Origin of the sequence: Bradyrhizobium sp. 149 (genome assembly GCF_023073915.1) — a bacterium.
Taxonomy (GTDB): domain Bacteria; phylum Pseudomonadota; class Alphaproteobacteria; order Rhizobiales; family Xanthobacteraceae; genus Bradyrhizobium.
Map to the genome: position 1 here is coordinate 1969529 of NZ_JADPKK010000022.1, position 55416 is coordinate 2024944.

Below are 55416 nucleotides of genomic sequence, written 5' to 3' on the forward strand. Positions count from 1 at the left end.
ATCGCTGGGAATCGCAGCCTGCGGCGTGCCGACCTTGCCCCAATGATCGTCCTCGCAGACGACCAGGCGATCAATCAGACCCTTTTCCAGGAATTTCAGCGCGGTCGGCAGCAGCGCCGCGAGGTTGGAGGTGACGAGCAGGCGCGAACCGGAATCGGAGATCTTGTGCGTCAGCGCGATCTCGCCGTCGAGCGGAGACAGATGCGCGACGCGGGCGCCGGCCTTCAGCGCGCCGAAAAAATTAACGGGGTGATCCGGCGTATTGCCGAGGAACAGCGCGATGGATGTGTTCTTCCCGCAGCCAGCGCGCAGGAACGCGGCAGCTGCACGCTCCGCCATGACGGCGAGCTCGGCGTAGGTGATCGGCCGGTCGCGGAATTCCAGCGCAGTGCGCGGACCGTACTCGGCGGCGGCTTTTGCCAGCAGGTCAGGCAGCGAGCCCTGGACGACGGTGTCGTCCCAACGCACGCCTTCGGGATAAAACTGTTCGCCGGGGTGGGTCATGGATTCCTTGAGCCACAGAAACCGTCATTCCGGGGCGGCTGGAAGAGCCGAACCCGGAATCTCGAGGTTCCGGGTTCGCCCTTCGGGCGCCCCGGAACGACATAAGCGGCAGCAGCCGCCATCACGCAGCCTTCGAGCCCGCCGCAAGCGAGGCAAACGTCTTGCCTTCGGCCGCGAGCTTCTTCAGCAGCGGCGCGGGCTCGAGGCTCGGGTCATTGGTCTCCTTGGCATAGTAGGACAGACGATCGGCGATGTGCTTGAGGCCGACGCTGTCGGCCCAGAACATCGGGCCGCCGCGGTAGATAGGCCAGCCATAGCCGTAGAGCCAGACCACGTCGATATCGGACGGGCGCGCCGCGATGCCCTCTTCCAAAATCTTCGCGCCCTCGTTGATCATCGGGTACATCATGCGTTCGAGGATCTCCTCGTCGCTGACGACGCGCTTCTTGCGGCCCATACGCAGCAGCGTCTCGTCGATCAGCTTCTCGACTTCGGGATCGGGCAGCGCCGAGCGCGAGCCGGCTTCGTATTTGTAGTAGCCCTTGCCGGTTTTCTGGCCGAAGCGGCCGGCTTCGCAGAGCGCGTCCGCGATCTCCGACTTGATGCCGCGGTCCTTGCGCGAGCGCCAGCCGATGTCGAGGCCGGCGAGGTCACCCATCGCGAACGGCCCCATCGGCATGCCGAACTTGGTCACGACGGCGTCGACCTGCTGCGGAAGCGCGCCTTCGAACAACAGTTTCTCGGACTGCTTGCCGCGCTGGGCCAGCATGCGGTTGCCGACGAAACCGTCGCAGACGCCGACCACGGCCGGCACTTTTGCGATCTTGCGCGCAATCGAGACCGCCGTCACAAGGGCATCCGGCGCGGTCTTGTCGGCGCGCACGATCTCGCACAGCTTCATGACGTTGGCGGGCGAGAAGAAGTGCATGCCGAGCACGTCCTGCGGACGCTTGGTCGACTTCGCGATCTCGTCGATATTCAGGTACGAGGTGTTGGAGGCGAGCACGGCGCCGGGCTTGACGTACTGGTCGAGCTTGCCGAACACCTCCTTCTTCACCGCCATGGTCTCGAACACGGCTTCGATGACGAGGTCGGCATCGCCGACGTTCTCGATGCCGACGACGCCGTTGATCAGCGCCATGCGCTTGGCGGGCGCATCCGCCGGGATGCCGCCGCGCGCCGCGGTCGCTTCCCAGTTCTTCTGCATGATGCCCATGCCGCGCTTGAGCTGCTCCTCGCCGGTCTCGATCAGAGTGACGGGAACGCCGGCATTGGCAAAGGACATCGCGATGCCGCCGCCCATGGTGCCGGCGCCAAGGATGGCGACACGGTTCACGGGCCGCGGCTTGGTGCCTTCAGGAACGCCGGCGATCTTGCTGGCCTCGCGCTCGGCGAAGAAGGCATAACGCTGCGCCTTGGACTGATCGCTGGCGACGAGCTTCAGGAAGCCCTCGCGCTCCTTCTTCAGACCCTCCTCGAACGGCAGGTCGATGGCGTAGCCGACGGCGTCGGCCGCCGCGAACGGCGCTTCCAGGCCGCGCGACTTCTTGGTCATGGCGGCGACCGCATTGGTGAAGATCGAGCGGTCGGCCTTGGCCGCCGCGATCTTGGAATCATCGTCACGCAGCCGGCGCAGCGGGCGCTTCTCGGCCAGCAGCTTTCGCACGAAGGCTTCGCCTCCGGCAGCCGGACCCTCGACGATCTCCTCGATCAAACCGTTCTTCAGCGCCTCGGCCGCGCCGATGGGATCGCCGCCGACGATCATCTTGACCGCGAGCTCCGGCCCGACCGCGCGCGGCAGGCGCTGGGTGCCGCCCGCGCCCGGCAGCAGGCCGAGCTTCACCTCGGGCAGGCCGAGCTTGGCTTCCTTCACCGCGACGCGGAAATGGCAGGCGAGCGCGACCTCGAGGCCGCCGCCGAGCGCGGTGCCGTGGATCGCGGCAACCACCGGCTTCGGCGAGTTCTCGAGTTCGGAAAGCACGTCGTTGAGAGCGGGCGGCTTCGGCGGCTTGCCGAATTCGGTGATGTCGGCCCCCGCAATGAAGGTGCGGCCGGCGCAGGTCAGCACGATGCCCTTGATCGCGGGATCGGCGACCGCCGCCTTGATGCACTCCAAAATTCCGCCGCGAACCGCGGCACTCAGCGCATTGACCGGAGGGCTGTCGACCGTGACGATCCCGACTTCGTCATGACGCTCAAGCTTGACCAATTCGCTCACGGTTGTCCCTCCTTGGTGGGGTAATTTTGTTCAATTTCGCATTGCGGAATTTAATTCCGCATCTTGACGGCAGGGTTATTTTGAAGCACGTGGCTTGTCAACGACTCCGCGCAAGAAGCAGATCAGGGATGAAGCGTACAGGAAAGAAGACAGCGACCGATCGGAATTTCGTCGTCGCGCTTTCCCGCGGACTAGACGTATTGCGTGCATTCCAGCCCAGCGACGGACTTCTTGGCAATCAGGAAATCGCCGCCCGTACCAACCTGCCCAAGCCGACAGTTTCGCGGCTGACCTATACGTTGACGAAGCTCGGTTATCTGACGCCGGTTCCCCGGTTCGAGAAATATCAGCTCGCGCCGGCCGCGATGGCACTCGGCTATGCCGCGTTATCCAATCTCGGCGTTCGGCATTTGTCCGAACCGTTCCGTGAGGAAATGATGCGCGCGACCGGGGGAGCCGTTGCCGTCGGCGGCCGCGACCGTCACAGCATGATCTATTTCGGGCAAAGCCGCGGCAGCGAGACGGTCGGCGTTCAACTTGACGTCGGCTCCCGCGTGCCGATTGCAACCAGCGCGATGGGACGCGCCTATTTCTGGGCGCTCGCCGAAGACGAACGCGCAGAAGTGTCACGTATTCTGCGCGAACATTACGGCAGCCGCTGGCCGAAGATGCGCGATGGACTGGAGCGTTCCGGCGAGACCGTCGCGAAATACGGCTTCGCGATCTCCGTCGGCGACTGGCACGACGACATCGGCGCCGCCGGAGTCGCACTCAAGCTCAACGACGGAACCGGTCCCTACGCATTCAATTGCGGCGCGCCCGCATTCCGTTTCACGGAAGAGCGTTTGATCAACGACATTGGACCGCGTCTGCTTGCGATGGTAAGGAACATCGAAGCGGCACTTGGGGGTCTGATGCCGCATTCAAAAAAAGGCATCAGCAAAAAGCTGAAATCAGGAGGAAAAGTTGCGCGTGTGGCCGAGGGGATCAGATAGCCTTTGTCATCATCGGGAGCGGTTCACATCGCCCCTTCGCTCACTCAACAGAGTGGGCGAGACGAGATGACGCAGGCACAGCTCGCGCAGGGGACATCGCCCCTGCTCGCAGTTCGCGACGTCAGCGTCGTGTTCGGCGGCATCATTGCGCTCAACGGCGTGTCCTTTGACATGCACAAGGGCCAGATCCTCGGCTTGATCGGGCCTAACGGCGCCGGCAAGACCACGCTCTTCAATTGCCTGTCTCGGCTCTACCAGCCGTCGTCCGGCGACATCCTGATGGAAGGCGCGAGCATCCTGACGCGCCCGCCGCACCGGATCGCCGAGATCGGCATCGGCCGCACCTTCCAGAACGTGGCGCTGTTTCCGAACCTCTCGGTGATGGACAATGTCCGCGTCGGCGCGCATTCGAAGACATCCAGCGACATCATCAGCGACTCCTTGAGACTCGCCTGGGTCCGGCGCAGCGAGACCAGCGTCAACAAGAAGGTCGACGAGATCCTCGCCTATCTCGATCTCGAGGACGTCGCCCACACTGTCGTGTCGGGCCTGCCCTTCGGCACGCAGAAGCGCGTCGAGCTGGCACGCGCGCTCGCTGCCGATCCGAAGATCCTGCTGCTCGACGAGCCCGCCGGCGGCCTCAACCACGAGGAAGTCTACGCGCTCGGCGATCTCATTCGCCGCATCCGCGACGACCGCCACATGACCGTGCTCCTGGTCGAGCACCACATGGGCCTCGTGATGTCGATCGCCGACCACGTCGTCGCGCTGAATTTCGGCAAGAAGCTCGCGGAAGGCACGCCGGCCCAGGTGCAGGCGGATCCCGAAGTGATCAAAGCCTATCTCGGGAGCAAGGACCAATGACGACGCTGCTCAACGTCAAGGACCTGCGCGCCTATTACGGCCAGGTCCAGGCGCTCCACGGCCTGTCCTTCTCGCTCAGCGAGGGATCGCTGACCACGCTGCTGGGGGCCAACGGCGCCGGCAAGACCACCACGCTGCGCGCGATCTGCAACATGGTGCGCTCGACCGGCGGCATCGAGTTCGACGGCAAGCCGCTGAACAACCGCTCCACCGAGAGCATCGTGCGGTTCGGCATCGCCCATGTGCCGCAGGGCCGCGGCACCTTCACCACCATGACGGTGGAGGAAAACCTGCAATTAGGGGCGATCACCCGCAAGGACAGCGCCGGCATCGTCTCCGATATCGAGCGCATGTATGCGCATTTCCCGGTGCTCAAGCAGCGCCACACCCAGCAGGCCGGCACGCTCTCGGGCGGCGAGCAGCAGATGCTCGCGGTCGCCCGCGCCCTGATGCTGCGGCCGCGGCTGATGCTGCTGGACGAGCCTTCGTTCGGCCTGGCGCCGCTGGTGGTGCGCGACCTGTTCGGCATCCTCGGCAAGATCAACCGCGAGGACAAGGTGTCGATCCTGGTGGTCGAGCAGAACGCCCAGCTCGCGCTCGAGCTCGCGGACCAGGCCTATGTGATCGAGACCGGACGCATCGTGATGTCGGGCAACGCCAAGGACATTGCGAACAACGAAGAAATCCGCAAATCCTATCTGGGCTACTGAGGAGCCGGCACGATGGAGCTGTTCACCAACCAAGTGCTGGCCGGCATCGCCACGGGCGCGATCTACGCCTGCATGGCGCTCGCCGTGGTCATGATCTACCAGGCGATCGACCATCTCAACTTCGCGCAGGGCGAGATGGCGATGTTCTCGACCTTCATCTCCTGGCAGCTGATGCAATGGGGCATCCCCTATTGGGCCGCCTTCGTGATCACGCTGGCGCTCTCCTTTGTCGGCGGCATCGCGATCGAGCGCATCCTGTTCAAGCCGCTGGCAAAGGCCCCGGTGCTGACCAACGTCGCCGGTTTCATCGCGCTGTTTGCGATCATCAACTCCTCGGCCGGCCTGATCTGGGACTTCACCATCAAGCAGTATCCGACCCCGTTCGGCTCCTCGCCGTTCCTCGGCAGTCAGCTGATCTCGACCCACCAGGCCGGCATGATCGGCGTCACGGTGCTGCTGCTGCTCGGCCTCTACTTCTTCTTCCAGTACACCAAGATCGGCCTCGCCATGCGCGCGGCCGCCTCCGTGCCTGAATCGGCCCGGCTGGTCGGCATCAACACGAGCTGGATGATCGCGCTCGGCTGGGGCATGGCGACCGCGATCGGCTCGATCGCCGGCATGCTGATCGCACCGGTCGTGTTCCTCGAGCCCAACATGATGGGCGGCGTGCTGATCTACGGCTTCGCCGCCGCGGTGCTCGGCGGACTGACCAGCCCGTTCGGCGCCGTCGTCGGCGGCTTCCTGGTCGGCGTCTTCGAGAATCTCGCCGGCACCTACATCCCCGGCGTCGGCAACGAGCTGAAACTTCCGATCGCGCTCGCGCTGATCATCTCCGTCCTGGTCGTCAAACCCGCTGGCCTGTTCGGCCGGCATATCGTCAAGCGAGTTTGATCATGAGCGCTGCAGAAGAAGTCGTTGCAGAAGGCCACCAGGCGGTCGAGGCCGTTCCGAAGCGGGCCATGACGCTGGGCACCGGCACCTCGCTGGTGGTGCTCGCCGCACTGATCATCATGCCTGTCTTCGTCAAGAACTTCATCATCTTCCAGATGACGATGCTCCTGATCTACGGGCTCGCGGTGCTGGCGCTGAACATCCTGACCGGCGGCTCCGGCCAGTTCTCGCTCGGCCAGAGCGCGTTCTATGCCGTCGGCGCCTATACGACCGCCGTGCTGATGGAGCATTTCAACGTCAACTACGCGCTGACCTTGCCGGTCGCCGGCGTGGTCTGTTTCGCCTTCGGCTTCCTGTTCGGGCAGCCGGCGCTGCGACTCTCCGGCGTCTACCTCGCACTGGCGACCTTCGCGCTCGCCACCGCCATGCCGCAGCTGCTGAAGCTGAACTTCCTCGAGCACTGGACCGGCGGCGTGCAGGGACTCGTCGTCACCAAGCCCGATGCGCCGTTCGGCCTGCCGATGTCGCAGGACATGTGGCTCTACTACTTCTCGCTCGCCGTCGTGCTCGCGATCTACATTTTCTCGGTGAACCTGCTGCGCTCCCGTTCGGGCCGCGCCTTCATGGCGATCCGCGACAACGAGATCGCGGCGTCCGCCATGGGCGTTGACGTCGCGCTGTACAAGACCCTCGCCTTTGGCGTGTCCGCCGCCATCACTGGCATCGCCGGCTCGCTCGGCGCCATCGCAGTGCAGTTCGTCGCGCCCGACAGCTACACCATCACGCTCGCGATCTCGCTGTTCCTCGGCATGGTCGTCGGCGGTGTCGGCTGGCTGCCCGGCTCGATCGTCGGCGCCGCCTTCATCATCTTCGTGCCGAACATGGCGGAGGGCATCTCCAAAGGCCTCTCCGGCGCGGTGTTCGGCGTGCTCCTGTTCCTCGTCATCTATCTCGTGCCGCACGGCGCAAGGCAGATCGCGATCCTAGGCCAGCAACTCGTCGGCCGGCTCAGAAAGAACTGACAACCCGTTTAATTAAGCTAAGGAGACCCGAATTGCTTTTTGAAAGAACACTGCGAACCGCTGCGCTGGTCACGGCAACGGCGGTCATCACTCTCACCTCCGGCGCCGCACTCGCGCAGAAGAAATACGACACCGGCGCGTCGGATACCGAGATCAAGGTCGGCAACATCATGCCGTACAGCGGTCCGGCATCGGCCTACGGCATCATCGGCAAGACCGAAGAAGCCTATTTCAAGATGATCAACGACAAGGGCGGCATCAACGGCCGCAAGATCAACTTCGTCACCTATGACGACGCCTATTCGCCGCCGAAGGCGGTCGAGCAGGTCCGCAAGCTGGTCGAGAGCGACGAGGTGCTTGCCGTATTCAACCCGCTCGGCACGCCGTCGAACAGCGCGATCCAGAAATATCTGAACGCCAAGAAGATCCCGCAATTGTTCGTCGCCACCGGCGCGACCAAGTGGAACGATCCGAAAAACTTCCCCTGGACCATGGGCTGGCAGCCCTCCTACCAGAGCGAAGCGCAGATCTATGCGAAATGGCTCTTGAAGGAGAAGCCGGACGCCAAGATCGCGATCCTCTACCAGAACGACGATTTCGGCAAAGACTACCTCAAGGGCACCAAGGACGGCCTCGGCGCCAAGGCCTCGTCCATGATCATCCTGGAGGAGAGCTACGAGGTGTCCGAGCCCTCGATCGACGGCCACATCGTCAAGATCAAGGCCGCCAATCCCGACGTGCTGCTGATCTACGCCACGCCGAAATTCGCCGCCCAGACCATCAAGAAGACCGCCGAGCTGACCTGGAAGCCGCTCCAGATCCTGACCAACGTGTCGATCTCGGTCGGGAGCGTGATGAAGCCGGCCGGCTTCGAGGCTTCGCAGGGCGTCTTGTCGGCGGCCTATGCCAAGGACTCAACGGACCCGCAGTGGGCCAACGACCCCGGCATGAAGAAATGGAATGAGTTCGTCGACAAGTACATGCCCGGTGCCGACAAGACCGACACCAGCATGGTCTATGGCTACGGCGCAGCGTCGACCCTGGCCAAGGTTCTGGAAATGTGCGGCGACGACCTGACCCGGGCCAACATCATGAAGCAGGCCGCCTCGTTGAAGGATTTTGTACCGGACACCCTGCTGCCCGGCATCAAGATCAACACCAGCGCGACGGACTTTGCCCCGATTTCCCAGCTCCAGATGCAGCGCTTCAAGGGCGAAAAATGGGAACTGTTCGGTGAGATCATCAGCGGCGACGTCCCCACGGACTGACACGCTGACGCAATAGTCCCGGCCAACGAGCCCCCGCGAGCAATCGCGGGGCTTTTTGTTGACGTCCGGCGTCAATCTTGTTCAATGCGGCGCCGATCCAGCCCGGGGTGGGAGAAAGATGACTGCCGTTCGATTTCAGGTTGCGGCCCTTTTGGCCGCATTCGTGTTGTGCACTGCGATGAGCGACCCGGCACTGGCGCAGAAGAAATACGACAGCGGCGCTTCCGATACCGAGATCAAGATCGGCAACATCATGCCCTATAGCGGCCCGGCCTCCGCCTATGCCGCGATCGGCAAAGCCGAGGAAGCCTATTTCAACAAGATCAATGCCGAGGGCGGCATCGGCGGTCGCAAGATCAAGTTCATCTCCTACGACGACGGCTATTCGCCCCCGAAGACCGTGGAGCAGGCCCGCAAGCTGGTCGAGAGCGACGGGGTGCTGCTGATCTTCGGCTCGCTCGGCACCTCCACCAACGGCGCCATCCGCAAATACATGAACGAGAAGAAGGTGCCGCAATTGTTCGTGGCGAGCGGCGCTTCGAAGTGGAACGATCCGAAGCAATATCCCTGGACCATGGGCTGGCAGCCGAGCTACGCGAGCGAGGCGCGCATCTACGCCAAATACATCATGAAAGAGAAGCCGGATGGCAAGATCGGCGTGCTCTACCAGAACGACGATTTCGGCAAGGACTATCTGAAAGGGCTGAAGGACGGTCTTGGGCCCAAGGCCTCGATGATCGTGCTGGAAGACGGCTACGACACTTCGGAGCCGGCAATCGACGAGCACGTCGTGAAATTGAAGGCCTCCGGCGCCGACGTCTTCATCAGCATCACCACGCCGAAATTTGCTGCCCAGGCGATCAAGAAGGCGGCCGAGATCAACTGGCATCCGGTCCACATCATCTCCAACGTCTCGGCCTCGGTCGGCGGCGTGCTCGAGCCGGCGGGGCTCGAGATCTCGCAAGGGATCCTGTCGGCGAGCTACACCAAGGACGGCTCCGACCCGCAATGGAATGCCGACGACGGCATGAAGAGGTTCTACAATTTCCTCGCGCAGTACGATCCCAAGGCCAACAAGCTCGATGCCGGCGTGGTGTTCGGCTATGCCGCCGCGCAGACCATGGTGAAGGTGCTGCAAATGTGCGGCGACGACCTCACCCGCGACAACGTCATGAAGCAGGCCGCCAGCCTGAAGGATTTCGAGCCCGACACGCTGTTGCCCGGCATCAAGATCAACACCGCAGCCGATAATTTCGCCCCGATCGAGCAGCTCCAGATGATGCGGTTCAAGGGCCGGAAATGGGAGCTGTTCGGGGACGTCATCTCGAGCGAGATCGGCCATTGAGGCCGCGCAACTCAAACTCGCTCCCGATCGGTTAATCAACTCAGACGGAGGCGCTTTCTCGCAGTCGCACACGAGCGCGCGCCTGCCCCTGACTACTAAAGAAGCAGCCCCTGCGACCCCGCCGCAGGGGCTTTCTGTTGAAGGCAGAAGGTAAATCGTATTGAATTGCGACCGCGTCGCCAAAAACAAGCAACCCAAGAAAAGGGACGCACACACACCAAGAAAATAGGGAGATAGGAATGTCCGCTGTCACCGGCAAATTTGCGGCCGCGTCACTGGCGCTTGCGCTCATTGCGGCCTCGGCCTCCACTGCATTGGCCCAGAAGAAATACGATACCGGCGCGACCGATACCGAGATCAAGATCGGCAACATCATGCCCTACAGCGGTCCGGCCTCCGCCTACGGCATCATCGGACGGACCGAAGCCGCCTATTTCAAAAAGATCAACGACGAAGGCGGCATCAACGGCCGCAAGATCAACTACATCTCCTATGACGACGCCTACTCGCCACCGAAAACTGTGGAGCAGGCGCGCAAGCTGGTCGAGAGCGACGAGGTGTTGTTCATCTTCAATTCGCTCGGCACACCGCCGAACTCGGCGATCCACAAATACATGAACTCGAAGAAGGTGCCGCAGCTCTTCGTCGCGACCGGCGCCACCAAGTGGAACGATCCGCAGAACTTCCCCTGGACCATGGGCTGGCAGCCGAACTACCAGAGCGAGACGCAGATCTACGCGAAATGGCTGCTCAAGAACAAGCCGGACGCCAAGATCGCCGTGCTGTTCCAGAACGACGATTACGGCAAGGATTATCTCAAGGGCCTGAAGGACGGCCTTGGCGCCAAGGCTGCGTCGATGATCGTCATGGAAGAGAGCTACGAGACCTCCGAGCCGACCATCGACAACCACATCGTCAAGCTGAAATCGACCGGCGCCGATGTCTTCATGAACATCACGACGCCGAAATTCGCGGCGCAAGCAATCAAGAAGAATTCCGAGATCGGCTGGAAGCCGCTGCACTTCCTCAACAACGTCTCCGCCTCCGTCGGCAGCGTGATGAAGCCGGCCGGCTTCGAGAACGGTCAGGACATCATCTCCGCCGATTATCTGAAGGACGTGTCGGATCCCGCGTGGAACAACGATCCCGGCATGAAGGAGTTTTTGGCGTTCATGACCAAATACTTCCCGGACGGCGACAAGCTCGATAAGGGCACCATCGTCGGCTATGCCGTGGCGCAGACGCTGGTTCAGGTCTTGAAGCAGTGCGGCGACGATCTCACGCGCGAGAACGTCATGAAGCAGGCGGCGAGCCTGAAGGACTTCCGCACCGAGGCGCTGCTGCCGGGCATCAAGATCAACACCTCGCCGACCGATTTCGCGCCGATCAGCCAGCTTCAACTCGAGAAGTTCAAGGGCGAGAAGTTTGAACTGTTCGGAGACGTGATCAGCGCCGACGTCGGCGGCTAGCCGCGCTGGCACCCACGACGATTGAAAACCCCCTGCGCTGGCCGCGCAGGGGGTTTTTGCTTGCGCGTCGATTATGATCACGCGATTGCACAATCGAATGATGGCAAAGCCCGCTTACGCTTTGGCGCCTGATGCGGTAGGCAGGTGAGCGGCGCGTTTGCCGCCCGTCTTTTCTGTCCGCTCAAGGCTTTTCGTCATGACCGATCGACGCCCCCTGCTCCGCGCGCTCTACGACGCCGCCGTTGTCGCCGCCCACCCCAGCACGGTGCTGGCGCCGCACTTGCGGCCCGCTCCGAGGGGACGCGTGATCTGCCTAGCCGCCGGCAAGGGCGCGGCCGCGATGGCTGCCGCCGCCGAGCGGCATTATCTCGATACGCTCGGACTCGCACCGGAACGCCTCGTCGGCATCGCCACCACCCGCCACGGCTACGGCGTGCCGACGCGCCGCATCCGCGTGGTCGAGGCCGGTCATCCCGTGCCTGACGAAGCCGGCCTGAAGGGCGCGGCCGACACGCTCGCGCTCGCAAGCGAGGCCGGGCCGGACGATCTGCTTCTGGTGCTGCTCACCGGCGGCGGCTCGGCGAACTGGATCGCACCGGTGGACGGCATCAGCTTCGCGCAGAAGCAGGCGGTCAACAAGGCGCTGCTCCGCTCGGGCGCGCCGATCGGCGAGATGAATGTCGTGCGCAAACATCTGTCGCGGATCAAGGGCGGGCGGCTGGCACGCGCAGGCAAAAATGCCGCCGAGATCGTGACGCTCGCGATCTCCGACGTGCCGCATGACGACCCTTCGGCGATCGCCTCCGGTCCGACCGTATCCGATCCGACCACGCTCGCCGATGCCCGCGCCATCGTCGCCAAATACAAGCTGGACATTGACGATGCCGTGCGCCGCGCGCTGGATGACCCCGCCAACGAAAGCTGCAAGCCCGGTGATGCCGCCTTTGCGCGCGCGCATTTCGAATTGATCGCACGTCCGAAGCAATCGCTCGACGCTGCGGTGAAGCTCGCGCACGAGGCCGGTTACGAGACCATCGATCTCGGCGCCGACCTCGAAGGTGAGGCCCGCGAGGTTGCCGCCGATCACGCCAGGCTGGCGCTTCAGGCTCGTGCACAGGGCAAGCGCGTGGCGATCCTCTCCGGCGGCGAGCTCACGGTCACGGTGCGCGGCCAGGGCCGCGGCGGCCCGAACCAGGAATACGCGCTGGCGCTCGCCGACCTCTTGAAGGACACGCCTGACATCTCGGCGCTCGCCGGCGACACCGACGGCGCCGATGGCGGCGCCGGCAATCCCACCGATCCCGCCGGCGCGCTGATCGACGCGACGACGTTCGCCAAGATGACGGCACAGGGACTGCAGCCGCAGGCCTATCTCGACAACAACGACGCGACGACGTTCTTCGAGGCGACCGGAGACCTGCTGCTGCCCGGGCCGACGCTGACCAATGTGAACGATATAAGGGTGATCCTGGTCGACTGAGACGGCGGCACCACTCCGCCGGCTCCGCGCGCGGTTCCGCGGGACGCCATGGTTAATGATCTCTGAATTCGCACCGACGTCCGCGTTTTCCAGCGGCGGCATTGCCGCCCTTAACCTCGCGTTCGCCGCACTTTCAGGAATGTGCCCCGAAATTGGACGAATTATTGGGCTCATTCACCACCGCCTGCTCTAATCGCGTCATTCCGGGGGCAACGCGCATGGCGCAGAGTGATCAGGAGGTCGCAGGCATTGATCCGCTCGTGCTCGGCGAGCTGCTCAAGTGCGCCGCCAATAACCTGTGGCTCGGGATCATCCTGTTCGGCAGCGACCGCAGGGTCATTTTCTGCAATGCGCGCTACCGCGAGATGTACGCGCTCTCGCCCGAGCAGGTGCGCCCGGGCACGCCGATCAAGGACCTGATCGAGCATCGGCTGAAACTGGGCCTGAACATCGGCGGAGAAGCCGGCGCCTATGTCCGCGCCCGCACGGAGGGTTCGGTCGTCAGCGAGCAGACGGTCCAGCACTTCGCCGACGGACGAATCATCGCCTACACCATCCATCCCCTGCCCGGCGGCGGCATGGCGACCCACGAAGACATTACCGAGCGCGAAGAACTCAGTCGGCGGCTGCAGGAACGCAATTTCCAGTTCGACATCGCGATCAACAACATGTCGCACGGGCTCTGCTTCTTCGACGCCGGCCATCGGCTGCTGGTCTGCAATACGCACTTCATCGAGATGTACGGCCTGCCGCCCGAACGCGTTCGTCCGGGCACGCCGCTCTCGGAGATTCTGGACCTGCGCTACGAAGTCGGCAGCGTGCCCGCGATGACGCGGGAGGAATACGCCAAATGGCGGACCGATGTCGCCACGTCAGCCGAGGCCATGGACAGCATCGTCGAGATGCGAAACGGGCGGACCTTCAAGATCAGGCACCGGCCGATGCCGGATCTCGGGTGGGTCGCGACCCACGAAGACATCACCGAGCAGCGCAAGGCGGAATTGCGGATCGCGCATATGGCGCACCACGACGCGCTGACGGACCTCGCTAATCGCGCCCTGCTCGGCCAGCGCCTCAAGCAGGCGTTCGAACAGGGCGGGATGTTCGCGGTCCATCACATCGATCTCGACAAGTTCAAGGCCGTCAACGACACCCTTGGCCACCAGGCCGGCGACGTCCTGCTGCAGGATGTCAGCCGCCGCCTCAAGCAGCTCGCGCGCGACAGCGATACGATCGCGCGCATGGGCGGCGATGAATTCGTGATCCTTCAGACGCCGATTTCCGATTCGAACGAAGCGGACGCGCTGGCGCGCAGCGTTGTCAGCACCTTGAGTGCTCCGTTCGGGTTCGACGGACACCAGACCATTGCGGGCGCGAGTATCGGGATCGCCATTGCGCCTGGCGACGGCTCGGCGCCGGAGCAGCTCCTGCACAATGCCGACCTGGCTCTGTATCGCGCCAAAAGCGCCGGCCGCGGCATGCACTGCTTCTTCGAACCTGCCATGGGCGAAGAGGCGCAAAGCCGTCGCGCGCTGGAGCAGGACCTGTGCAACGGCCTTGCCGCCGGCGAGTTCGAACTGCACTACCAGCCAGTCGTGAAGACCGACGGCGGCGAGATCAGCGGCTTCGAAGCCTTGATCCGTTGGCGACATCCACGGCGCGGACTGGTCGCGCCGAACAGCTTCATCCCGCTTGCGGAAGAGATCGGCCTGATCGTGCCGATCGGCGAGTGGGTGATCCGGCAGGCCTGTGCCACCGCAGGCCGGTGGCCGGGCCATCTGCACGTCGCCGTCAACATCTCGGCGGTGCAATTCCGCCAGCCGGGCCTGACGGAGGTGATCGTCGGCGCATTGGCGGCCTCCGGCCTCGATCCCCGGCGGCTGGAGATCGAGATCACGGAAAGCGTTCTACTGCAGGACAGGAACGGGGCGCTGACGACGCTGCACCAGCTCCGCGCGCTCGGCATCAAGGTCGCCATGGACGATTTCGGCACCGGCTATTCGTCGCTGACCTATCTGCAATGCTTCCCCTTCGACAAGATCAAGATCGACCGGTCTTTCGTCAGCGGCGTGGAAAACAACGCGGGGTCCCTCAGCATCGTGCGAGCGGTGGCGGCGCTGGCGCGCGGGATGGGCATGACGACGACGGCGGAGGGCGTGGAGACCGAGGAGCAACGGGACCGGATCGCAGCGGAGGGCTGTACGGAAATGCAGGGCTATTTGTTCAGCCCTCCCTTGCCCGCCGTCGAAATCGAGCGCCTCTTCCTCTGCGCGGAAGCACCTGCCATGCCCGACCGGTTCGCTGCGGCGTAACCGCCGCCAACCGTCCGTGATTCCGGGTCCGATGCTCCGTCGCCGGAGCAATGAATCCCTCAAAACTCGTTGGCGATCTTCGAGAGCATCCCGAGCAGGGCTTCGCGGTTGGACGGCCCGAGCAGATCGTTCAGCCGGGCCTCGTGCTTGGTGGCGACGAGCTTCTTGGCGCGGGCCAGCACGGCCTTGCCCTTGTCGGTCAGCACCAGGATGTGCGAGCGGCGGTCGTTGGTGGAGCGAATCCGGGCGCAAAGATCGCGGCTCTCGAGATTGTCGAGCATGGCGACGAAATTCGGACGCAGGATACCGAGGGTCGAGGCGATCTCGGTCTGGTTACGGCCCGGGTTTTTCTCAACCAGCAGCAGCACGGAGAACTGCGCCGGCGTGAGCTGGAGCGAGGCCATGCAGCGCAGGAAGTTCTCGAACACCTTGAGCTGTGCCCGCTTCAGCACATAGCCGAGCTGCTCCGAGAGTTCGCCGAGCTGGAGGGCTTCGCCGGACCCTTCGGCCGCGTCCTTGCGGCCCTTGGCCGTATCGGCAGGCTTTTCAGAGGACTTTTCAGCGGTTTTGGAAACGGTCATCGCCTCATGCTCGCAATCCCGGTAAGTTCGGGAGGATTGTTCCGCCACCCTTGAAGTTATATTTGATAATTGTTATGGACCATATCAAATAACGTCAGCGTTTTTCAATGGCTGTGAGCGGACCGTCCACCACAATCGGGGCCGGTCCTTAATCTTCGAGGGGGAGCGTCCGGTCTTGAATACCACCATCATGCTGTTCCTGCTGCAGGACGGCATCACCAATGGCGCGATCTATGCGCTGCTCGGCCTGGCGCTGGTGCTGGTGTTCGCCGTCACCCGCGTGATCCTCATCCCCCAAGGCGAATTCGTCACCTATGGTGCGCTGACCTATGCCTCGTTGGCCGCGGGCCAGATGCCCGGCACGACGAAACTCGCGCTCGCCCTGGGCATGGGCGCCTTCGCATTCGACCTGTTCGCGGCGCGCAAGGCGCTGCACGGACGCCTCATCCTGCGCAGCGTCCTCACCAACATCGTGCTGCCGGCCATCGTGCTGGCGTTGACCGTCTACTTCGCCGCCCAGAAGCCGCCGGTTGCGGTCTGCATCGCGCTGTCGCTGGTGATCGTGGCGATGATCGGCCTGTTTCTCTACCGCATCGCATTCCAGCCGCTGGCGCACACCTCCGTGCTGGTGCTGCTGATCGCATCGGTGGGCGTCCACCTCGCGCTTCAGGGATTGGGGCTTCTGTTCTTCGGCGCCGAAGGCCAGCGCGGACCTGCCGTGCTGTCCGGCTCTTTCACCGCCGGCGCCCTCCGCTTCACCGGCCAGAGCATCACGGTCTACGGCATCACAATCGCCTTCATCGTCGGGCTGTGGCTGTTCTTTGGGCTGACGCTCTACGGCAAGGCGCTGCGCGCGACCGCCGTGAACCGGCTAGGCGCGCGGCTTGCCGGCATCCGCACCACGCTGTCCGGGCAGATCGCCTTCCTGCTGGCGTCCGTCATCGGCGCATTGTCGGGCATCATGATCGTGCCGATCACGACGCTTTATTACGACTCGGGCTTCCTGATCGGCCTGAAGGGCTTTGTCGCCGCCATCATCGGCGGGCTTGTCAGCTACCCCCTCACCGCCGTCGCGGCGGTGGTCGTCGGCATCGTCGAGGCGTTCTCCTCCTTCTATGCCTCCAACTACAAGGAGGTGATCGTTTTCATGCTCTTGATTCCCGTGCTGCTGCTGCGCTCGCTCGCGGCGCCTGCGGTCGAGGAAGAGAAGGACTGACGCCAAGATGCAGAGCCGGCTCCCCATCCTCATCTTCGCGCTTGTCATGGCGGCGATCCCGTTTGTTCCGGGCATGCCCCCGTTCTGGATCGTGCTGCTCGACAATATCGGCCTCGCCGCCCTCGTCGCGATGGGCCTCGTGCTGCTGACCGGCGTCGGCGGCCTGACCTCGTTTGGACAAGCGGCCTTCGTCGGCTTCGGCGCCTACACCACCGCGGTGCTGTCGACGACCTACGGCGTGTCGCCCTGGCTGACGCTGCCGCTGTCGCTGGTGGTCAGCGGATCGTTGGCAGTGCTGCTCGGCCTCGTCACGGTCCGTCTCTCCGGCCACTATCTGCCGCTCGGCACGCTCGCCTGGGGACTCGGCTTGTTCTATCTGTTCAGCAAGCTGGAATTCCTGGGAAGAAACGACGGCATCTCGGCGATCCCGCCGCTGTCGATCGGCTCGTTCAAAATGCTCTCGCCCGGCTCGATCTACTACGCGATCTGGGTTGCCGTGATCCTCTCGGCGCTGCTCACGATGAATCTGCTGGACTCCCGCACCGGCCGCGCCATCCGCGCGCTCCGGCGCGGTCATGTCGCGGCCGAAGCGTTCGGCGTGCACACGCCGCGGGCGAAAATGCTGGTATTCATCCATGCCGCCGTGCTCGCCGGCCTCTCCGGCTGGCTCTACGCCCATCTTCAGCGCGCGGTGAACCCGACGCCGTTCGGCGCGCAGGCCGGCATCGAATATCTCTTCATCGCCGTGGTCGGCGGCGCCGGCTATGTCTGGGGCGGCGTCCTGGGCGCGGCGCTTGTTGTGGTCCTGAAGGAAGTGCTGCAGAGTTACCTGCCGCTGATCCTGCCTGGCTCCGGCCAGGTCGAAACCATCGTGTTCGGCATCATGCTGGTGGCGCTGCTCCAGCTCGCACCCGGCGGTGTCTGGCCCTGGCTGATGTCGTTCCTGCCCGAGCGTACCAGGGGAAAAAAGCCGGACACCTCGCTGAAACTGGCGCAGCGCACCCGCTCGCCCGGTCAATCCAGCGTGCTGCTCCAGGTCGACAAGGCGCGAAAACAGTTTGGCGGCGTGGTCGCGGTGAACAACGTCTCCTTCGACGTTCAGGCCCGCGAGATCGTCGCGCTGATCGGCCCCAACGGCGCCGGCAAGAGCACCACTTTCAACCTGATCACCGGCGTGCTGTCGGCCACCTCGGGCTCGATCTCGGTGCTCGGAAACAAGCTCGACAGGGCGCCGCCGCAGGAGATCGTCAAGCTCGGCATCTCCCGCACCTTCCAGCACGTCAAGCTGGTGCCTGATATGACCGTGCTGGAGAACGTCGCGATCGGCGCCCATCTGCGCGGCCATTCGGGGCCGATCTCCTCGATGCTGCGGCTGGACCGCGCCGACGAGGCAAAGCTGCTCGCCGAAGCCGCCCGCCAGATCGAGCGCGTCGGACTTGGCGAGCAGATGCATCAGCTCGCAGGCTCGCTCTCGCTGGGACAGCAACGGATCGTCGAGATTGCCCGTGCGCTGTGCGTCGATCCGATGCTGCTGCTGCTCGACGAGCCGGCCGCCGGTCTTCGCCACATGGAGAAGCAGCGGCTCGCGACGCTGCTGCGGGAGCTGCGCGACGGCGGCATGAGCGTGCTGCTTGTCGAACACGACATGGGCTTCGTCATGAACCTCGCCGACCGCATCGTGGTGCTCGATTTCGGCACCAAGATCGCGGAGGGAACGCCGGCCACGATCAAGACCAATCCCGAAGTGATCAAGGCCTATCTCGGAGTGGCGGCATGAGCGCGCTGTTGTCCGTCACCGACGCCCATGTCGCCTATGGCAAGGTCGAGGCCGTGCGTGCGGTCTCGCTCGAAGTCGGCCAAAACCAGATCGTCACCATCGTCGGCGCCAACGGTGCCGGCAAGACCACGCTGCTCTCCGCCATCATGGGCATTTTTCCGCTGAAGGGCCGCGTCGCCTTTGCCGGCCAGGACCTCGCCCGGCTCGAGATCGAGGACCGCGTCGCGATGGGACTCGGTCTCGTGCCCGAGCACCGCGAGCTGTTCGTGACCATGAACGTCGAGGACAATCTCGAGCTCGGCGCCTTCCGCATCGAGAGAAGCAGGGCGAAAGCCTCGATGGAGCGGGTCTACACGCTGTTTCCGCGGCTGAAGGAGCGACGCAAGCAGCTCGCCGGCACGCTCTCCGGCGGCGAGCAGCAGATGCTCGCGATGGGCCGCGCGCTGATGGGCGAGCCAAAGCTCCTGATGCTCGACGAGCCGAGCCTCGGCCTCGCCCCGATCATCGTCGCCGACATTTTTCGCATCGTCACCGAGCTGCGCACCGCCGGCGTTTCCGTGCTGCTGGTCGAGCAGAACGCGCAGGCCGCGCTCAAGATCGCGGACCAGGCTTACGTGATGGAGCTCGGCGAGTTCGTTCTCAGCGGCAAGGCCAGCGACATCGCCGCGAACGAGCGGGTCGCGGCCAGCTATCTCGGCTTCCAGCACGAAGGCGCGAGCGGGTTGTAGACTCGCGGCAAACTCCTCTTCCCTTCTCCCCTTGCGGGAGAAGGTGGCGCGAAGCGCCGGATGAGGGGTTGCATCTGCGCCTTCGACTGTAACAGACATGCTCGCGGAGATACCCCCTCACCCGGCTCGCCGCTTTGCCGCGATCCACCCTCTCCCGCAAGGGGCGAGGGTGCACCGTCTTCGTGGCCTTCATCCCTGGTTCAACTTCAACGCCGCCACCTCCGCCTCGAGCTCCGCGATCCTCGCATCCCTTGCCGCCAGCGCCGCCGCGACATCGCCAGCATCGAACTTCTGCGGGATGTGCTGCGGGCAGTTGGTATCCCACGCCGCGATCCTGAACAGGATCACCTGCTCGGGCCGCGCGCGGTAGCCTTTCGGCATCAGCGATGTTGTCAGCGCCTCGTCGTCCTCGACCACGCGCGCCTCGCCCCAGATCTTCACCCGGCGGCGATGGGAGTAGTCCATCACGAAGAGGTAGGCCTTGGGATTTTCGGACAGGTTTCCCTGCGTGATGTATTGCCGGTTGCCGGCGTAGTCCGTGAAAGCCAGCGTCTGCTTGTCCAGTGCCCTCAAAAACCCCTTCGGGCCGCCGCGATGCTGGATGTAGGGCTGGCCATCGGCCGACGCGGTGGCGAAATAAAAGCTGTTGGCGTCGGCCAGGAACGCCGCGAGGTTCTCGTCGACCTCGGTGCGCCAGCCACGCTGCTCGGCATGAGCATAGCCCTCGCGCGAGCCCTTGCGGGTCTGGATCGATTTCACCGCCGGCGTGAACGCCACGTCGCTGGCGTAGGTGTGAATTGCCGTCATCGGAACATCTCCTGAAATCCCGACGCATCCCTGCGTCTTCGCCGCGAAAGATGGACCTTCCAGCTTCTAAAACAATCTGCTCGCTTGACACTTCATCGTTGCAGTATATGCAATAATGCCATGGACCGCCTTGAAGCCATGCATGTCTTTGTCACGGTCGCCGATTTGCGTGGCTTCGCGCCGGCAGCGCGCAAGTTGCGGCTGTCGCCCTCGGCGGTGACGCGGCTGATCGCGGCGCTGGAGGAGCATCTCGGCGCGCGGCTGTTGCAGCGGACCACCCGGCAGGTGACCCTGACCGACGTCGGCACGCGCTATCTGGAACGCGCGCGTCGCATCCTGGCCGATGTCGAGGAGGCCGACGGCTCGGCGCGGGAGGAGCGCAACCGGCCGAGCGGACGGCTGGTGGTGTCGGCGCCGGTCGGCTTCGGCCGGCTCCACGTCGGGCCTGTCATGACCGCCTACCTCAAGAGTTATCCCGAGGTCGCCTGCGAATTGCGGCTGTCGGACAACCTCGTCAATCTCGTGGAAGATGCCGTCGACCTCGCGGTGCGGATCGGCCATCTCGCCGACTCCTCGCTCGTTGCGCGCCAGGTCGGCGAGATGCGGCGGATCGTGGTGGCGACGCCGGGCTATCTGAAGCGCCATGGCGAGCCGAAGACGCCGGAGGCACTGCTCGCGCACCAGACCATCGCGTTCGGCCCATCCGCCAGTTGGCGCTTCGTACAGGACGGCCGCGACATCGAGGTGGCGCCAAATCCACGATTCGCCAGCAACAGCGCCGACGCCGCCCTGCAATATGCCGAGGCCGGTGGCGGCGTGACGCGGGTGCTGGCCTATCAGGCCGCCGAAGGCTTGCGGCGAGGGCGGCTCAAGATCGTGTTGGCGAAATACGAGCAGCCGGCGCTGCCGATCCATATCGTCTACCCGACCTCGCGCCTGCTCTCCGCCAAGGTGCGCGCATTCGTCGATCTCGTGGTGGAGACCACGGAGTGGAGGTTCGGGTAAAGCCGTCACCCCTTCTTCGGCACCACGCGAAAGGTGCCACTGGCCCGCGCGATCACGGCGTCGTCGGCCTTCGCGAGGCACTGTGCGAAACAGATCGTGCTGCCGGTCTTGATCGCCTCACCCTCGACCGCGAGCCATTGGCCGATCTCGCCGGCGCCGACATAATCAACCGACAGCGAGATCGTGACCAACGAGGTCGTCCAGCCCGTCGCCTGCGCGCAGCTGTAGCCCATGGCGGCATCAGCCAGTGCTGCGATCAGGCCGCCATGGATCAGCCCGCGCGCATTGGTGTGCGGCTTCGCCAGCCGCAATCCCACGGTGACGCCCCTGTCGGTCTTCCTGGAGTAAAGCGGCTCCCACGGATCGGTGAGTGGAGCTTTTCGGAAATGCGGCTCGAAGCCGGCAGGAATGTCGGTGCTGGTCATGACTGTCTCACGATGGTGGCTGCCGCCATTGAACGCGGCGAACGCGACAGATGCACCACCTACAAAGTTTTAAACGATATTTGCGTGGGTGTTTGAATAAGACCTCCGCCGTCATTGCGAGCGCAGCGAAGCAAATCCAGAGTCCCTCCGCGGGAGCAGTCTGGATTGCTTCGCTGCGCTCGCAATGACGGAGCCTGTGGCGCCGGCCTCGCTCCTTAAAACGGCAGCCCCACGTAATTCTCCGATAGCGAGGTCATCGCGGCCTGCGACTGCGTGACGTAGTCGAGCTCGGCGAGCTGGATGCGGGCGCCGATGGTGCCGGTGTCGGGGAATTTGTGCAGCATCGAGGTCATCCACCAGGAGAAGCGCACGGCTTTCCAGACCCTTGCCAGCGCCTTGGCGGAATAGGCGTCGATCCCGGCGCTCGACTTCTCGTCATAGAACTCGCGAAATGCGCTCGACAGATAGTGCGCGTCGCTCGCGGCGAGGTTCAGCCCTTTGGCGCCGGTCGGCGGGACGATATGGGCGGCATCGCCGCACAGGAACATCCTGCCGAAGCGCATCGGCTCGGCGACGAAGCTGCGCAGCGGCGCAATGCTCTTCTCGATCGAGGGACCTGTGATGAGACTGTCCGCGGCATCCTGGTCAAGCCGGCGCCTGAGCTCGTCCCAGAAGCGGTCGTCCGGCCATTGGTCAACATGATCGTCGAGTGCGCACTGCACATAGTAACGGCTGCGCCTGGTCGAACGCATGGTGCACAGCGCAAAGCCGCGGGCGTGGTTGGAATAGATCAGCTCATGGCTGACCGGCGGCGTATCGGAGAGGATGCCGAGCCAGCCGAACGGATAGACGCGCTCGAACTCCTCGATCGCGGAAGCCGGAACGCTGGCGCGGCTGATCCCGTGAAAGCCATCGCAACCGGCGACGAAATCGCAATCGAGCGTGTGGGTGACGCCGTCTTTCGCGTAGGTTACGCGCGGGTGACCGCCATCAAAATCATGTGGCTGCGTGTCCTTGGCCTCGTAGACCGAAATGAGACCGGCGGCCTTGCGCGCATTCATCAAGTCGAGCGTGACCTCGGTCTGGCCGTAGATCATGACCGTCTTGCCGGTCGCAGCCTTCATGTCGATGCGGTGACGGCGACCCGAGAAGGCGAGCTCGATCCCTTCATGCACCAAGCCTTCGGCATGCGCCCGCGCGCCGGCGCCGATCTGGTCGAGCAGCGCGACGGTTCCCTCCTCCAGCAGCCCGGCGCGGATGCGGCCGAGCACATAGTCCGGGCTCTGCCGCTCCAGAATGACATTGTCGATGCCGTAACCGTGCAGCAGTTGCCCAAGCAACAATCCGGCCGGCCCTGCCCCGATGATTGCGACCTTTGTCCGCAATACTTGCTCCTCCCGATCCTGTAGGCTTTCGGCGCGGCTCGCTTGTCGCAGCCCTCCGCGCACGATAATTATATCATATAACCGTTGAGAAAAAGGGGAGCGCGCGGCGGCACGCCAGTTCCGGCTTGAACGCGCCGACCAATTAGATAACATGTTAATTAACGAGACCGGGCCATCGAAGCCCGCCGTCAAAAGAGGGAGAGACACGTGATGAGGAAAGCCTGTCTGGCGTTGCTGCTGGCAACAAGCGTGAGCCCTGCGTTCGCGCAGGACAAGACCTTCGATCTGAAGATCTCGCACTGGGTGCCGGCCTCGCATCCGCTGCAGAAATCGCTGGAGGATTGGGCCGCCGCGGTCGAGAAGGATTCCGGCGGCACCATCAAGGGCAAGGTGTTTCCGGCCCAGCAGATGGGCAAGGCATTCGACCATTACGACATGGCGCGCGACGGCATCGCCGACGTCACCTACGTCAATCCGGGGTACCAGCCCGGCCGTTTCCCGATCATCGGCGCCGGCGAATTGCCGTTCCTGATCTCGGACGCCAAGGGCGGCTCGATGGGTCTGGACGCGTGGTATCGCAAATATGCCGAGAAGGAGATGAAGGACGTCAAATACTGCCTCGCCTTCGTCCACTCGCCCTCTTCCTTCCACTCCAAGACCAAGAAGATCGTGATGCCGGAGGACGTGAAGGGCCTCAAGATCCGCCCCGCCCACGCCACCATGGCGAATTTCGTCACCTCGCTCGGCGGCACCAATGTGCAGTCCTCCGCGCCCGAAGTGCGCGACATCATCGAGCGCGGCGTCGCCGACGGCGTCACCTTCCCCTGGGGCTCGCTGGTGCTGTTCGGCATCGACAAGGTGACCAAGTACGACATGGAGGCGCCGCTCTACACCACGACCTTCGTGTTCGTCATGAACAAGGACAAGTACAATGCGATGTCGGAAAAGCAGAAGGCCGCGATCGACAAGAATTGCACGATCGACATGGCCGGCGTGGTCGGCGAGTACTGGGGCAAGTTCGAGGATACCGGTATCGACAAGGTCAAGGCGCAGACCGATCACGAGGTCTACAAGCTGACGCCCGAGCAGACCGCCACCTGGAAGAAGGCCGCCGAGCCGCTGGTGAAGACCTGGTCCGACGGCGCCAAGAAGACCGGCGCGGATCCGGACGCGGCGCTTAGCGAACTGAAGGCCTCGCTGAAGAAGTACAACGCGCTGGCGGAGTAGCGCTTCGTCGAAACACATGCGACGGCGGGATACCTCTCGCCGCCGTTGTTCTGCAAGCGGGCCGAGACCTGAGGAGCGCACCGCGCGTCCTCCCCTTCTCGCCGCTGAGGATGACATGTTTTAGGAAGCTCCCATGAAGCGCAGCTGGATGGATCGCGTTATCGATTCGATCGAATGGATCGCAGCGGCCTTCGTCGGCATCGTCGCGCTCGACATCTTCCTGTCGGTGCTGCTGCGCAACACGCTGAACTACGCGATCCCCGACAGTTTCGACATCGGCCGCATGCTGCTCGGCATCCTCATCTTCTGGGGCATCGCCGCGACCTCCTACCGCGGCACCCACATCACGGTCGACCTGGTCTGGGGCAATGTCGGGCCACGCTACCAGCGCTGGATCGACGTGTTCGCAACACTGGTGCTGCTGTTCGTCGTCACGGTGCAGACCTGGACGCTGTTCGACAAGGTGCGCGGCACCTACAACGACAACGTCCAGACCTTCGACATGCACATGCCGAGCTGGCCGTTCTTCGCGATCGCCTGGATCGGCGACGTCTCGGCCGTGCTGCTGATCGCGATCCGCACCTATCGGTTGATATTCCATCCCGAAGAGATGCACGACCCCAAGCTGAAGGCGACGGAGTAATCATGAGCACCGATGCCGTCGCCGTTATCGGCTTCGTTTCCCTGTTCGCCCTGATGCTGCTGCGCGTGCCCGTCGGCATGGCCATGGGCCTCGTCGGCGTCTCCGGCTTCTCCTACCTCGTCGGCGCCACGCCGGCGCTGAAGCTGGTCGGCCAGACGTCGATGCGCACGGTGACCGACTACACCTTCGGCGTCATCCCGATGTTCTTGCTGATGGGCTCCTTCGTCAGCAATTCCGGCATGAGCCGGGAGCTGTTCCGCGCCGCCAACGGCTTTGTCGGGCATCTGCGCGGCGGGCTCGGCATCGCCACCGTCGGCGCCTGCGGCGGCTTTGCCGCGATCTGCGGGTCTTCCGTCGCGACCGCCGCCACCTTCTCCGCGGTCGCTTACCCCGAGATGCGCCGTTTCGGCTATCCGCAATCCTTTGCCACCGGCGTGATCGCCGCCGGTGGCACGCTGGGCGCGATGCTGCCGCCCTCGACCGTGCTCGCCGTCTACGGCATCATCACCGAGCAGGACATCGGCAAGCTGTTCATCGCCGGCATCATCCCCGGCATCCTGGCGATGACGATGTACATGATCACGATCTTCCTGATCGGCTATTTCCGGCCGGACTTCTTGCCCAAGGGCAAGGTGACACCGTGGCGCGAGCGCTTCGCCGGCCTGAAGGAGATCTGGGCGCCGGTGCTGCTGTTCGTGTTCGTGATCGGCGGACTGTACGGCCTGCCCTATTTGCCGCGCTTCACGCCGACGGAAGCCGGCGGCGTCGGCGCGGCCGGCGCCTTCATCATTGGCGTGCTGACGGGCCGCCTCGACCGCGAGAAGATCCTGGCCTCGCTGCTGCAGGCGACGCGCACGGCGGCCGCGGTGTTCACCGTGCTGATCGGCGCCTTGATCTTCGGCTATTTCCTCACGGTGACGCAGACCCCGCAGAAGGTGACCGAGTTCCTCACCGGACTCGGTCTCGGTCCCTACGGCGTGCTGACGCTGATCATGGTGATGTATCTCGTGCTCGGCTGCCTGATGGACGCGATGGCGATGATCATCCTCACCGTGCCGATCATCTTCCCCGTGATCATGCATCTCGGCTTCGATCCGATCTGGTTCGGCGTCATCATCGTCATGACGGTCGAGCTCGGCCTGATCCACCCGCCGGTGGGCATGAACGTCTTTGTCATCAAAAGCGTGGTGAAGGACGTCTCCTTCTCCACGATCTTCAAGGGCGTAATCCCGTTCGTGGCGACGGACCTCGTGCGCCTGGTGATCCTGATCGCCTTCCCGCTGCTGGCGACATGGCTGCCGACGCGGATGATGGCGCATTGAGAGGCGACGCCATGACCACACCGGTGCTTGAGACAAAATACGTCTTCACCATCACCGCTGGGATCGGCGACGTCGTCACCGCCGGCGAGACCGGCATCGGCATTCGCCGCATCATCCCGATCCTCGGTGGCGAGGTGACGGGCACGATCACCGGCAAGGTGCTGCCGTTTGGCGCCGATTTCCAGACCATCCGCCCGAACGAGCTAATTGATCTCGAAGCGAAGTACGCCTTCGAAACCGACGACGGTGCCATCGTCTATGTCGAGAACAAGGGCATGCGCTTCGGCCCGGTCGAGCTGTTGCAGAAGCTCAAGCGCGGCGAGCCGGTGGACCCGAAACTGATCTATTTCCGCACCGTGCCGAAATTCGAGACCGGACATGAAAAGTACCGCTGGCTGATGCAGCACATCTTCGTCGGCTCAGCCGCGCGCCATGCGGATCGCGTCGTGATCGACGTGCATCAAGTGATGTGACATTGACAGCTCCATCGAATGTGTATAAATACACACCATGAATAGCCGGGACATTATCTCGGCCCTTCAGCGGGATGGCTGGGTCCAAGTGACTCAGAAGGGCAGCCACGTTCAGTTCAAACACCCCGCGAAACAGGGCCGCGTCACGGTCCCTCATCTGAAACGGGACGTCCCTCTCGGAACGCTGAAGAGTATTGAAAAGCAATCCGGCCTGAAACTGAGGTAAGCCCCATGCGCCATTACATTGGTCTTATCCATAAGGACGCCGACAGCGATTTCGGCGTGTCGTTTCCCGATTTGCCGGGCCTCATCACCGCAGGGACCACGCTCGACGAAGCGCGTGACATGGCTGAGGAAGCGCTGGCGTTTCATCTCGAAGGCTTGGCCGTAGACGGAGAAGCGATCCCAGAGCCTTCCTCGCTCGAAGAGATCATGTCGACGCCCGAGAACCGCTCCGGCGTCGCCATTCTGGTGTCGGTGAAGGACGACCAGCCAAAGGTCGTGCGCGTCAATGTCACCCTGCCCGGAGATGTCCTGGAGCAAATCGACAAATACGCCGCGGCCAACGGCTACACGCGATCAGGCCTGCTCGCTCAGGCCGCGAAGAAGCTCATTACCGACGCAGCCTGAGGCGCTTCGCTTCCGGAACATTGCGCCCGATGCGGCGACCGACGGCCTGCTCTCTTCCCGGGGTTCGAGGAGGGTCCCTGCCACGCACCCGCGACCGCTTCTTGACTCCCCCGAAATTCGTTATACAACATAACTATTCTGACAAGGACGCAAATGACACAGGGAAACGCCGAGACCGCTGACGCGGGCGCCTCCGGGCTTTTGAGGATCGAGCGGGCGGACCGGGTTTTGACCGTCGGTCTGAACCGGCCGGCCAAGCGTAATGCGCTCAACGACGGCATCATCCTGGAAATCGGCGAGTGCTTTGCCTCCTTGCCCGAGGATATCGGCGCGGTCGTCATCCACGGCATCGGCGACCATTTCTCAAGCGGTCTCGACCTGTCCGAGCTGACCGACCATGACGCCACCGGCGGACTTCTGCATTCTCAAATGTGGCACCGGGTGTTCGACCGCATCCAGTACAGCCGGGTGCCCGTGATCGCGGCGCTGAGGGGCGCCGTGATCGGCGGCGGGCTGGAGCTCGCCTGCGCGGCGCATATCCGCGTCGCCGAGCCCTCGACCTATTTCGCGCTGCCGGAGGGGCAGCGCGGCATCTTCGTCGGCGGCGGCGGTTCGGTGCGCCTGCCGCGGCTGATCGGCGTCGCCAGGATGATGGACATGATGCTGACCGGCCGGGTCTATTCCGCGACCGAAGGCGCCTCCTACGGCTTTGCGCAATATGTCACGGAGGCCGGCAACGGCCTCGGCAAGGCAATGGAGCTTGCGACCAAGGTTGCCTCCAACGCGCCACTGACGAACTTCGCCGTGCTCCAGGCGCTACCGATGATCGCCGAAGCCAATCCGCAGACCGGTCTCCTGATGGAATCGCTGATGGCGACGGTGGCGCAGAGCGACAAAGAGGCAAAACGCAGGATCCGCGAGTTCCTCGAGCACAAGACCGCAAAGGTGAAACCGAAATCATGAGCGCGCAGCCGTCCTCTTCCAGCATGGAGCGCGGCGCGAGCACTTCCCCGCTGCGGCCCATTTCGTTCGGCGATCCCGTCGTCAATATCGAGCGGCGCGACGACGGCACGATTTACCTGCGGCCCAAACAGCCACTCTGCGACTACCCGGTCCGCATCACCGACCGCCTGCATCATTGGGCGAAGACGACGCCGGACCGCGTCTTCATGGCCGAGCGCGAAGGCAACCGCGGCTGGCGCAAGATCAGCTACGCCGAGCTGCTCGCAGCCAGCCGGCACATCGCCTCAGGCCTGATTGCGCGCGGGCTGTCGGCGGAGCGGCCGGTCGTCATCCTCTCCGGCAATTCGATCGACCACGCATTGCTGGCGTTCGGCGCGTTCTATGCCGGCATTCCGTTCTGCCCGGTGTCGCCGGCCTACTCGCTGGTGTCGAAGGATTACGGCAAGCTGTCCTACCTCATGAAGCTGCTGACACCCGGCCTCGTCTTCGCCGAGGACGCCGACAAGTTCGCCGACGCGCTCGCGGCCAACGTCTCGCTTGGCACCGAGATCGCTGCGTCCTACGGCCGCGTGCCGGGCCGAGACGTCACCTTGCTCGCCGACCTCATGGCGACGCCGATCCGCGGCGATCTGGACGAGGTCCACGGCAGGATCGGCCCCGACACCATCGCGAAATTCCTGCTGACCTCGGGCTCGACCGGCAATCCCAAGGCCGTCATCAACACCCAGCGCATGATCTGCGCCAACCAGGTGATGCTGCGCGAGACGCTCGCCTTCCTCAAGGACGAGCCACCCGTCATCATCGACTGGTTGCCCTGGAATCACACCTTTGGCGGCAACCACAATATCGGGCTGACACTCTACAATGGCGGCTCGATGTATCTCGATGCCGGCAAGCCGGTGCCCGGAGGCATCGAGGAAACCGTGCGCAATCTCCAGGAGATTTCGCCGACGGTTTATTTCAACGTGCCCAAGGGTTACGAGTCGCTGCTGCCATATTTGCGCGACGACCAGGGCCTGCGCGCAAAATTCTTCGACCGGCTGCATGCGATGTTCTTCTCGGGCGCGGCGCTGTCGCCGTTCGTCTGGAACAGCCTCGACGAGCTCGCGGCGAAGGAAAAAGGCTACCGCGTGCCGATGCTGACCGGCTTAGGTGCAACCGAGACCGCGCCGTTCTTCATGTCGGTCAACCCGCGCACCAGCCGCTCCGGCCATGTCGGGCTGCCGGTCTCGGGCAATGACGCCAAGCTGGTGCCGAACAACGGCAAGCTGGAAGTGCGTTGCAAGGGTCCGAACGTGATGCCCGGCTACTGGCGCCAGCCCGACATCACCGCAAAATCGTTCGACGAAGAAGGCTTCTACAAGCTCGGCGATGCGCTCAAGCCCGTCGATCCCGATGATCTCAACGCCGGCTTCGATTTCGACGGCCGCATCGGTGAGGATTTCAAGCTCGGCAGCGGCACCTGGGTCAGCGTCGGCCCTTTGCGCGCACGCTTCGTTGCGGCCTGCGCGCCACTGGTGCGCGACGTCGTCATCGCCGGCATCAACCGCGACGAGGTCTCCGCGCTCGTCGTGCTCGATCTCGACGGCTGCCGGCTGATCAACCCGACGCTGCCGGCGGACGATCTCGTCGTCGCGACCCGCGACCGGCTGGTGCGCGAGGCTTTCCGCGAACGGCTGACCCGTTTTCTCGGCGAAGCCACCGGCTCCTCGACGCGGATCACGCGCGCGATCCTCATGGACACACCACTGTCCATCGACAAGGGCGAAGTCACCGACAAGGGCTCGATCAACCAGCGCGCGGTGCTCGAGCATCGCAGCCTGCTGATCGAGGAGCTCTACGCTGCCAATCCATCCGACCGTGTGATATCGGTCGGCTAAGAAATCATCGCTAAGGGAGAACGCCATGTTGTTGAAGGATCAGGCAGTCATCGTCACGGGCGGCGCATCGGGACTGGGCGCGGCGACTGCGCGAAAACTGGCGGCGCAGGGCGCCAAGGTCGCGGTGTGCGATCTCAATGCCAAGCTCGCTGAAACCGTTGCGGCCGAGATCAAGGGGGTGGCCGTGACTTGCGACGTCTCCGATGCCGCCTCCGCCGAAGCTGCGATCGCGCAGGCGAGCAAGGCGCATGGTCCGGCCCGCGTGCTGGTCAATTGCGCCGGCATCGGCGTTGCCAAGCGCGTCGTAGGCCGCGACGGCCCGATGGCGCTCGCCGATTTCGACAAGGTCATCAAGGTCAACCTGATCGGAACCTTCAACATGCTGCGCCTCGCCGCGACCGAGATGTCAAAACTCGAGCCGCAGGCGACCGGCGAGCGCGGCGTCATCATCAATACGGCTTCCGTTGCCGCCTATGACGGCCAAATCGGGCAATCGGCCTATTCGGCCTCGAAGGGCGGCATCGTCGGCATGACGCTGCCGATCGCGCGTGAGCTGGCGCAGTTCGGCGTCCGCGTGCTGACCATCGCGCCCGGTCTGTTCCTCACGCCGCTGCTCGCCAACCTGCCGCAGGAAGCCCAGGACTCGCTCGCGGCCGCCATCCCGTTCCCGCGCCGGCTCGGCCACGCCGACGAGTTCGCGGCACTGGCGCTGCACATGGTCGAGAATTCGTACCTGAACGGCGAAGTGGTGCGCCTCGACGGCTCGCTGCGCATGGCGCCGAAATAGGACGCGACATATGTTCGTGAACCGGCGCGACGTCCAGATCCAGTGGGGCGACTGCGACCCCGCCAATATCGTCTATTACCCGCGCTATTTCGCGATGTTCGACGATTCGACGTCGACCCTGTTCGAGGTCGCCGGCTTCTCCAAGCAGGATTTGGTCAAAAAATACGGCCTGGTGGGCATTCCCATGGTCGACACGCGCGCCAAGTTCTACATCCCCTCGACTTATGGCGACTGGATCACCGTCGAAACGAAGATCGAGAGCATCAAGCGGTCGAGCTTCGAGGTGAAGCACAGCGTCTACAAGGGCGAGGCGCTGGCGATCGAGGGATTTGAGACCCGTGTCCTGGTCGGCCGCGACCCCGTTAACCCCGACAAACTGAAATCGGCACCGTTCCCTGCGGAAATGGTAGCCAAATTCACGGGGAGTTAGGTCGGGAGCTAAATCGCCACATCACCCAAAGAGGGGGCTGAATTACCCCCCGATTTCTGCTTTCAAAGAAACACATAAAGGGAGGAATAGATGAAACGCTTTTACCTGACCGCTGCCGTGACCGCGGCCGCGCTTGCGCTGCCGGCCCTGCCCGCGCTGGCCCAGACCACCGAAGTCACGATCGGTATCACCACCACCACGACCGGCCCCGGCGCAGCGCTGGGCATTCCCGAGCGCAATGCGCTGGAGTTCGTGCCGAAGGAGATCGGCGGCGTGCCGCTGAAGGTGATCGTGCTCGACGACGGCGGCGATCCCACCACCGCGACCACCAACGCCCGCCGCTTCGTGACCGAATCCAAGGCCGACATCATCATGGGCTCGGCGCTGACGCCGCCGACCATCGCGGTGTCCAACGTCGCCAACGAAGCCGGCATTCCGCATTTCGGCCTCGCGCCCTTCCCGATCACGCCGGAGCGCATGAAGTGGTCCGTGGCGATGCCGCAGCCGATCCCGATCATGGGCAAGGTGCTCTACGAGCACATGAAGTCGAAGGGCGTGAAGACGGTCGGCTATATCGGCTATTCCGACTCCTATGGCGACCTCTGGTTCAACGACTTCAAGGCCCAGGGCGTGCCGATGGGCATGACCATCGCCGATGAGGAGCGGTTTGCCCGTCCTGATACGTCAGTGACCGGTCAGGTGCTGAAGCTCGTCGCCGCCAATCCCGACGCCATCCTGGTCGGCGCCTCCGGCACCGCGGCCGCGCTGCCGCAGACCGAGCTGCGCGAACGCGGCTATCAGGGCCTGATCTACCAGACCCATGGCGCCGCCAGCATGGACTTCATCCGCATCGCGGGTAAGGCCGCCGAGGGCGTGTTGATGGCCGCGGGTCCGGTGATGGATCCGGAAGACCAGCCGGACGAGGCAGCCACCAAGAAGCCGGGCCTCGCGCTCAACGCCGCCTATGAAGGCAAGTACGGCCCGAGCAGCCGAAGCCAGTTCGCCGGCCATTCCTATGACGCCTTCGAGATTCTCAAGCGCGTCATTCCGGCGGCACTCAAGACGGCGAAGCCCGGCACGCCGGAATTCCGCGAAGCGATCCGCCAGGCACTGCTGTCGGAGAAGGAATTGGCCGCAAGCCAGGGCGTCTACAATTTCACCGAAAAGGACCGCTACGGCCTCGACGACCGCTCGCGCATCCTGCTCACGGTGAAGAACGGCAAGTACGTGCTCGTGAAGTAGGCGCGGCGGCAGGATTAAGACGACGAGAGCCGGCCGGATAGGCCGGCTCTTTTGTTTTGAATTTGAGATCGAGTTGCGGCTCCGACTTTGCTGCGCTCCCTCTCCCGCAAGCGGGCGAGGTTGCAGCGAGCTTGCGGACGCGCCGCGCGCCTCAGGCCGCCTGCCGCAGCGGGGTCCAGGCGAACTCCGGATAGTAATTGTCCATCATTCGGTCGACATAGGCGGTGAGGTTCGGAAATCCTTCGGCGCGACGGCGCAGTCCGGATTCGAAGAACGGCGTCAGGATGCCGGCGAGTGCTCCGAAGGCGGTGGCATCGACGCCGCAGGGCTTGTTCCCCATCAGATAGGACTTGTCGCCGAGCTGCACCGAGAGCGCAAACAGCGATCGCACGGCGAGATCGACGTCGTCATCGGGCGCGTGGCGGCCGAGTCCGGAGAGCAGGTAGTTCTCGGCGACACGGAATTGCGCGTCCTCTCGCAGCTTCTCGCGATTGTGCTCCGGCGCGCCGTCGAAGAAATGCGCAGGGCCTTTGGCGAAGTTTACCGGGTCGACCCAGCGCGCCCCGACCAGCGCAAAATAAACGTGATGCTCGATCATGCGCTCGAATGCCCAGGCCTGCGCGCGCTCGACGAGTGAGAGGCCGGCATCGAAATCGAAGCCGTAGCGACGCTCGATATGGGCGCGGATGAAGGTAGAATCGGCCACCGCCTCGCCGCCATCGTCGATGAAAGGCAGCTGCCCCTTGGGAGAGGCAGGCGGCATCGCCCGCTCCTTCCGGTAGGGCAAGCCCGCCATCTTGAGCTGGACCTCCGTCTTGGTGACGAAGGGGCTGATTTCCGGCAGCCCGAAGCCGGCGCCAAAGCCGTAAAGCGTGATCATGAAGGCTCTCCTGAAACGACCGAAAGAGTTGAGGGAACTTAACCGCGGGCTGCTGCCACCATGGTGGCAGCAGCCGTGATATCTTCTGCGAAACGGGCCCCTCGCCAGGCGCGGGCCATGACATGACGGACCAGCGCGTCCGCGGCCTGGACCAACGAGCGAGCCACCACGGTCGCGAGCGCAAGGCGGAGGTCGACGACCATGAGATCAAGCGATACGAGACGGCTGAACGCCCACGCGTACCAAGCCCGGACTTGCAAAGACGAGACTTGCAAAGGCGGGACCTGCAAAGGCTGGATCCGCCAAGGCGCGGCCGCCGGGCCGAAATGGGTTGGAATGATCATGGACAAATCCTCTTCAGTCGACGTGTTGTCCCGGTATAGAACTCCCCTGCTGCCAACATCCTGTCAGCAGCCGCGCGCCGCCTTCTGAAAAAACCACCGACAAGAGACCAGTCATGAGACGCGCCGACCGGCTGTTTCAAATCATCCAGGTGCTGAGACGCACGCGTAAACCAATGACGGCGGACGCCATCGCGGCCGAGCTCGAGACCTCGAAGCGCACGATCTATCGCGACATCGCCACGCTGATCGGCCAGCGCGTGCCGATTCGCGGTGAAGCCGGCATGGGCTACATCCTGGAAAAGGGTTTTGACCTCCCGCCATTGATGCTGACACCCGACGAGATCGAGGCGGCGGTGCTGGGGGCACAATGGGTCGCCGGCCATGCCGATCCCGCGCTGGCGCGCGCAGCTGAAGATTTGATGGCCAAGATCGCCGACACTGTCCCTGAGCGCCTGCGCCCCTTCGTGCTGGAGCCGGCAAGCCGGGCCCGGCCGAGCTGGAACAGGGAGCCGGACCGCCTGGACATGGCACGCACGCGCACCCAGATTCACGAAGGCAAGAAGATCATGCTGCGCTATCGCGACGAGCAGGGCCGCGCCAGCGAGCGCATGATCTGGCCGATTTCGATCGGCTATCTCGAAGCCGTGCGCCTGCTCGCGGCCTGGTGCGAGCTACGCGGCGACTTCCGCAGCTTCCGCACCGACCGCGTGGTGGAGGCGAGCTATCCCGACGAGAGATATCCGGAGCGGCGCGATGTGCTGCGCGCAAAATGGCGGCAGAGCCTGGTCTGGGGCCCACCAAAGGACACGTGACGATGGACGAGAACTCCCCCGTCGACCTGTCGAGCTGTTGCCAGAGTTGCGGCGCCTGCTGCGGCTATTCGGCGAACTGGCCGCGCTTCTCGATCGAGAGCGACGAGGAGCTTGCGGCAATCCCGGAGGCGCTCGTCAACGCGCGTCAATCCGGCATGCGCTGCGAGGGCGATCGCTGTTCGGCGTTGCAGGGAGAGATCGGAAAGCAGACGGCCTGCGGCATTTATGAAGTGCGGCCGGAGGTGTGCCGCACCTGCATGCCGGGCGATGCCGAATGCGCGATGGCGCGACGGAAATTCGGACTGCCGATTATCGCGAGCGCATGATCCGGAAAAGTGTGCAGCGGTTTTCGGTCAAGATCATGCGCCAGCAAATGAGGCTTAGGCGGGGACGGCTTCGCTGATCTCGTCGTCGATCTCGTCGTCCAGCGGTGCGAGCACCGAGAGCGGCTTGTTCGACAGCGTGATCGGCTTGCGGCCACCCGACAGCGACGGCGAGGATTTCGCCGCGCCCTCGCGCGACAGCGCGTAGAGCGTCGAGCCGACGCGGCCGCCGTTCTCGATCAGGTCGCGCTCGTTGCAGCTGCCTGCGATCGCGACCGCCAGCGAGTGCAGATGGCTGCGCCGATAGCAGAACAGCGCCAGCTTGGCGCGTGCGTCTGGGGAAACACTCTCAACCAGCCTCGGCAGGCCGCTCTCGCTGGCGCGATACATTTCGCCAAGGAGTTCGTCGCGGACCGGGCAGAAATCGCTTTCAAAGGCGTCGCGGCTTGAAAACATTGCAGTTCTCCCTCGTGGGGGAAGATGCAGTGCAATTCTCTAATGAAAGGTTAACCACGCTGCCCGGTAGTCACCCGGAGTTATTGCGCCCTGACGCGAATCAATTGCGCGCAAATGCCTCCACAGCGTCATGGCCGGGCTTGTCCCGGCCATCCACGCCCAGCCACGAAACCGAAGAACGTGGATGCCGGGACAAGCCCGGGCATGACGACCTGTTGTGAATGCGGATAAGCAATTGCCCCGCTCCCAAGGCTGCCGTCCGTCAGTTCGCCGCCATGAAGATGGAGAGGCCGAAGCCGGTCAGATGGTGCAGGGCCTGGTCGACGCCGATCAGGGTCCAGAACCAGGGATGCGCAAGGTCGACGCCGAAATTGGCCGAGACGAGACCCTTGGCGCGATCGATCGTGATGTGGATCACGAAGTCGATGAATGCCACAAACCAGAATTTCGGCGCCACGATCAGGATCAGCGGCAGCGCAACCGCAAGGTGAATCAGGCAGTGCACCAGAAGCGGCAAGGCCCAGCCGTGCTTCTGGTCCTTGCCCTGCGCCATCCAGGCGGTCTGCAGCACGAAATCGGCGACGATGTGCTTGAACGTGAGCAGCAACATCCAACCAATGAGGGCTTCGACCGGAACCGCCGATGACAGGGGTGGAAACGACAAGGCGCCCTCATTGACGTGACAAGAAGGATTGGAGCGTTCAGCGCAACCTCTTCCTGGACCGGTCAAATCGCCGGGACTTGCGATTTATGACACCTCCCGCGGCGGAATGCAGCCGGGGGGAACCGGAAAATCGCCAACTGTGGCTAACTGGTGATAGGATGACCAATCGCCGCGGCCGAGTTGAGTAAGGTTACCTTCGGCTCGAAATTTGCATTCCGTGACCTGCGCGCTATCATTGTCGGTAGAGATATCGTTCTTTTTTCAGACGTTTATTACAGGGCGACCGCAGCATCGGCGAGCCGTCCGCCACCGGAAGCATAAGGCCAGAGTGCTGCCATGAGTACTGAGGGCCCGACCTCATCGCCGATCGAGCCACCGCCCCGGCGACCCAAGGTGATCAAGACCAATCAGCAGCAGGTCTTTCTCTACGTCGTGCTGACCTTGCTGTTGTCGCTTGCTACCGTCTGGGGCGGCCGCATGCTGGTGCACAATTCGGAGACGCTGATCTTTGCGGTCGGCGGCCCCAACAGTGACGAGGCGCTGTTCGCAGCCAAGCTCGCCATCGTCCTAAAGAACAACGCTTCGCGCTTCCGGATCAAGATCGTCAACAACGCCGACAACGCCAAGGCGATCGCCCAGTTCGATCGCAAGCAGGCCGACCTCGCGGTGCTGCGCACCGACGCCAAGGTGCCACTGCGGGCACGTACACTCGCGATCCTCGAGCACGATCTCGTGCTGCTGCTCGGGCCCGGGAACAAGAAGATCAAGTCACTCGCCGAGCTGAAGAAGAAGAAGGTCGCCGTCCTCGCCGACAACGAATCCTCGCTCGCCTTCGTCCGCGGCATCCTCGACATTCCCGACGGTGCGGACGCGAAGATCCAGATGGCGCCGCAGGGCGCCACGCTGGACAAGCTGTTCGCGCCGGCAAGCGGCTTTGGCGCGGTCGTCGCCATCGTCCACGCCTCGAAGGCGGTGCGGGACAAGGCGTATGAACAGGTCGCCAGGCGCGGCGGCTTCACGTTGAACGCGATCGACGAGGCGAAAGCGCTGGCGCGCAAGATTCCCGGCATTTCCAACGAGACGCTGACGGCGGGCACGCTGTCGGCATCGCCGGAAATTCCCGATGACGATCTCGATACGATCGGGCTCGAATGGTTGCTGGTCGCCCAATCCAGGATGTCGCCGACGGCGGCCGGGGAACTCGCGCGCGTCGTCTACGAGAACAAGTCCGCGCTCGGGCTCGACAGCGGCTTTGCCAGCAGGATCGAGCCGGCATCCGTCGAGAAGGACGCCTACGTGATGGCGCATCAAGGGGCGGCCGACTACATCAACGACGACACCAAGTCGTTCATGGATAAGTACAGCGACCTGATGTATCTGGGCGCCGCCGCGCTCAGCGTCATCGGTTCGATCTTCGCCGCGATCTACGCCAAGATCACGCGGATCGCGCCGGAGAAGGCCAGCGAGCTCTCCACCGCTATCCTCGACATCGGCGAGCGGATCGAACACGCTCATTCGCTGGACCAGCTCGAATGTCTCCAGGACGAGCTGGAAGGCATCTTGCGCGGCGCGGTCATCGGCTTGCGCGACGGCACGATCAGCACGGACGGGCTGGACACCTTCAAGCTCGGCTACGAATTCGTCCGCGACGAGATCGGCATGCGCCGCGATTACCTCAAGCGCCGTGCCGGCGAGGGCGAGAAGGCCGCTCAGGATGTGGCCCCTCCCCAGCACGACGAGAGCAATCTCGTGGTGGTGAAGACGGCTCAGAGTGCCTGACCTGTCGATTTGATGACCTGCGTCGCCTGCCGGCGTTTCCGCGAGCGACCGGGCCCGGGTCCGGGAACCGTCTCCCTCCACAACCGTTTGCTCCCGGATACAACCGGAGACCGCGGAATGCGTGCACTCCTCATCATCTTCCTGCTGGGAATGCTGGCGGCGGTCGGCTATTTCGCTTATTCCGCGATGGCGGTCGAGGGCGAGCCGATCCCGACGGAAGGTTATGTGGCGCTGGCGCTGGGGGCCGGGTTTTCCGTTCTTGTCGGCATAGGCTTGATGGTGCTGCTGTTCTTCAGCAGCCGTCGCGGCTACGACGAACCGCCGCATTTCAAGTAGCGGCGCGTCGTCCGGCGGCCGCCCCGTCGTTGACGGCCTCGGCTCGGGCAGGCACTTTGGCGCCGAGGTTCCAGCCGGGGCCGCAAAAGACAAAAACCGAGCCGCCTTCCCGCATGTCCAAGCCGCTGATCTCCGCTTTGGCCCAGTTCGCGGCCGCCACGGCCGGCCGCAACATGACAAGGGCGGCCTATGTGGCCGTCGCCGTCGGTGTGCTCGGCATGGTGCTGCTGACGGTCAACCGGGCCTATGAGACGGCGCCTCGCTGGGTCGATGCCCTGCTTTGGACCTGCCTGGTCTACTTCGTGTTCGAATGGGTGGTCCGGCTGCGCCATATGGCGCGGCAGGGGCGCCTTGCCCTCTACATGTCCTCCTCCGCCGGGCTGGTCGATGCGGTCGGAGCGCTGGCGGTGCCGGCCGCGCTGGTGCTCGGGGTCGAGCCCAGGACGGCGTGGCTGCTCAGCGTGCTCTGGGTGCTGAAGGTGGTGCCGGGCATTCCCGGCCTGCGGCAGCTCCGCCGCGTGCTGGTGCTGGAATCGGGACCGCTGGTCAGCGTGCTCGTGATCTTCCTGATGGTGGTCTTCCTGGCCTCGGTCGCCGAATATTTCCTGGAGCGGGACGTGCAGCCGCAGACCTTCGGCAGCGTTCCGGCCGCGCTGTGGTGGGCGGTGACCACCTTGACCACGACCGGCTATGGCGACGTCGTGCCGGTGACGCCGCTGGGCCGCATGGTGGCGGCGCTGGTGATGATCTCCGGCCTCGGTGTATTCGGCCTCTGGACCGGTATTTTGGCAACCGGCTTTGCCGCGGAGACCCGGCGCGACAATTTCCTCAAGACCTGGGAATCCGTCAGCAAGGTGCCGTTTTTCGCGGCGCTTGGACCGGCGGCCATCGCCGACGTCACACACATGCTGCGGACTATGGAACTGCCGGCGCGCACCATGATCATCCGCAAGGGGACGCAGGGCGACTGCATGTATTTCATCGCTGCCGGCGAGGTCGAGGTCGACCTGCCCGGCAAGAAGGTGCAGCTCGGCGATGGCGCCTTCTTCGGCGAGATGGCCTTGCTCGGCAACAATTTGCGCGGCGCCAATGTCTCGACCACCAAGGTGTCGCGGCTTCTCGTGCTCGACCTCGTCGATTTCCGCGTGCTGATGGCGCGGCATCCCGAGCTCGCCGCGACCATCGATGCGGAAGCAAAGCGGCGCACGCTCGAAAACAAATAAATGGAGACAAGAATGTCGGACATAGCCGACGCGGCCACTGGCCCCGTGCTTGAAATCATTGGTGCACGCGCCACCATCCGCCTCAACCGCCCCAAACATCTCAATCGGCTTCAGGCCGAGGATCTCGGCGAGCTGGTCAAACTGTTCGACCGGATCGAGGCCGATCCTGACATCCGCGTGCTGGTACTGACCGGCACGGGGCGCGCCTTTTCGGCCGGCTACGACCTCAATTCAGTCGCCGAGCGCGCGGTCAGCGCAAACGAGCAGCAGAGCGCGGGTTCGGCGTTCGAGGCCGTGGTCAACCGACTGGAGGATCTCGGCGTTCCCACGATCTGCCGGCTCAACGGCGGCGTCTATGGCGGCTCGACCGACCTCGCGCTCGCCTGCGATTTCCGCATCGGCGTCGACACCGCCGAGATGTTCATGCCGGCGGCCCGGCTCGGGCTGCACTATTACAGGAGCGGCATCAAACGCTACGTGACCCGGCTCGGCGTCGACAATGCAAAAAGACTGTTCCTCACCGCGCAGAAGATCAGCGCGCCGGAGATGTTGCGGATCGGCTATCTCACCGACATGGTGGCGGCGGAGTTTTTGGACGAGGAGGTCGACAAGCTCGCCAGCATCCTTGCCGGTAACGCGCCGCAGGCGATGCGCGGCATGAAGCGCGCCATCAACGAATTCGCCCGCGGAGAATTGGACGAGCAAGCCGCCGACCAGCGCCACCGCGACAGCATGCGCGGCGACGAGATCAAGGAAGGCATCAAGGCGTTCGCGGAAAAGCGACTGCCAAAATTCTGATCACGCCCGCTTCGACCGCATCGCCCGCACCTGCGTGAGCTTGGGATCGCGGACAAGCGCCTGGTAGCGATTGCTGTCGATGGCGTAGATCGCGATCCGGCCTTCGCTATCGGCATGAACACCCCAGCCGAAGCGCTTGCCCAGGCTCGACGCCCTCATGCACGCCTGCCCTCGGGAGAAGAAAGCTTCACGGGCCGCCTGCTTCTCCGCTTTCGTCGCCTTCACGGCGAGTTCGCGACCCGGCGCAGACGTCGCGAAGATCACGTCGTCGGACGTGTATTTGTAGGGTGCCTTGGCGATCATCAGATATTGCAGGCACGCTACCGTCGGCTTTCCCGCGCGCAGCGGCGGCTCCTCGCCGGTAGGCGCACGACAGTCTTCGGCAACGCGGATGAAGGTGTTGAAGCAGTTGGTCGTGTGCATCTGCGTCGTCATCCTCAGCCTTGGATCACTCATCCTCCAGCGGCCGCCGCAGCATGCTGCGCCGCCATCTCGGCATCGGCCGCGTTGATGCGCTGGAACGCGGGTCGCGAGGTCATGCGTTCGGCATAGCGGACGAACACATCCTTCTTCGGCACGATACCGAACATCATGGTCCAGCTGAACGCAACGCCCCAGAGAACATCCGCAGCCGTCATGCGCTCGCCGAGCAGATACGGCCCTTTCGACAGCTGCGCCTCGAGCGCGCCAAGCATGGTGTCGTAATCGGCATAGGGCGATTGCGTGATCGGCGCCGGTTCGCGTTGCATGAACTTGTCGATCAGGGCCGGCTCGAACGAGGCGCCGTAATAGGCGATCCAACGCAGATAGGGACCGCGCAGCGGGTCGTTCAGCGCGGGCGTGAGGCCCGCTTGGGGAAACAGGTCCGCAAGATAGATGGTGAGTGCGACCTGCTCGGTCACCAGCGCGTCGCGGTGGCGGATCGCCGGCACCTTGCCGAGCGGGTTGATGGCGAGATAGGCCGGCTGGCGCTGCTCGCCGGCCTTCATGTTGAGGACATGGAGATCGTAGGGCGTCCCCAACTCCTCCAGCAGCACCCGGGTGCCGGTGGCGCGGCTTTGTGGCGAGTAATACAGAGTGATGCGGTTCGGATCGGTCATGGCGGGTCTCCATCTGGCCGGCTGGCGATGGCGGTTGTAGCGGACCATACCTGACATCCTGTGTCGGGTATGGTTTAAGAGATCATGCGCGCGAGCCGGATGCTGTCGATCCTCACCACCCTCCAGGCCAAGGGGCAGGTCACCGCGCCTGAGCTCGCGGAGGCCTGCGAGGTCTCGGTGCGCACGATCTACCGCGACATCGACGCGCTCGCGGCATCCGGCGTCCCTGTCTATGCCGACCGCGGCGCGGAGGGCGGCTATCGCCTGCTCGACGGCTATCGCGTGCGGCTGAACGGCTTGTCGCAGAGCGAGGCGGGAGCGCTGTTCCTGACGGGGTTGCCGGGCCCGGCGGCGGCGCTCGGGTTGGATGTCGCGATGATCGCCGCACAGAACAAGCTGATGGCCGCGCTGCCCGCCAATTTGCGCGAAGACGCCGGACGGATGCAGGAGCGTTTTCACCTCGACGCGCCGGGCTGGTTCGGCGAGGCGGAAGAACCAAAGCATCTGCGCACCATCGCCGGCGCGACTCTGTGCGGGACAATGATCAAAATCCGCTACCGGAGCTGGCGCGCCGAGAAGCAGCGCCGCGTCTCGCCGCTCGGTCTCGTGCTGAAGGGTGGCAGCTGGTATCTCGCGGGATGGGTCGACGGCAGGGTGCGGACCTATCGCGTCGCGCGCGTGCTCGACTGCACGGCGCTCGACGATCGCTGCGAACGGCCCGCCGGTTTCGATCTCGCGACCTATTGGCGGACGCAACGCTGCGTCTCGAGGCCGAGATGCATCCCAATGTCGCGATCGTTCGGCTGTCGCCCTTCGGCGTCAAGCTGCTCGATGCACTGAGTCAGCCTTACGTCAGGGCGCGTACGCAGCTGGAAGAGACCGCCGATGCAGACGGCTGGCGCATCGCCAGAGTGCCAACCGGCAAGACCTCATGGCATGCCGCGGCCGAATTGTTGCGGCTCGGGCCCGAGGCCGAAGTGCTGGAGCCGGCCGATCTGCGCGAGAAGATGGCGGAGCTGATCCAGGTGATGGCCGCGCGCTATCGCGCGGCTGCGGCGCGGAAAACCTGACGGCGGCGTAACCCGCCGCGACCGACGAAACACTCCTGAAACACGATTCTCCCCTCCCTGCATGAACGCATTCGCGTTTCGGCTCGACCGAGATGCAGGGACACAACAACGGCCGTTGCGCCACACTGGAGAATGAAGATGTTTCGTAAGATTGCACTTGGTCTGATCGCTGCCGGCTCGCTCGGCGTTGCCGCTCTCGCGCCGACCGCCGCGTCGGCCCACGGCTTCCACCATCACTGGGGTCCCGGCTGGGGCTTTGGCGGCATCTACGTCAACAGCGGCGTCAACAATTGCTACCAGGAGCGCGTCGTCCAGACCCGCCGCGGCCTGCGCGTCCGCGTCGTGAACGTCTGCGCCTACGGGGTCTACTGACATCTCGCATTCACGACAAAGCCCCGATCGCACCGCGATCGGGGCTTTGCGCGTCGGACTTTCATTCGGCTAGCCGTCCTGCCGCTGCCGGCGAAACCAGGCCCAGGTCTCTCGCGTCGTCCTGATGTAGCCGCGGCCGCGATAGAGGATTTCGCCGTCGACGATCTCGTTCAGCTTCGGCAGCGCGTGAAAAGGGATCGAGGGATAGGCGTGGTGCTCGACATGGTAGGGCATGTTCCACGTGAGCCATTTGATGATCGCGCCGGTATAGGTGGTGCGGGTATTTTCGAAGGCGCTGCGGGTCCGCTCGCAGCCGGTGTGCTCGGCATAGAGATAAGGTCGCAGGAAGAACTGCCCGATGATCAGCGGGACGATCCAGATCCAGAGCAGCAACGCCGAGGAGAACCACAGCGACAGCCCAACTAGCGCGACGTAAGATCCGGCATAGACGCGCGCCTCGGTCACGATGACCGCACGCTTGTTTTCCGGGATCCAGGGCACGGTGACCTTGCCGGTGACGGCATGGCCGAGCATCAACCAGAGACGGCCAGCGACCTGAAGCACGCCGCTATAGGCGATCGCGAGCTGCGTGTCTGATTTTGGCTTCACGCCGACGATCAACTCCGGGTCCTTGTCCGGATCCTGGGTGTAGCGGTGATGATCCCAGTGAAACAGGCAGTAATATTCGTATGGCAACCCGATGATGAATCCCGAGAGATAACCGACCGCGAGATTGAGGCCGCGGCTCCTGAACGCGGTCTTGTGCGCGGTCTCGTGCACCGCCATGAACAGGAAGGCGACGAGATAGCCCTGCACCGCCACCAGCGGCAGCGCCCACAACACGACGTAGCTTGAGGTGATCTTCCAGATCATCGCACCCACCAGCACGATCACCCCGAAATGGCAGAGGCTGCGCACGGCGCCCTTGAGATTGGAACGCGCCGACAATTCACGCAACATCGCCGGTGTCAGCGGCTTCAAGCGATGGCCGGATTCTGAAACGCTTGCGTCAGTCATGATCAAATACCTGCCCTACTTGCCGAGAAGCTCTGCGATCTCGGCCTTGAGGAAGGCCTGATCGCTCGGATTGTTGACGGGGTTGCCGGCGCGATGGCCGTGCAGCGACGGGATCGGATGCAGCGCGGCAGACTTCGCGTTGACCAGCCGGCCGAGCTCATCCTCGTTGTCGCGGACGTCGAAATAGCGATCGGTCGCACCGGGCATCAGCAGCATGTGGGCCTTGATCGTACCGAGCGCGCGATCGAAATCGCCGCCGAATGCGGCGCAGCGGCTGACGTCGCCGTTCTGCCAGATGCCGATCTGGGCCAGGAGATCGTTGGCGTCGCGCTGGGCAAACGCCGCGTCCCAAGTGCGGACGAGATAGTCGTCCAGCGAGTTGAAGCCCGCTTCGCGCCAGATCTCGTCGCGATAGAAACCGTGCGACATCGCCCAACCCGCGTAGACGCGCCCCATGGCGCGATAACCTGCGGCGGGCTTCTCGACGAAGCGGCCGTCGCGGAAGGCGGGATCGGCGGTCAGCGCGGCCTTTACGCTTTCCAGGAAGACGTAGTTATAGGGCGCGCAGCGGGCACTGCCGCAGACGACCGCTGCCCGTTCGACCATATCGGAATGCAGCGCCGCCCAGTGGTAGGCCTGCATGCCGCCCATCGACCAGCCATAGACCAGGGCAAGCTTCGAAATGCCGAACCGCTCGGTGAGCAGCCGGTGCTGGACCGCGATGGCATCGTGATAGGTCAAGATCGGGAACGGCGCGGCGGTATTCGACGGCGAGGACGACAGGCCGTTACCGAACAGGTTCGGGATGACGACGAAGTAGCGTGTGGGGTCGAGCACGCCGTCGGGGCCGATCAGCCATTCGGTGTCGGTGTGCTGCGCGCTGAACGAGGTCGGATAGAGGATGACGTTGTCCTTGGCCGGGCTAAGCCGGCCGTAGGTCTTGTAGGCGAGCGCAAGCGAAGGGAAGACGGCCCCGGACCGGAGCGCGACGTCGCCGGCCTCGAAGATCTCGTAGTCGCGCCCTGCCGTCATGGACCGAACTCCCGCTCACGCGGCAAGCGCGCCGCGGAAACGGCGATGCATCGATCATGCCGGTCCCGCAGACGCATCGTTGCGTCACGCCCAATAACTGTACTTATAGTCCATTTATTATGAGCCGGCAAGATAAATCCGGTCGCACGCCGCCTCAGGCGATGGCCGCCAGATAGCGCGCGACAGACGCCGCGAATGCGGCCTTGGCGCCTGCGGCGATGTTGCGGCCCCACCACGCGCCATAGATACGATCGAAGGCCAGCGGCTCAACGGCAGCCGTGATCCGTCGCACCGCGGCGGCATTGAGCGGCGTGTAGTTCGGATAGGAGTACATGAAGCTGACGAAGCGGCGATCCATCGTCACCTGCGCGATATCGCCGGTGAGCAGTGCACCCCGACTGTCCGCACCACTCGCATGGTGCAGCATGGTGGCACCGGCGAAATGACCGCCGGTGCGCAGCAGCAGCAAATCATCGGAGATGCGATGGCTTTCGCCGGTCCAGTGCACGATCGAGGGATGCGGACGCGTCACCCATTGGCGATCATCGGCATGCAGAAAGACCGGCACCCCGCCGAACGCCTCGCTCCAGTCGGCGAGCGCGCCATAGAAATGCGGATGCGAGATCGCAATCGCCTTCAGCCCACCGAGCGACCGCACATGCGCGATCGCCTCCGGCGTCGCCATCGGTACGCAGTCCCACATCAGGCAGCCGTCCGCGAGCGGCACCAGCAGCGCGCGCTGACCGATGGCGAAGCTCGGCTCGATCGCGATGCCGGTCAGGCCGAGGTCGTCGCGCCAGACCATGCGGTGACGTTCCGAGAGCGTCTCGCGCGTGAGGAAAGTTTGCCCGTTCCAGCCGACGTACTGCCGTTCGTCCTCGCAAATCGGACAGATTGCTGGCGGATTTCCGCTGTCCGGGAATTGCGCGCCGCAGGTTTCGCAGGTCCAGAGAGGCATGGCCGTAATCCATAACTGAGACCGTCCCGGACATGACATGACGTCGCGGTCCCGCGATCGCAAGGTCGGAACCAACACGATCAACGCAGGTTAAGTTCGCGTCCGCGCCGGCAGCACGGCCCCGCCGTCGCCGCCTGATGCGAGACGCAATTCGGCTGGCAGCATTAGGTTCAGCGTCTCGATGACATCGCGGTCCCCCTCCTCGTCTCGTATCTGGCCCCTGTTCGCTCTCAACTTTTTCATGGCCGACATGCAGTCGGGCATCGGCCCTTTCGTCGGCGTCTTCCTCCAGGAACGCGGCTGGGCGAGCGGATTGATCGGCACCGCGATGACGATCGGCAATGTCGCGGGCATGCTGATCACGACGCCGATCGGCGGCTTCATCGACGCCAGCCGCAACAAGCGCATGTGGGTCGTCATTCCCGGCATCTGCGTGGTGCTCGCGTCTGGGATCATCCTGATCTCACAGAATTTCTGGGCGGTGACATTCTCGCAGGTCGCACAGTCGCTGGCGAGCGCCGCGATCGTGCCGGCGGTCACAGGAATCACGCTCGGCATCGCCAAGCAGAAGGGCTTCAACGCGCTCAACGGCCGCAACCAGGCGTTCAACCACGCCGGCAACATGGTCGGCGCCGCCCTGTCGGGCTATCTGGGCTACAAGTTCGGCTATGTCGCCGTGTTCATGCTGGCGGCATTGTTCGGCGCCATCGCGATCGCCTGCGTGATGATGATTCCGGCCAAGGCGATCGACGATCGTGCCGCGCGCGGCAGCAAGGAGGACGACCCCGACAGTGCGCCGGACGCGTTCACGATGCTGCTCAAGCACCGTGCGCTGCTCGTGCTGGCACTGGCGCTCGCGCTATTCCATCTCGGCAATGCCGCCATCGTCCCGCTCTATGGCCTGGCGGCGGTCGCCGAAGGCCAGGCCAACGGCCCGAGCTTCGTCGCGACCACCGTGGTGATCGCACAAGGCGTCATGATCATCACGTCGCTGATCGCAATGAAGGCGGCGAGCAAGCGCAACTACTGGCCCGTCATCCTCGTCTCCTTCATGTTCCTGCCCGTCCGCGGCGTGCTCGCCTTCTTCGTCACGGGATGGTGGGGCGTCGTGCCGATGCAGGTGCTCGACGGCATCGGCACCGGGCTCCAGACGGTTGCGGTCCCCGGTATGGTGGCGCGCTCGCTTAACGGCACCGGCCGCATCAATCTCGGCCAGGGTGCCGTGATCACCGTGCAGGGCATCGGCGCCAGCCTCAGTCCCGCGCTTGGCGGCTGGATCGCGCAATGGATCGGCTATGGCCCGACCTTCCTGCTGCTCGGCGGCTTCGGGCTCGCGTCGATGGCGCTGTGGCTGGCGTTCAGCGCGACCGTGAAGAAGTATTGAGGCGCTCCCCTCACGGGCCAAAATTCTTCTGGATCGCCTTGTCGAGCGTCTCGCCGCCGACGAAGCGCTGGCGCAATTCGCGCTTGAGCAGCTTGCCGCTCGGGTTCTTGGGCAAGGCATCGACGAAGATGACGCGCTTGGGCACCTTGAAATGCGCCATCTGGCTGGCGCAATGCTTGATGACGGAATCCTCGTCGAGCTTCTCGCCGTTCTTGACCACGACGATGGCAGTCACCGCCTCGATCCAGCGCGAATCGGGCAGGCCGACCACCGCAACCTCGGACACTGCCGGGATACGGTAGACCATCTCCTCGACCTCGCGGCTCGCGACGTTCTCGCCACCGGTCTTGATCATGTCCTTGACGCGATCGACCACGGTGATGTGGCCCTCTTCATCGACGGTGGCGAGATCGCCGGAGTGAAACCAGCCGCCGGCGAACGCCGCCGCCGTCTTGACGATATCGTTGTAATAGCCGGAGAGCAGATGCGGCGAGCGGTGCACGATCTCACCAACCTCGCCGACCTTGACGTCTTCCATCGAGCTGTTGACCACGCGGGTCTCGACATTGAGCACGGGCTTGCCCGCCGAGCCGGCCTTGCGCAGCTGGTCTGCTGGTCCCAGCACGGTCGCGAGCGGGGCGATCTCGGTCTGGCCGTAGAAATTCCAGAACTTGACGCTGGGCAGGCGGCGCTGGAGCTCGAGCAGTACCTCCACCGGCATGATCGAGGCACCGTAATAGCCCTTCTGCAAGGTCGACAAATCTGTCCTGTCGAAATTGGGCGAGCGCAGCATCGCGATCCAGATCGTCGGCGGCGCGAAGAACGACGTGATCTTGTGCGTCTGGATCAGTGACAGAATGCTGTCGGCGGTCGGCTTGCCCGTGATCACGCCGGAAGCGCCGAGATAGACTTGCGGGCCCAGGAACACGTCGAGCTGCGCGCAATGATAGAGCGGCAGCGCGTGCAGGAATTTGTCGTCGACGCTCATGCCGCCGTCAATGATGCAGCTGACATACTGCCACATCACCGCTTCATGGGTCAGCATCGCGCCCTTGGGCAGCGATTCCGTGCCGCTGGTGTAGACAATCTGCGCGAGATCGCGGCTGTCGACGGACGCATCCAGGAACGAGCCGTCGGGGTTGAGGAGATCGTCGAAGGTGGTGAGGCCCGCGGGCGCCGTGGCGGGATCTTCGCCCGGTAGCCAGATTATCTTCTCGACCGCGCAATCCTTGGCGCTGGCCCCGCGCGCCGGCTCGACGAAATCTGGACCCGCCGCGAGCAACTTTGCGCCGGAGCTCTTCAGGATGAAGTTGATCTCGTCCGGATTCAGCATGAAGTTGATCGGCACCAGCACCGCGCCGATCTGGGCCAACGCGAACCGGAGCGCCGCAAAGGCGTGCGAATTGCGCGAGAGCACGGCGAGGCGGTCACCCTTTTTCACGCCGAGGCCAAGCAGGCCGCGGCCGAGCCGATTGCAGATCGCGTCCATCTCGGCAAAGGTCCAGCTCACATTGCCGCAGCTCACCGCGAGCTTGCCCGGATCGCGGCCCGCCGCACGGCGCAGGAGGTCGCCGATGGAATGCTCGCGGGCCTTCGAGATGGTGGCTGCGATGTCGCCGGTCATTTCGTCCCCTGAATTTGCCGTTTGCGTGAGTGCCGCTCCGAGCACACGTCAGGCCATGGCATTCACGCGCTTCTTGTCTTTGCAGAAAAGCGTAGTCGGCGCGACCGGCCGCGTCAAATCAGCCAGCGAACGCAGCGCCGTTGCGCAAGAAATGACGCTTCAGCGGGGCAAATCTAGCCTCGCGCGCCAACGATAAAATTTGGGGAAATGCCATGTGCCGGATTATGCGTGCCGCCCTAGCGGCCGGACTGACTGCGTTTCTAATCAGCCCGTCTCTTGCCCAGCAGGCGCCGCTCAAGATCGGCGTGCTCTCCGACTTGTCCTCGGTCTATTCCGACATCGGAGGCCAGGGGAATGTCGAGGCCACCAAAATGGCGATCGAGGATTTTGGTGGGCAGATGTTCGGCAAGCCGATCGACATGGTCAGCGCCGATGTGCTGAACAAGCCCGATGTCGCCTCTACCATCGCGCGAAAGTGGTGGGAGACCGAAGGCGTCGACATGATCATCGACCTGCCGACATCGGCCACTGCGCTCGCGGTGATGGAGCTGTCGAAGCAGTACGAGAAGATCATGATCGTGACGGATGCGGCAAGCTCCGACATCACCGGAAAGTCCTGCTCGCCCTACACCGCGCACTGGACCTACGACACCTACGCCAACGCGCACACGGTCGGCAGCGCCATTGTCAAGAACGGCGGCGACAGCTGGTTCTTCCTCACCGCGGACTACGTGTTCGGCCATTCAGTCGAGCGCGACACCTCCGAGGTGGTGAAGGCGGCCGGCGGAAAGGTGCTCGGCAGCGTCAAGCATCCGCTCAACACCGCGGACTTCTCCTCATTCCTGCTCCAGGCCCAGGCCTCCAAGTCCAAGATCATCGGGCTGGCGAACGGCGGCGGTGACACCATCAACGCGATCAAGCAGGCCGGCGAGTTCGGCATCGTCGCCGGCGGCCAGAACCTGGCTGCGATCGTGATGTTCATTTCCGACGTGCACAGCTTGGGGCTGAAGCTCGCGCAGGGACTGATCATCACCGAGGCCTATTACTGGGACCTCAACGACAAGACCCGCGCCTTCGGCAAGCGTTTCATGGAGCGCGTGAAGCGCATGCCGACGATGAATCAGGCGGCGACCTACAGCGCGACGCTGCATTACCTGAAGGCGGTGCAGGCCGCCGGCACCAAGGACACCAAGACGGTGATGGCCAAGATGCGCGAGCTGCCGGTGAAGGATGCCTTCACCGACAACGGCGTCTTACGCGAAGACGGCCGTATGGTGCACAGCATGTATCTGTTCCAGGTGAAGAAGCCCGAGGAGTCCAAGGGCCCGTGGGACTATTACAAGCTGCTCGCCGAAGTCCCTGCCGACCAGGCCTTCCGGCCGCTGAAGGACGGCGGCTGCCCGCTGGTGAAGTGAGGCAACAACACGGGCAAGCATAAGGTCGCGTACCCCTGCCGGTGCGAGCTCAGAGCTTGTGCCCCTTCTGGCGCAGCGCCTCGATGAGGCGCTGCTTCAACTCGTCGGCAGTCTTCTGGCTGACGTCCTGGCCGATCTGCGCGCTTGCCTGCGCCAGCGCATCCGATTTCTCCAGAAGCTTCTTCCCGGCCGGCTGGGCATAGAAGGCCTCGATCTGGCGCAGCTCATCGATGCTGAAGCTTTGGGCATAAAGGGCGGCGACCTGGTCGATCATCGAGGTGAGGGCCGGGGTGTAAATCTCGGAGCCGGGTGCCGTCACCGCGTCATAGTCGCGCTCGATCTCCGGCCTGTCCTGCGCGACCACCGGCCTCAGCTTGAGCAGGAGTTGCGGCAAAAGCGCGCGATACTGATCCGCGAGCTTCAAGGTGACCACGAGCTTGCGCGCCGCGCTCATCGCCTCCGGCGACGATGCTTGCGCAGATGCACCACAGATCAGGAGCAGGAGGGCACCGGCGATCATCAACACGACTCTGGACATCAGCCTCTCCGTTGGACCTCTCCACGACAATGCAGGCCCGCGATGCTCAATGACCCGCGGGCGCCACGGCAGCGGTCGCGACCGGCGCGCTCTCCAAGGCGGTGTCGGCCTCCTCGACTTCCGTCACCTTCACGAACAGGTTCGGTACCCGTTCGGCCCGGTCGAGCAGCCAGGCGGCTGCGATCATGATGGCGATACCCATGGCGGAGACCGCGAGTTGCTCCCAGACGCCTTTGGTGTATTGCGTCAGGATCCAGTGCGCCGAGAACGACAGGAAGACGCCGAGGCAGAAGATCGGTAGCGAATGCTGGCCGCAGAGGATCACAGGGCGCAGCCAGGCTCCGTGCAGCACCCGCCATTTGCGCGAGACGAAATGGGTCACCCAGATCGCCAGCGCCAGGAAATGCGTGAAGCGGAGCATGTCGAGGTCGGTCTTGTCGATCGGGTAGATCGCCTTGATCATCCATTTCGGGATCAGGGCTTCGAGCGCAGGGACGTGCCAGGTCATCACGATCAGCAGCGCGAAAGCGAGCCAGGCCGCGGCCAGGGCCATCGCCGCCTTCGACCACACCCATCCGGCGATCTTCTCGATCTGGCCGACGCCGCACCAGGCCGCGAACACGAACATCAGCTGCCAGCAGAACGGGTTGAAATACCAGGTCGTGCCGGGCGGATAGGAGGCGATGTTCCAGTTGAACCAGCGCGACAGCACGTAGAGCACCACGGACGCGGCAAGCGTCAGGTTGGGCCGGCGCACCAGGCACCAGACGATGAACGGCGAGGCGAACACCAGCGCGATGTAGAGCGGCAGCACGTCGAGATTGACCGGCTTGTACTTCAGGAGGATCGCCTGCCCGATCAGTTCGTCCGGATGCGACAGGAAATTGAACACGTTGAACTCGTGCTCGTACATCGGATTGTCGAAGCGGCGGGCGGTGCGGGCGATCTGCGCCGTGAACAGCAGGAACAGCATGATGTGGGCGACATACATCTCAACCGCGCGCCGCCACAGCCGCTTCAGCGCGGCGACAAACCAGCCGCCCGCAACGATCGGGCCGTAGATCCAGCCGACCAGATAACCGGAGATGAAGACGAAGAATTCGGCGGCGTCGCTGAAGCCGTAATTGCGCAAGGTGATCCAGGCCACGACGTCGTGCGGGATGTGGTCGAGGAAGATCATCCACAGACCGATGCCGCGGAAGAGATCGAGCCGCAAATCGCGCTCGACCGGAGCGAGCAGCGCTGACTGGTCCCGTGTGATCATGGCCCCGCCTCGTTCGGTGGGCGTCGCGCCGTCGCGGCGCCGAAAAATCGGATGCTAAAAAGCTTAAATCAAAAGTCACCTGGCCCTGTGGCCGGGGCCGACCGTAGCCGACCTTGCTGCGCGCGCAAGGGCATAGTCATGAGCGGGCCGCACAAGCGTGCCGTCCTCTGCGCTGCACAATGGGGGCTCTTCAAAAAAGGGCGAAAACAACCCCATGCACAGTAGCTAAACCCTTGCGCCGGTTGCTGGATTTATTCGACGCGCTAGGCAGATTTCGGCCGCGGCGATTCCGGCCCGGAGCAGAGCCAAGTCAGCTCGTCGCCCGTCGCCAGCATCTCGTTCAGCATTGCCTCGGGCTTGTGCAGCAGCGGCAGCGCGCCAGGACAAAACCGTCTTCGAGAATGGCCGCGGCCACCCGCGGATTGAACGTCGGCGGAGGTAGTACGGCCAGACCAGCCGCTGGTACTATCCACCGCTTTCGAAAAACCGGTTCAGTTCGCACGCCGTCTGCTGCGGAAGCTCCTCCGGGAAGAAATGTCCTCCGTCAAGCGCCTTTCCTCGCACGTCATCTGCCCAGGTCCGCCATAGCCCCAACGGGCCTCCCTCGTCCGCGTACCAGGCGTTCAACGGACCGCGGCCACTCCAGAGGACGAGGACAGGGCAATCGATCCGGCGGCCGGAACGACGGTCCGCCAGATCGTGCTCGTGATCTATCGACGCCGCCGCACGATATTCCTCACAGATGGCGTGAACATGCGCCTGATCGCGCAACGCGTCGATATAGGCTGCCCGGATCTGCGGGCTGAAACTGTCTGCCGCAGAACCCCATCCGTGGAGCGCATTGTCGATGACGGCATCGGGAGCTGCCGATACTAGCCGCTCGGGAAAGGGTTCCGGCTGCGCAAGCAACGACCACGGCCAGTAGCCGATGGCCAGCTTCTTGTCGGCGCGCTCCCAAGCCGCTCCACGCGCTCGCGGTGATCGAGCGCGAGCCGGTAGGCGACACGGCCGCCGCGATCATGGCCCGCAACCGAGAAGCGGTCGAAGCCAAGTTTCGACATGACGGACACCATGTCCCTTGCCATCGCCCGCTTGGCATATGGCGCGTGGTCCCGACTCGAGGGAGGACAATCGCTCCGGCCATATCCGCGAAGGTCGGCACAAACGACGGTAAAGTGCTCAGCGAGCAGCGGTGCAACGTCCCGCCACATCAGATGCGTCTGCGGAAATCCGTGCAACAGGAGAACGGCTGGCCCCGAGCCGGCCCGACCTATGAAAATCCTTGCTTCCTCCGCCTGAATATCGGCGGACTCGAAGTCCGCGAATTCCATTGGGCCAGTCCTTCCTAACGACAGAAGCCAAGAAGCGAGTACCGGATGAGCCCCAGCAACATGACGACGCACGTCGGCCGCCTCGGGTTCCTGTCGATCGCCCTTGTGACCGGCACAGGCGCCAAAGGAAAAAGGCGTGGCTGAATCAGACGCGCAGGATATCGAAAGCGCCAAAAAAAATGGCCCGCTCAAGGCGGGCCATTTTCATCCTACCTGGCAAAGTCCGGAGTTGGTTGCGGGAGCGGCAAGCACCGACCATGCTGGGACGACGAACTTCATTGTCGGGCCGCCCAAGCAGGAGACGCGTCAGCGAAGGCCGCCGGTGACGTGAAGCGTCTCGCCCGTGACGTAGGACGCCTCGTCCGAAGCGAAGAAGGCCACCGCAGCAGCGATCTCCTCGACCTTGCCGATGCGGCCGAGCGGGGTGGCGCTTTCGATCCAGTTGCGCATGTCGCCCTCGTGCAGGCCGGCTGACACGATGCCTTCGGTGGCGATCATGCCCGGATTGACGGCGTTGACGCGGATCTTGCGCGGCGCCAGTTCCTTCGCCAGCACCGCGGAGATTGCATCCACCGACGCTTTGGTCGCGGTGTAGACGGCTGTGTTCGCCGGCGTGATAGTCGATACGCCGGAGCTGATGTTGATGATGCTTCCGCCATTGGGGTTGAAGTGCTTCGACGCTTCACCCGAGACCAGCAGCAGGCCAAGCACATTGAGGTCGAAATGCCGGTGGAAATGCTCGGGCGTGATGGCCTCGAGCGGGGCGAATTCGTAGACGCCCGCGTTGTTGACGAGGATGTCGATCGCACCGAACGCCTTCACGGTCTCTGCGACGACGCTTTTCACGTCCTTGGCGTCGGCGAGGTTGCCGTGGACCGCGACGGCCTTGCCACCCTTGGCGGTGATAGCGGCAACCACGCGGTCGGCTGCCTGCTTGCTGGAGCTGTAATTGACCGCGACCGCCGCGCCCTCGGCTGCGAGCCGGGCCGAGATTTCGGCACCGATGCCTTTGGATGCGCCGGTCACGAGCGCAACTTTTCCTTCGAGTCTCTTGGTCATCGCATGTCTCCATTGTTCGGCAAGTGCCGATATTCGATAGTTCAATACTAGTGAACTATTGAAGGAGTTCAAGGGAGGTGCTATATTTTAGGCATGGTGCAGTTCGTTCACCCATCGCGGGACGAAATCACACTGGCCGGGGTGCTCGCAGCCCTCGCGGATCCGATGCGGCGGCGCATCGTCAAAAGCCTGGCCGCGCAGAGCGATTGCATGTCGTGCACCGAGGCGGCGCCTTGCCCCGACATGGCGAAGTCGACCCTGTCGAACCATTTTCGCATCCTGCGCGAGGCCGGCCTGATCCGGACATCGAAGCAAGGCGTCCAGCACCGCAATGTTTTGCGGGAGGACGACATCAATGCGCGATTTCCAAAGCTGCTGAAGATGATCCTGAGCTATCCGGACTGAGGGCATTCGCCCACGAGCAGATTTGCGGGAAGAGATATCGCCGACGTTTCCACCCGAAGCGGTGACCAAACAAAAATGGCCCGAGCGATGCGGGCCATTTCCTTAAGACGGCAAAGTCCGGCGTGGTTGCAAAAACAAAATCGGAATCTATGATCTTCAAGCTTTACGCCTGACGAGCTACCAAGCCCCCAGTCGATCCGCGATCCGTCGATTTTGACGCGCGTGCAACCTAGAACGACCGCGCTGATTCCTTTTGAGTCTTGAGGATGCCTGTGTCCACTAAACTGGTGAGAGAGCAGATTGCCAAATTCCTCGCTCGCAAGGACCCCGAGGTGCTTTGCCTGCGCGGAAAATGGGGCGTTGGCAAAACGTTCGCTTGGTCCAGAGGGCTTGAGCTAGCGCATCAGGCAAAAACGATCAAACTCCAACGCTACTCGTATGTCTCCCTTTTTGGGGTGAATTCGCTCGACGAATTGAAATTCGCGATCTTTGAGAACGTGACCACCCTTAGCAACGGCGTCGTAAAAGCTGACGTCAACACGCTCGACGATTTTGTTAATTCGAAAATCGGTTCTTGGCGTAAGTTGACTAAGCTTGCGCAGGCGGTACCGATCGTGCGGAGCGTAATTGGCG

General features: G+C 63.7%; 56 protein-coding genes and 2 pseudogenes (2 of these 58 only partly in view). 38 read left to right on the top strand and 20 right to left on the bottom strand.

The features are described 5' to 3' along the window. Together pimA and IVA88_RS27130 are read right to left on the bottom strand one after the other, a co-directional pair. On the bottom strand, nt 1–504 hold the beginning of the coding sequence (pimA, locus tag IVA88_RS27125; RefSeq protein ID WP_247500199.1) for a dicarboxylate--CoA ligase PimA. It extends 1176 nt beyond the left edge of the window; 504 of the gene's 1680 nt are visible here — the first part of the coding sequence; it begins with the start codon at nt 502–504; the stop codon falls past the left edge of the window. 121 nt (nt 505–625) lie between these two features. Further along, nucleotides 626–2722 carry a 3-hydroxyacyl-CoA dehydrogenase NAD-binding domain-containing protein gene (locus tag IVA88_RS27130; RefSeq protein ID WP_247500200.1) on the bottom strand — a complete coding sequence of 699 codons (2097 nt, stop codon included), beginning with the start codon at nt 2720–2722 and terminating at the stop codon, nt 626–628. Nucleotides 2723–2850: 128 nt separating this feature from the next. Between IVA88_RS27130 and IVA88_RS27135 the strand changes: the two genes are divergently transcribed. The 10 genes from IVA88_RS27135 to IVA88_RS27180 all read left to right on the top strand — a co-directional run bounded on the left by IVA88_RS27135 (nt 2851) and on the right by IVA88_RS27180 (nt 15078). Next, complete coding sequence (locus IVA88_RS27135; RefSeq protein WP_247500424.1) at nt 2851–3717, top strand: IclR family transcriptional regulator; 867 nt, start codon at nt 2851–2853, stop codon at nt 3715–3717. A gap of 66 nt (nt 3718–3783) precedes the next feature. Continuing rightward, nucleotides 3784–4581: an ABC transporter ATP-binding protein gene (locus IVA88_RS27140; protein ID WP_247500201.1), complete on the top strand. Its 798-nt coding sequence runs from the start codon at nt 3784–3786 to the stop codon at nt 4579–4581. Continuing rightward, nucleotides 4578–5291, top strand: a complete 714-nt coding sequence (locus IVA88_RS27145; protein WP_007599709.1) for an ABC transporter ATP-binding protein — start codon at nt 4578–4580, stop codon at nt 5289–5291. The genes IVA88_RS27140 and IVA88_RS27145 overlap by 4 nt, the downstream gene beginning before the upstream one ends. Nucleotides 5292–5303: 12 nt before the next feature. Next, nucleotides 5304–6182, top strand: coding sequence for a branched-chain amino acid ABC transporter permease (locus IVA88_RS27150; RefSeq protein WP_247500202.1), 879 nt, complete (start codon nt 5304–5306; stop codon nt 6180–6182). Between the two features lie 2 nt (nt 6183–6184). Continuing rightward, a complete protein-coding gene (locus IVA88_RS27155) occupies nt 6185–7204 on the top strand; it encodes a branched-chain amino acid ABC transporter permease (RefSeq protein ID WP_247500203.1) in 1020 nt (339 codons plus the stop codon). A 32-nt stretch (nt 7205–7236) separates the two neighbouring features. Next, complete coding sequence (locus IVA88_RS27160; RefSeq protein WP_247500204.1) at nt 7237–8472, top strand: ABC transporter substrate-binding protein; 1236 nt, start codon at nt 7237–7239, stop codon at nt 8470–8472. 118 nt (nt 8473–8590) lie between these two features. Further along, complete coding sequence (locus IVA88_RS27165) at nt 8591–9817, top strand: ABC transporter substrate-binding protein (protein ID WP_247500205.1); 1227 nt, start codon at nt 8591–8593, stop codon at nt 9815–9817. Between the two features lie 239 nt (nt 9818–10056). Further along, nucleotides 10057–11286 (top strand): ABC transporter substrate-binding protein, encoded by a 1230-nt coding sequence (locus tag IVA88_RS27170; protein ID WP_247500206.1) that lies wholly within the window; start codon nt 10057–10059, stop codon nt 11284–11286. Nucleotides 11287–11482: 196 nt separating this feature from the next. Beyond that, entirely contained in the window at nt 11483–12766 is a 1284-nt protein-coding gene (locus tag IVA88_RS27175) for a glycerate kinase (protein WP_247500207.1), read from the top strand. A gap of 218 nt (nt 12767–12984) precedes the next feature. After that, nucleotides 12985–15078 (top strand): EAL domain-containing protein, encoded by a 2094-nt coding sequence (locus IVA88_RS27180; RefSeq protein WP_247500208.1) that lies wholly within the window; start codon nt 12985–12987, stop codon nt 15076–15078. Nucleotides 15079–15137: 59 nt separating this feature from the next. Here the strand turns inward: IVA88_RS27180 and IVA88_RS27185 are convergent, their stop codons facing one another. Further along, the gene (locus IVA88_RS27185) at nt 15138–15659 is read right to left on the bottom strand and encodes a MarR family transcriptional regulator (protein WP_247500209.1); all 522 of its coding nucleotides are present in this window, start codon (nt 15657–15659) and stop codon (nt 15138–15140) included. 175 nt (nt 15660–15834) lie between these two features. Between IVA88_RS27185 and IVA88_RS27190 the strand changes: the two genes are divergently transcribed. The 3 genes from IVA88_RS27190 to IVA88_RS27200 are packed head-to-tail and all read left to right on the top strand — an operon-like array spanning nt 15835 to nt 19380. Beyond that, a complete protein-coding gene (locus IVA88_RS27190) occupies nt 15835–16875 on the top strand; it encodes a branched-chain amino acid ABC transporter permease (RefSeq protein WP_247500210.1) in 1041 nt (346 codons plus the stop codon). A 7-nt stretch (nt 16876–16882) separates the two neighbouring features. Continuing rightward, a complete protein-coding gene (locus IVA88_RS27195; RefSeq protein WP_247500211.1) occupies nt 16883–18652 on the top strand; it encodes a branched-chain amino acid ABC transporter ATP-binding protein/permease in 1770 nt (589 codons plus the stop codon). Further along, a complete protein-coding gene (locus IVA88_RS27200) occupies nt 18649–19380 on the top strand; it encodes an ABC transporter ATP-binding protein (RefSeq protein ID WP_247500212.1) in 732 nt (243 codons plus the stop codon). The genes IVA88_RS27195 and IVA88_RS27200 overlap by 4 nt, the downstream gene beginning before the upstream one ends. A 189-nt stretch (nt 19381–19569) precedes the next feature. Here IVA88_RS27200 and IVA88_RS27205 read toward each other — a convergent pair whose 3' ends face one another. After that, complete coding sequence (locus IVA88_RS27205; RefSeq protein WP_247500213.1) at nt 19570–20187, bottom strand: pyridoxamine 5'-phosphate oxidase family protein; 618 nt, start codon at nt 20185–20187, stop codon at nt 19570–19572. Between the two features lie 120 nt (nt 20188–20307). Between IVA88_RS27205 and IVA88_RS27210 the strand changes: the two genes are divergently transcribed. After that, nucleotides 20308–21192 (top strand): LysR family transcriptional regulator, encoded by an 885-nt coding sequence (locus IVA88_RS27210; protein WP_247500214.1) that lies wholly within the window; start codon nt 20308–20310, stop codon nt 21190–21192. A 5-nt stretch (nt 21193–21197) separates the two neighbouring features. Here the strand turns inward: IVA88_RS27210 and IVA88_RS27215 are convergent, their stop codons facing one another. Then, the gene (locus IVA88_RS27215) at nt 21198–21617 is read right to left on the bottom strand and encodes a PaaI family thioesterase (protein ID WP_247500215.1); all 420 of its coding nucleotides are present in this window, start codon (nt 21615–21617) and stop codon (nt 21198–21200) included. Nucleotides 21618–21832: 215 nt separating this feature from the next. Further along, nucleotides 21833–23002: a 4-hydroxybenzoate 3-monooxygenase gene (gene pobA, locus IVA88_RS27220; RefSeq protein WP_247500216.1), complete on the bottom strand. Its 1170-nt coding sequence runs from the start codon at nt 23000–23002 to the stop codon at nt 21833–21835. Between the two features lie 210 nt (nt 23003–23212). On the opposite strand from pobA, the gene IVA88_RS27225 reads away from it, so the two are divergent. The 11 genes from IVA88_RS27225 to IVA88_RS27275 all read left to right on the top strand — a co-directional run bounded on the left by IVA88_RS27225 (nt 23213) and on the right by IVA88_RS27275 (nt 32599). Continuing rightward, the gene (locus IVA88_RS27225; RefSeq protein WP_247500425.1) at nt 23213–24229 is read left to right on the top strand and encodes a TRAP transporter substrate-binding protein; all 1017 of its coding nucleotides are present in this window, start codon (nt 23213–23215) and stop codon (nt 24227–24229) included. 133 nt (nt 24230–24362) lie between these two features. Beyond that, nucleotides 24363–24872: a TRAP transporter small permease gene (locus tag IVA88_RS27230; protein ID WP_247500217.1), complete on the top strand. Its 510-nt coding sequence runs from the start codon at nt 24363–24365 to the stop codon at nt 24870–24872. Between the two features lie 2 nt (nt 24873–24874). Next, on the top strand, nt 24875–26194 hold the full coding sequence (locus IVA88_RS27235; RefSeq protein WP_247500218.1) for a TRAP transporter permease: 1320 nt from the start codon (nt 24875–24877) through the stop codon (nt 26192–26194). Nucleotides 26195–26205: 11 nt separating this feature from the next. Continuing rightward, the gene (locus IVA88_RS27240; RefSeq protein ID WP_247500219.1) at nt 26206–26667 is read left to right on the top strand and encodes a DUF3237 domain-containing protein; all 462 of its coding nucleotides are present in this window, start codon (nt 26206–26208) and stop codon (nt 26665–26667) included. Between the two features lie 37 nt (nt 26668–26704). Then, complete coding sequence (locus tag IVA88_RS27245) at nt 26705–26893, top strand: type II toxin-antitoxin system HicA family toxin (protein WP_247500220.1); 189 nt, start codon at nt 26705–26707, stop codon at nt 26891–26893. Between the two features lie 5 nt (nt 26894–26898). After that, nucleotides 26899–27297: a type II toxin-antitoxin system HicB family antitoxin gene (locus IVA88_RS27250; RefSeq protein WP_247500221.1), complete on the top strand. Its 399-nt coding sequence runs from the start codon at nt 26899–26901 to the stop codon at nt 27295–27297. Nucleotides 27298–27450: 153 nt separating this feature from the next. Further along, nucleotides 27451–28260, top strand: a complete 810-nt coding sequence (locus tag IVA88_RS27255; protein ID WP_247500222.1) for a crotonase/enoyl-CoA hydratase family protein — start codon at nt 27451–27453, stop codon at nt 28258–28260. Then, nucleotides 28257–30140, top strand: coding sequence for a feruloyl-CoA synthase (locus IVA88_RS27260; RefSeq protein WP_247500223.1), 1884 nt, complete (start codon nt 28257–28259; stop codon nt 30138–30140). Before IVA88_RS27255 ends, IVA88_RS27260 begins: the two co-directional genes overlap by 4 nt. A 25-nt stretch (nt 30141–30165) precedes the next feature. Further along, nucleotides 30166–30927 carry an SDR family NAD(P)-dependent oxidoreductase gene (locus IVA88_RS27265; RefSeq protein ID WP_247500224.1) on the top strand — a complete coding sequence of 254 codons (762 nt, stop codon included), beginning with the start codon at nt 30166–30168 and terminating at the stop codon, nt 30925–30927. Between the two features lie 10 nt (nt 30928–30937). Then, nucleotides 30938–31357 carry a thioesterase family protein gene (locus IVA88_RS27270; protein WP_247500225.1) on the top strand — a complete coding sequence of 140 codons (420 nt, stop codon included), beginning with the start codon at nt 30938–30940 and terminating at the stop codon, nt 31355–31357. Nucleotides 31358–31447: 90 nt separating this feature from the next. Then, the gene (locus IVA88_RS27275) at nt 31448–32599 is read left to right on the top strand and encodes an ABC transporter substrate-binding protein (RefSeq protein WP_247500226.1); all 1152 of its coding nucleotides are present in this window, start codon (nt 31448–31450) and stop codon (nt 32597–32599) included. Between the two features lie 151 nt (nt 32600–32750). On the opposite strand, the gene IVA88_RS27280 is transcribed toward IVA88_RS27275, so the two are convergent. Continuing rightward, nucleotides 32751–33479: a glutathione S-transferase family protein gene (locus IVA88_RS27280; protein WP_247500227.1), complete on the bottom strand. Its 729-nt coding sequence runs from the start codon at nt 33477–33479 to the stop codon at nt 32751–32753. A gap of 38 nt (nt 33480–33517) precedes the next feature. After that, entirely contained in the window at nt 33518–33823 is a 306-nt protein-coding gene (locus IVA88_RS27285; protein WP_247500228.1) for a hypothetical protein, read from the bottom strand. 113 nt (nt 33824–33936) lie between these two features. Here IVA88_RS27285 and IVA88_RS27290 point away from each other — a divergent pair, with 113 nt between their 5' ends. After that, a complete protein-coding gene (locus IVA88_RS27290) occupies nt 33937–34635 on the top strand; it encodes a YafY family protein (protein ID WP_247500229.1) in 699 nt (232 codons plus the stop codon). A 2-nt stretch (nt 34636–34637) separates the two neighbouring features. After that, a complete protein-coding gene (locus tag IVA88_RS27295; RefSeq protein ID WP_247500230.1) occupies nt 34638–34961 on the top strand; it encodes a YkgJ family cysteine cluster protein in 324 nt (107 codons plus the stop codon). Between the two features lie 54 nt (nt 34962–35015). Here IVA88_RS27295 and IVA88_RS27300 read toward each other — a convergent pair whose 3' ends face one another. Next, on the bottom strand, nt 35016–35414 hold the full coding sequence (locus IVA88_RS27300) for a hypothetical protein (RefSeq protein ID WP_247500231.1): 399 nt from the start codon (nt 35412–35414) through the stop codon (nt 35016–35018). 262 nt (nt 35415–35676) lie between these two features. Then, on the bottom strand, nt 35677–36024 hold the full coding sequence (locus IVA88_RS27305) for a DUF3307 domain-containing protein (RefSeq protein ID WP_247500426.1): 348 nt from the start codon (nt 36022–36024) through the stop codon (nt 35677–35679). A gap of 390 nt (nt 36025–36414) precedes the next feature. Here IVA88_RS27305 and IVA88_RS27310 point away from each other — a divergent pair, with 390 nt between their 5' ends. The 4 genes from IVA88_RS27310 (at nt 36415) to IVA88_RS27325 (ending at nt 40214) form a co-directional block, all read left to right on the top strand. Beyond that, nucleotides 36415–37857 (top strand): TAXI family TRAP transporter solute-binding subunit, encoded by a 1443-nt coding sequence (locus tag IVA88_RS27310; protein WP_247500232.1) that lies wholly within the window; start codon nt 36415–36417, stop codon nt 37855–37857. A 117-nt stretch (nt 37858–37974) separates the two neighbouring features. Beyond that, nucleotides 37975–38193, top strand: a complete 219-nt coding sequence (locus tag IVA88_RS27315) for a hypothetical protein (protein ID WP_007605264.1) — start codon at nt 37975–37977, stop codon at nt 38191–38193. Nucleotides 38194–38306: 113 nt separating this feature from the next. Beyond that, nucleotides 38307–39416 carry a cyclic nucleotide-gated ion channel gene (locus tag IVA88_RS27320; protein WP_247500233.1) on the top strand — a complete coding sequence of 370 codons (1110 nt, stop codon included), beginning with the start codon at nt 38307–38309 and terminating at the stop codon, nt 39414–39416. Nucleotides 39417–39428: 12 nt separating this feature from the next. Then, nucleotides 39429–40214: an enoyl-CoA hydratase/isomerase family protein gene (locus IVA88_RS27325; protein ID WP_247500234.1), complete on the top strand. Its 786-nt coding sequence runs from the start codon at nt 39429–39431 to the stop codon at nt 40212–40214. Here the strand turns inward: IVA88_RS27325 and IVA88_RS27330 are convergent, their stop codons facing one another. Beyond that, entirely contained in the window at nt 40215–40637 is a 423-nt protein-coding gene (locus tag IVA88_RS27330; RefSeq protein WP_247500235.1) for a DUF6157 family protein, read from the bottom strand. Nucleotides 40638–40666: 29 nt separating this feature from the next. Next, nucleotides 40667–41314 carry a glutathione S-transferase family protein gene (locus IVA88_RS27335; protein WP_247500236.1) on the bottom strand — a complete coding sequence of 216 codons (648 nt, stop codon included), beginning with the start codon at nt 41312–41314 and terminating at the stop codon, nt 40667–40669. Between the two features lie 84 nt (nt 41315–41398). Here IVA88_RS27335 and IVA88_RS27340 point away from each other — a divergent pair. Both IVA88_RS27340 and IVA88_RS27345 read left to right on the top strand, forming a co-directional pair. After that, a pseudogene (locus IVA88_RS27340) lies at nt 41399–42384 on the top strand (YafY family protein). Between the two features lie 138 nt (nt 42385–42522). After that, complete coding sequence (locus tag IVA88_RS27345; RefSeq protein ID WP_247500237.1) at nt 42523–42756, top strand: hypothetical protein; 234 nt, start codon at nt 42523–42525, stop codon at nt 42754–42756. Between the two features lie 69 nt (nt 42757–42825). On the opposite strand, the gene IVA88_RS27350 is transcribed toward IVA88_RS27345, so the two are convergent. The 3 genes from IVA88_RS27350 to IVA88_RS27360 form a co-directional block, all read right to left on the bottom strand. Next, nucleotides 42826–43773, bottom strand: a complete 948-nt coding sequence (locus tag IVA88_RS27350) for a fatty acid desaturase (RefSeq protein ID WP_247500238.1) — start codon at nt 43771–43773, stop codon at nt 42826–42828. Nucleotides 43774–43788: 15 nt separating this feature from the next. Next, the gene (locus tag IVA88_RS27355; protein ID WP_247500239.1) at nt 43789–44805 is read right to left on the bottom strand and encodes an alpha/beta fold hydrolase; all 1017 of its coding nucleotides are present in this window, start codon (nt 44803–44805) and stop codon (nt 43789–43791) included. A 154-nt stretch (nt 44806–44959) separates the two neighbouring features. Next, entirely contained in the window at nt 44960–45763 is an 804-nt protein-coding gene (locus IVA88_RS27360; protein ID WP_247500240.1) for an MBL fold metallo-hydrolase, read from the bottom strand. A 181-nt stretch (nt 45764–45944) separates the two neighbouring features. Between IVA88_RS27360 and IVA88_RS27365 the strand changes: the two genes are divergently transcribed. Continuing rightward, on the top strand, nt 45945–47147 hold the full coding sequence (locus IVA88_RS27365) for an MFS transporter (RefSeq protein ID WP_247500241.1): 1203 nt from the start codon (nt 45945–45947) through the stop codon (nt 47145–47147). Nucleotides 47148–47157: 10 nt separating this feature from the next. On the opposite strand, the gene IVA88_RS27370 is transcribed toward IVA88_RS27365, so the two are convergent. Beyond that, a complete protein-coding gene (locus IVA88_RS27370; RefSeq protein ID WP_247500242.1) occupies nt 47158–48771 on the bottom strand; it encodes an acyl-CoA synthetase in 1614 nt (537 codons plus the stop codon). A gap of 212 nt (nt 48772–48983) precedes the next feature. Here IVA88_RS27370 and IVA88_RS27375 point away from each other — a divergent pair, with 212 nt between their 5' ends. Beyond that, on the top strand, nt 48984–50186 hold the full coding sequence (locus IVA88_RS27375; RefSeq protein WP_247500243.1) for an ABC transporter substrate-binding protein: 1203 nt from the start codon (nt 48984–48986) through the stop codon (nt 50184–50186). A gap of 49 nt (nt 50187–50235) precedes the next feature. Here IVA88_RS27375 and IVA88_RS27380 read toward each other — a convergent pair whose 3' ends face one another. The 3 genes and pseudogenes from IVA88_RS27380 to IVA88_RS27390 form a co-directional block, all read right to left on the bottom strand. After that, a complete protein-coding gene (locus IVA88_RS27380) occupies nt 50236–50724 on the bottom strand; it encodes a DUF2059 domain-containing protein (RefSeq protein WP_247500244.1) in 489 nt (162 codons plus the stop codon). A 46-nt stretch (nt 50725–50770) separates the two neighbouring features. Next, complete coding sequence (locus IVA88_RS27385) at nt 50771–51988, bottom strand: OpgC domain-containing protein (protein WP_247500245.1); 1218 nt, start codon at nt 51986–51988, stop codon at nt 50771–50773. A gap of 465 nt (nt 51989–52453) precedes the next feature. After that, nucleotides 52454–53319: pseudogene (locus tag IVA88_RS27390) on the bottom strand (alpha/beta hydrolase). A 136-nt stretch (nt 53320–53455) separates the two neighbouring features. Between IVA88_RS27390 and IVA88_RS27395 the strand changes: the two are divergent. Further along, nucleotides 53456–53650 (top strand): hypothetical protein, encoded by a 195-nt coding sequence (locus IVA88_RS27395; RefSeq protein ID WP_247500246.1) that lies wholly within the window; start codon nt 53456–53458, stop codon nt 53648–53650. On the opposite strand, the gene IVA88_RS27400 is transcribed toward IVA88_RS27395, so the two are convergent. Then, entirely contained in the window at nt 53626–54378 is a 753-nt protein-coding gene (locus tag IVA88_RS27400; protein WP_247500247.1) for a glucose 1-dehydrogenase, read from the bottom strand. The genes IVA88_RS27395 and IVA88_RS27400 overlap by 25 nt on opposite strands. 93 nt (nt 54379–54471) lie before the next feature. On the opposite strand from IVA88_RS27400, the gene IVA88_RS27405 reads away from it, so the two are divergent. Both IVA88_RS27405 and IVA88_RS27410 read left to right on the top strand, forming a co-directional pair. Then, nucleotides 54472–54783, top strand: a complete 312-nt coding sequence (locus IVA88_RS27405; RefSeq protein ID WP_247500248.1) for a helix-turn-helix domain-containing protein — start codon at nt 54472–54474, stop codon at nt 54781–54783. Nucleotides 54784–55055: 272 nt separating this feature from the next. Then, on the top strand, nt 55056–55416 hold the 5' end (the start) of the coding sequence (locus IVA88_RS27410; RefSeq protein ID WP_247500249.1) for a KAP family NTPase. The gene runs 1343 nt beyond the window's last position; the window shows 361 of its 1704 coding nt (coding positions 1–361); the start codon lies at nt 55056–55058; its stop codon lies off the right edge, out of view.

Excerpts from the sequence above, each read along its gene's own strand:
- IVA88_RS27165 (WP_247500205.1), top strand. The coding sequence starts at position 8,591 with ATGACTGCCGTTCGATTTCAGGTTGCGGCCCTTTTGGCCGCATTCGTG.
- IVA88_RS27140 (WP_247500201.1), top strand. The coding sequence starts at position 3,784 with ATGACGCAGGCACAGCTCGCGCAGGGGACATCGCCCCTGCTCGCAGTT.
- IVA88_RS27370 (WP_247500242.1), bottom strand. The coding sequence starts at position 48,771 with ATGACCGGCGACATCGCAGCCACCATCTCGAAGGCCCGCGAGCATTCC.
- IVA88_RS27350 (WP_247500238.1), bottom strand. The coding sequence starts at position 43,773 with ATGACTGACGCAAGCGTTTCAGAATCCGGCCATCGCTTGAAGCCGCTG.
- IVA88_RS27255 (WP_247500222.1), top strand. The coding sequence starts at position 27,451 with ATGACACAGGGAAACGCCGAGACCGCTGACGCGGGCGCCTCCGGGCTT.
- IVA88_RS27285 (WP_247500228.1), bottom strand. The coding sequence starts at position 33,823 with ATGATCATTCCAACCCATTTCGGCCCGGCGGCCGCGCCTTGGCGGATC.
- IVA88_RS27310 (WP_247500232.1), top strand. The coding sequence starts at position 36,415 with ATGAGTACTGAGGGCCCGACCTCATCGCCGATCGAGCCACCGCCCCGG.
- IVA88_RS27320 (WP_247500233.1), top strand. The coding sequence starts at position 38,307 with ATGTCCAAGCCGCTGATCTCCGCTTTGGCCCAGTTCGCGGCCGCCACG.
- IVA88_RS27385 (WP_247500245.1), bottom strand. The coding sequence starts at position 51,988 with ATGATCACACGGGACCAGTCAGCGCTGCTCGCTCCGGTCGAGCGCGAT.
- IVA88_RS27305 (WP_247500426.1), bottom strand. The coding sequence starts at position 36,024 with ATGTTGCTGCTCACGTTCAAGCACATCGTCGCCGATTTCGTGCTGCAG.
- IVA88_RS27210 (WP_247500214.1), top strand. The coding sequence starts at position 20,308 with ATGGACCGCCTTGAAGCCATGCATGTCTTTGTCACGGTCGCCGATTTG.
- IVA88_RS27330 (WP_247500235.1), bottom strand. The coding sequence starts at position 40,637 with ATGCACACGACCAACTGCTTCAACACCTTCATCCGCGTTGCCGAAGAC.
- IVA88_RS27375 (WP_247500243.1), top strand. The coding sequence starts at position 48,984 with ATGTGCCGGATTATGCGTGCCGCCCTAGCGGCCGGACTGACTGCGTTT.
- IVA88_RS27155 (WP_247500203.1), top strand. The coding sequence starts at position 6,185 with ATGAGCGCTGCAGAAGAAGTCGTTGCAGAAGGCCACCAGGCGGTCGAG.
- IVA88_RS27265 (WP_247500224.1), top strand. The coding sequence starts at position 30,166 with ATGTTGTTGAAGGATCAGGCAGTCATCGTCACGGGCGGCGCATCGGGA.
- IVA88_RS27325 (WP_247500234.1), top strand. The coding sequence starts at position 39,429 with ATGTCGGACATAGCCGACGCGGCCACTGGCCCCGTGCTTGAAATCATT.
- IVA88_RS27270 (WP_247500225.1), top strand. The coding sequence starts at position 30,938 with ATGTTCGTGAACCGGCGCGACGTCCAGATCCAGTGGGGCGACTGCGAC.
- IVA88_RS27360 (WP_247500240.1), bottom strand. The coding sequence starts at position 45,763 with ATGCCTCTCTGGACCTGCGAAACCTGCGGCGCGCAATTCCCGGACAGC.
- IVA88_RS27225 (WP_247500425.1), top strand. The coding sequence starts at position 23,213 with ATGAGGAAAGCCTGTCTGGCGTTGCTGCTGGCAACAAGCGTGAGCCCT.
- IVA88_RS27145 (WP_007599709.1), top strand. The coding sequence starts at position 4,578 with ATGACGACGCTGCTCAACGTCAAGGACCTGCGCGCCTATTACGGCCAG.
- IVA88_RS27240 (WP_247500219.1), top strand. The coding sequence starts at position 26,206 with ATGACCACACCGGTGCTTGAGACAAAATACGTCTTCACCATCACCGCT.
- IVA88_RS27345 (WP_247500237.1), top strand. The coding sequence starts at position 42,523 with ATGTTTCGTAAGATTGCACTTGGTCTGATCGCTGCCGGCTCGCTCGGC.
- IVA88_RS27185 (WP_247500209.1), bottom strand. The coding sequence starts at position 15,659 with ATGACCGTTTCCAAAACCGCTGAAAAGTCCTCTGAAAAGCCTGCCGAT.
- IVA88_RS27175 (WP_247500207.1), top strand. The coding sequence starts at position 11,483 with ATGACCGATCGACGCCCCCTGCTCCGCGCGCTCTACGACGCCGCCGTT.
- IVA88_RS27280 (WP_247500227.1), bottom strand. The coding sequence starts at position 33,479 with ATGATCACGCTTTACGGCTTTGGCGCCGGCTTCGGGCTGCCGGAAATC.
- IVA88_RS27335 (WP_247500236.1), bottom strand. The coding sequence starts at position 41,314 with ATGACCGATCCGAACCGCATCACTCTGTATTACTCGCCACAAAGCCGC.
- IVA88_RS27400 (WP_247500247.1), bottom strand. The coding sequence starts at position 54,378 with ATGACCAAGAGACTCGAAGGAAAAGTTGCGCTCGTGACCGGCGCATCC.
- IVA88_RS27290 (WP_247500229.1), top strand. The coding sequence starts at position 33,937 with ATGAGACGCGCCGACCGGCTGTTTCAAATCATCCAGGTGCTGAGACGC.
- IVA88_RS27245 (WP_247500220.1), top strand. The coding sequence starts at position 26,705 with ATGAATAGCCGGGACATTATCTCGGCCCTTCAGCGGGATGGCTGGGTC.
- IVA88_RS27235 (WP_247500218.1), top strand. The coding sequence starts at position 24,875 with ATGAGCACCGATGCCGTCGCCGTTATCGGCTTCGTTTCCCTGTTCGCC.
- IVA88_RS27215 (WP_247500215.1), bottom strand. The coding sequence starts at position 21,617 with ATGACCAGCACCGACATTCCTGCCGGCTTCGAGCCGCATTTCCGAAAA.
- IVA88_RS27315 (WP_007605264.1), top strand. The coding sequence starts at position 37,975 with ATGCGTGCACTCCTCATCATCTTCCTGCTGGGAATGCTGGCGGCGGTC.
- IVA88_RS27205 (WP_247500213.1), bottom strand. The coding sequence starts at position 20,187 with ATGACGGCAATTCACACCTACGCCAGCGACGTGGCGTTCACGCCGGCG.
- IVA88_RS27250 (WP_247500221.1), top strand. The coding sequence starts at position 26,899 with ATGCGCCATTACATTGGTCTTATCCATAAGGACGCCGACAGCGATTTC.
- IVA88_RS27230 (WP_247500217.1), top strand. The coding sequence starts at position 24,363 with ATGAAGCGCAGCTGGATGGATCGCGTTATCGATTCGATCGAATGGATC.
- IVA88_RS27195 (WP_247500211.1), top strand. The coding sequence starts at position 16,883 with ATGCAGAGCCGGCTCCCCATCCTCATCTTCGCGCTTGTCATGGCGGCG.
- IVA88_RS27200 (WP_247500212.1), top strand. The coding sequence starts at position 18,649 with ATGAGCGCGCTGTTGTCCGTCACCGACGCCCATGTCGCCTATGGCAAG.
- IVA88_RS27300 (WP_247500231.1), bottom strand. The coding sequence starts at position 35,414 with ATGTTTTCAAGCCGCGACGCCTTTGAAAGCGATTTCTGCCCGGTCCGC.
- IVA88_RS27355 (WP_247500239.1), bottom strand. The coding sequence starts at position 44,805 with ATGACGGCAGGGCGCGACTACGAGATCTTCGAGGCCGGCGACGTCGCG.
- IVA88_RS27365 (WP_247500241.1), top strand. The coding sequence starts at position 45,945 with ATGACATCGCGGTCCCCCTCCTCGTCTCGTATCTGGCCCCTGTTCGCT.
- IVA88_RS27180 (WP_247500208.1), top strand. The coding sequence starts at position 12,985 with ATGGCGCAGAGTGATCAGGAGGTCGCAGGCATTGATCCGCTCGTGCTC.
- IVA88_RS27405 (WP_247500248.1), top strand. The coding sequence starts at position 54,472 with ATGGTGCAGTTCGTTCACCCATCGCGGGACGAAATCACACTGGCCGGG.
- IVA88_RS27275 (WP_247500226.1), top strand. The coding sequence starts at position 31,448 with ATGAAACGCTTTTACCTGACCGCTGCCGTGACCGCGGCCGCGCTTGCG.
- IVA88_RS27380 (WP_247500244.1), bottom strand. The coding sequence starts at position 50,724 with ATGTCCAGAGTCGTGTTGATGATCGCCGGTGCCCTCCTGCTCCTGATC.
- IVA88_RS27135 (WP_247500424.1), top strand. The coding sequence starts at position 2,851 with ATGAAGCGTACAGGAAAGAAGACAGCGACCGATCGGAATTTCGTCGTC.
- IVA88_RS27150 (WP_247500202.1), top strand. The coding sequence starts at position 5,304 with ATGGAGCTGTTCACCAACCAAGTGCTGGCCGGCATCGCCACGGGCGCG.
- IVA88_RS27170 (WP_247500206.1), top strand. The coding sequence starts at position 10,057 with ATGTCCGCTGTCACCGGCAAATTTGCGGCCGCGTCACTGGCGCTTGCG.
- IVA88_RS27260 (WP_247500223.1), top strand. The coding sequence starts at position 28,257 with ATGAGCGCGCAGCCGTCCTCTTCCAGCATGGAGCGCGGCGCGAGCACT.
- IVA88_RS27295 (WP_247500230.1), top strand. The coding sequence starts at position 34,638 with ATGGACGAGAACTCCCCCGTCGACCTGTCGAGCTGTTGCCAGAGTTGC.